This is a genomic window from Virgibacillus oceani (assembly GCF_041521345.1).
GTDB classification, from domain to species: domain Bacteria; phylum Bacillota; class Bacilli; order Bacillales; family Amphibacillaceae; genus Virgibacillus_N; species Virgibacillus_N oceani_A.
In genome coordinates, this window is record NZ_JBGOHB010000006.1 from 1 (window position 1) to 57671 (window position 57671).

The window sequence follows — 57671 nt, forward strand, 5'->3', positions numbered from 1 at the left end:
ATGAATACTTCTATTTCGTTTAGAAATTCATTTTCATGGTAGTTGGTGGCGATGCGTAGCATAGCCATGGTTGTTTCAGTGGGGGATGAAAAGAAAACCCCCACTGAATGAAGTTTCACTTTATAATTTTCCGATTTCAAAATACTGTGCTGACGCTTTAAAAGTAGTTTCATAGGAAAAGAGGTGTTTTAATTGAAAGAGTGGGTGACTGATCAGGAGAAAAAGGAATTGGTGGAGGAGGAGCTGGATAAGCTAAAAAAAGGGAACTATATTTCATATGAGACTTATAATAAAGTGCTCCATGGTTATCATCGTTATTATGAAGATTCCCATCCCTCTGAGGAAGAGCCACCGCAGGAAAAACAGTATAATGGCAAACCGGAAGATGATTCACTATCTGCTTTTCAAACACAACATGTTGATGGCATAGTTCATGAAAAAGAGAATCAACCTGATAAAAAGGCTGCCCCTCCAGTAAAACAGCCCAAGAGACTCTCAGCCCAAGAAATCCGCGAACGGAATATTACTTGGTCTTTAGCGATTGGGGTTATATTACTTTTAATAGGCGGAACCGTGCTGGCCACAAGTACTTGGGATGTGTTGTCACACTGGATGAAAACTGGAATGATTGCTCTTGTTGCCGTTTTGTTTTTTGGGCTGGCCGTATTTACGGATCGCATGCTGAATATCACCAAAACAGCATTTGCTTTTCATGTGCTGGGAAGTTTGTTTTTGCCTATTGTATACATATCTATCGGATTTTATGAACATTTAAGGCCTTACTTATCCATTTCCGGAGAAGGGCGCTTTCTATACGGTGCCTTAGGAAGTCTGTTTCTTTTTCCTGTTTATTTATTTTTGGCTGCCAAACTAAAGACAAGACTGTTTGTATGGTTTTCTAATATCACGCTAACCTTGTTTGCTGGTTTTTTAATCGCGTGGTTTCACTTGCCGGTAGACGGTTTTTACTTAGGGATTATGCTGTTTAATAGTTTGCTTATTGTTGGTAATTATTTTCTCCGTAATAAGAATAAATGGAAATTGTTTACTAATGAATTTGTAGTTTACATGCAGGGAAATCTGATTTTTTCTACCATGCTAATGCTTGTTTTTTACAGCAGTGAAGTATTTCATGGATTGAATTTGATCCTGACTGCCGCTATTTATTTTGCGATGATTTATGCAACAAACCGCAGGGAATACAACTTTGTTTTCACTGCCATGCTGGTTTATGGTGCTTTTCAGGTTATTGAATTTTCGGCACTGCATAGTATTGGCCCTGTAGCGTACGCTTTGCTTGGTTTTTTCTTTGTGGCACTGCCGAAGCTAATTGAGGATAAGCATGGTTTGGCAAGGGTATTTCGGTATACAAGTGCTGTGATATCCGGACTGGCATTTATTTATATTACTGTACAGGGGATGGTCGTTCGAATGGAGGATCCGTCCGTCATCCTGGTTATCGCTTACATGCTGATCGCAGGTAATTTTGTTTATTTATCCAATCTGTCTAAAGAGAAACGGATGTTCTTTTCTTATTTGAGTTCTGTCTTTTTAATGACCGCTTTATTTGAGGCGGTGAGGATAGGGGGGGCTTTTATACCATATGAATCTTTAATTCTCCCTATGTTTTTTGCCGGTTTTGCTTTTTATATCGTATTTGGAAGTATCACCACTATCTCTTTCTTAAGGGGAATAAAAACGAGTGCACGGGATATTGCCGTGGTTGTGATGGTGCTTTGCCTGTTTCTGCGTCTGGCAGCTATTGATTATGGGCAGGCGGGAGTCATGTTTGTCATCGTCAGCATCTTTGCTCTTGTTATGGAACGATTTGAGTCGAGAAACTTTGTGAAAAAGACTGATTTTACTACTTGGCTGCAGCCTCTTTCACTTGGAATTGCCATTATCTTTTTATATGCAGCCAGTCAAAATGTAACACTGGGAGAATTTGGCCCTTTTCAACCGTTGGCACTTGTATTGGCGAGTATCATTCTTCTAATCCTGACAATGATCTGGCATTATGTAAAAAGGGAAAAATACAAAAATCATACTTTTTACGTGTCACAGGGATTTTATTTTACAGGTATGCTGTTAACGATGCATTTCGCTTATTTTGATTTTGATCCGACTTTGCGTGCAGTTATCGTATTTGGCGGAATAGTCATGGCTTGTCTTTTGTACAGGAAAATTAAATCTGCGGCACTACCTTATGTCATTAGCAGTTTATCTTTGATGTTTTATCTTACAGCCTTGTATGCCCTTCACATGGAAGAGTTGATGATCAGTTCACAATTAGTAGATTCACTTCAGTTTCCATTTGGGGCTTTTCTGTTATTTGCTGCGGGGCTGGTATTAAGGAAATATGATCTAAAATTAACAAATGCTTTCTGTTGGATAGGGCATGTTTATTATCCATTTGCCTTTTTAATTTCTTTATTATTTGACGAAATAGCTGTTTGGTCAGCAGCATTGGCAATCATCGTTTATGGCTTAAGTGTTCTCTATGCAAAGAAAGAATGGAAAATGAAAGTATTCCTATATGCAGGATTTACTTCATTGTGGATTCTAATCATCTACGTGATGATGAATTTGAATTTGGATGGACATTTGAAATACGCTTTGCTGATTACAAGCATTATCTTAACAGCAGGGTGGTATATAGGGGATCAGGTTTGGAAAAATAGAATGATATTTTATATACTTCCATTTTCTTTTATCGGGGCATACATCTTTACTTTTTCGCAGCCATTTGATTTGATAATATTTATTGTCAGTCTTTTATACTTAGGGTTGATCCTTGCGCTGCTGCATGTGAAGAAGTGGGATATTTTAAATGTCCTGCCAATCATACTGGTATTTACAGCGTTTATGAAAATCGCTGATTATTTTCCGGGGACAGCGTACTTGTTATTTACTTTTCTTGCTGTATTTTTCATTAGTGCCGGCAAACTGGTGTATGCTCAGGTGTATAAAGAGAATAAGAATAGTCTTCCTCAGCTTGACTGGTATACGATTGCAGGGTTTGTTGCGATTGGGTTGATGTATATTCACGCTGACTGGGTGTTTTGGGAAAAAATGCTTCCGGGAATTCTCACAGCGCTGGCATTATATTTACAGAAGAATCGTCTCTCTTTAATAGAAGGAAAATGGGTTGCAGTAATTGCGATTGGGTATTTACTCGAGCCGTATTATGCCATGCTCCGTTTTATTGAACTGCCTGATTTGCTGGAGCGCGAATTTCAAGTACTGCCGTGGATCGCAATGACAATCTTTATAAAAAGAGTAGCAGGGGAAGAACAACGGAAAAATATGAATTATATGCAGTGGGCAGTACTGGTAATTGTGGCACTGCTTCTCGTACAGGATGGTTTGGCAAGCAACACGGTGTATGATGCTATCATTGTAGGAACACTGTCGCTTGCATCCATGATCGGCGGTATGTACGCAAGACAAAAATCATTCTTTTTTGTCGGCGTTGGAGTGTTACTATTGAATCTCTTCCTGCAGACAAGACCATTCTGGGGTGCCATGCCATGGTGGGCTTACCTGCTCATTGCCGGTTCCATTTTAATTGCAGTCGCCAGTTATAATGAATGGCATAAACAGAAAACAACGAAAGGAAAAGAGACACTCATCACTAAATTTAACAAAAAAATAGTGCGAAAAATAAAGAAATGGGACTGAGGGCAGTTCACCCTTAGTCCTATCAGTAACGAATACTACCTATAGGAATCATGACTTGGGTGGAACAAGTCTTCCTCTGCATTTCTTACAATGGAAAAGTGTTCCACATTGTAATGACCATGAAGCGTTTCATTATGATGCTTAATGATTTGTTCTGTACTTAAAGCACCGCTGTCCGTTGTTGAATGCCCATCACTTGCTAATGTGACATCAAAACCACTGATAGTAGCGGTTCTGACTGCACTGTCAATACAATGCTGGGTTTCACACCCCATGATAACAACATGCTCAATCCGTTGAGATTTTAAATGGTTTAGTAGTCCTGTTCCATGAAAAGAATTTGTTGCAGTTTTATCAAAAATCACGGCACCCGCAGGCACATTAATTTCTTCATGAATCTGAAATCCTTTACCTTTCCCTTTAGCAACATCCAAATCCCTTATAAAGACAATTGGAACACTGGATTTACCCGCTTTTTCAATCACTAAATTGATATTCCGAATAAGCTGATCTTTATTAAAAACAGCACTTTCTTCCTGATTCCCTTCTATTAACTCTTGCTGAGCATCAATAATTAACAATGTTTGGTTCAAATGATTTTCCCCTTTCAAATGTGGGGAAACGCTATATTTAGTTATTTAGACGTATTCCCCTTAGTGCTTATTACGCCAATACTTATATTGTTAGTCATAATATCTACCTCCGAAATAAAATATTACCTGCAAAATTGAAAGTTATGAGGCAATTAAATTTTAGCACAATTTGCATGAGAATGGTACTTTAATTTAGGGATTTGCGTTCAGTAGCTAATGGGATAGAGGGGAAAGGTTCCTTGTCCTAATGGTAAGGGACAAAGGAAGACAGGTTCCTCGTCCCAGTCATCCTGGGACAATTCGCCTGTCCCCTTGTCAATCCGAGCACTTGTATGATAACAGGACGTGATTCGTGTGCGATTGGATATGAGTCAACTCATGAATGAATTTATACCTATTTTGATGAAAATGAATGTAAGCTTCTTCCAATATCCATGGGATCTTTTTGTTTCATATAGGCTCTATTTGCTGAAGAAGGTCATTACTGCCAATAGAAATTGTGATGAAACTGGCGGCTGCAATATCATGTCTGACGAGAGGGTTGGAGAGTAACTGTAAGAAATTACTTGTTGTAATTTTCGTCCGTGAATGGATATGAAGCTGTATCGGAGTGTGATAAAGGTGTTCGAGAATTTGTGCATATCCACTGCTGAAAGCGGAGCCCGCCCCAGCTGATAATGAATCCCCAAGTGGGGTGTAAGTTAACGGCATAAAATGCATTCCGTTTATAAATAGTCTTATAGTATATGAAAAGATCTTGGGTAGAGTGCTATAGAAATACACTATGGGTGTGATATAAGAAAGGATCGGACGGGCATCCAGAATGAAAACTAAAAACAAGAGTGAACTTACCCTAACGCGTTCCGCTACCTATCGCTTCAATCATCACTCTCCTCCTTTTACTCTACAATCTGGTACGAATGTTTAAGGCAATTCATCACACACTCCACATTTATTTTGCCGTAAATATCGGAATAAACTGTAAAGTCAAGTAAACAAATAATCTTTTGACGATTTCTTCTATCAAAAATGAACAACAAATTAATACTAATTTGTAAATGGAAATACGAGGTAACAACAGCTATTGTACCCCTGCAATTGGGGTTACATTTTGCCATACAGATTTACTTCGATTTTCACATAAAATCCCTTTATGAAAAATGACTATCAAATTAACCTTCTTTTGATAGTCATTTTTGCTTACATTTTTAATGTTTGCGATTGGTAACGGAATCGGTTAAGCTTACCCACTCCTTTTAGAATTCTTCATAAACAGCTGGATCTTGATCATTGATTCTTCCATCTTCACGCGAAAGACTGTTCAGAGATTTCATATCGTCCTCCGGTAAAGAAAAATCAAATATAGATATATTCTCCGACTGACGAACAGGGGAAGCTGATTTAGGAATTGCCACATTTCCGAGTTGATAATGCCAGCGTAAAATAACCTGTGAAGCGGTTTTATTGTGCTTCTCTGCGATGTTTTTGATCGTTTCATTTTGGAAAACTTCATTTGCGCGGAATAATGGAGTCCACGCTTCGGTTACAACACCATGTTCTTTATGCCATTTCCGCTGCTCTTCCTGGTTGAAAAATGGATGCAGTTCAACCTGATTAATGACCGGCATTACACCAGTTTCCCTTTCCAGACGCTCGAGATGTTCGGGCAGAAAATTACATACTCCAATGGAGTGGATGAGCCCCCACTTTCTGGCATCAATCAATGCCTGCCATGCTTCCACGTATTGATCTTGATTCGGGTTCGGCCAATGAATCAAGTAAAGGTCATAATAATCAAGGTTGGCACGATAAAGTGATTCCTGAATTGTGGTAACAGCATCATCATATGCCTGATACCGGCCAGGAAGCTTGGAGGTAATTTGTAAATCTTCTCTTCGAACTGCAGATCTTCTGACTCCTTCGCCGACTGTTCCTTCGTTTTCATAGTTGAATGCAGAGTCAATTAATCGGTATCCATTATTGATGGCATTCGCGATAGCTGCAGAACCGGCATTTCCTTTAAGCTTATAGGTTCCGATTCCAATGGATGGAATTCGATTTCCGTCGTGCAGCATGATTTCAGGGATTTGCTGTGTCAATGGTATCATTCCTTTTGTAATTTGATATAGATATACTATAACAAAATAATATATTTTAGGCTTATTTATAGCTTGCACCAGAACTATAACTGTAAAATAAAAATTAACAAAAAAATAAGGGGGTGTTCCCTTGAAAAGCGATAAAATGAGAATTTATTTCGATCAGCTAAAGATCCAGCGGGAGTCATTTTATAATAAAACGTATCTGAATTTTGACGAAGGTTGGATCAGACCATTACCTGACAAATGGTCGATCGGTGAAACGCTGTATCATCTGGTGTTAATGACCAAGTTTTTTAGGAGATTATCGAACTTTTACATTCCGATTATGCTGCCCGTGGCATATGCAAGAAAAAAAAAGCCATACGCAACAGAAACTTATAATATTTACGCAGAATATCATCAGAAGAAAAGAAGAGCAATGAAGGCACCGTCAGTAATCAATCCGCCTGCCGGATTAGAAAGAAAATGGAACATAACTGAAGTACAATGGTTTCTGGAGTATGAGACGCAAAAACTCTATTCATTGTTAAAATTTATAGACGAGGATGTGGCAGGAAATATCAACTATCCGGATCCCATTGCACACAATCCTAATCTGATACAAAGCATACATCTGCTCGCCATACATGAGCATCATCATTTTGATTTGACAAGGAAATATTATTTGGAAAAGAAGGAAGTTAATTAACTCCATCGAAATAACAGGTTATGAAAGCTATGAAAGCTGTGGCTCTAATTTTGGAATCACGTTTTTTTGCCGGAAATATCGACAAAATCCGGGGAGTGACAAATGCTTTTCGGTGGGGCGAGCATACAGCGCAGTCCTAGGCACCATATTGACAATTTCTTCAAAATGAAATAAATAGTTAACTAGGTAACTACATTTGGGAGGGGATTTTTTGCTACATTTTTTTTTAACAAAATCAGCAGTTTACAAGGTCTTTTACGAAGCGGTTAAATGAACGTTTAGCCGCGGTTGACTTATATCATTCTCAATGGCTCATTATTTACTATTTAACTCAATTCAAAACTTCTACGCTGGTGGAAATCAGTAATTATTTAGATGTGGAAAAACCGACGATAACTCGTACCGTAAATCGCCTGAAAGAGAGAAAACTGATTGAAAATTTTCCTAGCAAGGACAAGCAGGAGCGACGAATAGATCTCACTCCAAAGGGTGTGGAAGTAAGTGAGCAAGCATTAAGTATAGTAGACAACTTTGAAAATAAGCTCTTGGAAGGAATTCCGGAAGCTGACCTGGAGACAGCAATTCAGACTATCCAGTGCTTCAAGAGCAAATTAAAATAAGGAGGAAAATGGTTGGGGCGAAAAACTGTATCATGGACCAAGGATTTTATCTTGGTTTCTGTATCAAACTTTTTATTATTTATATCATTTTACATGTTAATGGTGGTTATGGCTGTATACTCGGTTGAAAACTTTCATGCTTCTGAAAGTGAAGCGGGGTTTGCTGCAAGTATATTTGTGCTTGGGGCAGTGCTGGTAAGGCCGATTGCGGGAAAAATCATCAACGCAGTAGGCAAGAAAAAACTATTGGTGATGGGTCTGCTGACATAAACATTTCTCTTAATTAAAAATGACGTCAACTAGCATTAAAAATTTGACATCGTTTTGATGTACTCCAAACCGTTGTACCTGCAGGCTGCCTGCTTCTGATATGATTAAAAATACTAGAAGAAAGCAATTAGAAAAACAACTTGATAGTTTAACAGATAATGACTTTATTATCATGGAAAGTGTTGTTGATGGGATCATCAAATCTAAGATAGTGGAGGAATAGTCATCCTACGTATTTCTTTAGCTTAAACACGGCTATTACAAAGGATAAGGAATTTAAAATCCCCAACATAATTAAAACAGATAATGCATTAAGCCATTCATATTTTCTTGAATTACAATATTTGTAGAGCGGATAACCAATAATATAAAAGAAAAATGTTACATAATATATGCAATTTTCACTTATTATGAAAGAATACCCTGTAATTCAGAAAAACGAAGCATGCTCAATGTAAAGGAAACGACCAAAAACATAAAGGCTGATGCTGATTCTCTAAACGGATCCTTTACTCTAATATGAGCGAGCATCGCAACCAGCATGGTAACGGCAAACCATAATCCTGCTATAACAACAACCCACGGTAACCAAAAGCCAATGATCAATCCCACGACACCAACTAACTGTACCCAGCCTGTTACGACCCGAAACCACTGGGGAAGCCTAAGATTCTTAAACATGTCAACCTGCCGCCGATCACCCATTATTTTCTGTATGCCGGCAACTGAAAATGATACACTGAGAATACCTTGCAGCATAAATGAGATAATCAAATCAATCCCTCCATTCCCTTACAATTTTTAAAATATCAAATGAAGCTCAGCAGATTATATCTCCCCAATACTCTCCGCTTTACTAATAGATAGAAAGATACTGAGACTCGCCATCAGGCACATCACCACTAGAACCAGATTAAAATTAAGGTTCACCATTGGTGAGAGCCATGATGATTGCATGGCAACCATCGCACAAATGACAGTTGGGACTGTTGCTCTTTTCCAAATCCCTAAATAAAAAAGCGGGATAAAACTAATCACGGTAATAATCAATGAACGAAAAATCATCTGACTAAAAAAAGTGATGATATCTGAACGCGTCGGATCACCATTAATGATTGGTTGTACTTGATCAAAGACATACGTGACAATACCCGTTAACAAATAAGAAGCCATCGTCAGTAGAAACACAAACGTCGCAATAAATAGTATTTTCGCCGTAAACAGCTTTTGTTTGCTGAACGGATACCTAAAGGATAGAGAGATTGTTTTGTTTTTATATTCATCAATAAAAACCTGATTGATCAATGATGCTCCAAATAAAATAAACCCCATTTGAATGTATAAGTTCAGCTCAATAACTGCAGCATAGCTCTGGCCAAATTCAGGACTAACAGCTTCTATAAAAAATACGGGCATAAACATTAAAATGAGTGGATAGATGATCACTTCACCTATAACTTGTTTTTGTTTTAGCTTTTTCCATTCTAATTGCATTAATTTAATCATCCAGATCACCTCCATTGATTTGTTGATAAAAATAGTCTTCCAGTGAGTTGGAGTGCTTCCGTATCTCTTCAATATCAATATCATGAAGAATAAGCGTTTTGGAAATGGCACTTTGGGTATGCGACATATCATAAATGCGAATTTTATGATCTTGAATGATTTTCATATTTGAGATGTGGAGGTCTTTTTCAAGTAAATACACGGCTTGCTTCACGTCTGTTACCACAAGTTCAATATAATCGGAACGCTCTTTCCGAATGTCTTCAAGTGTTATCTCGTTTAACAATTTTCCATCGTGAATCACACCGACTCTATCAACGATTTGCTCTAATTCTCCTAATATGTGACTTGATAGAATAAAGGTTATTTCATATTCCTTATTCAGCATCCGAATTAATTGCCGGATATCTTTAATCCCCATTGGGTCTAAACCATTTGTCGGCTCATCTAAAATAATCAGTTCCGGCTTAGTTATAATCGCCCTTGCAATCCCCAGCCGCTGTTTCATCCCCAATGAAAATTCTTTTACAATTTTGCCTTCAGTTTCTTCTAATTTTACCAATTGTAACGCTTGTTTCATTTCACGTTCATCATAAGTTCCCAAATACTCACCATGAAGTTTTAAGTTATCAAACGCAGTTAAATGCTCAAAAAATTCAGGGTACTCAATAATGCTCCCGACTCGGGCAAGTGCTGATTTAGTTTTTTCCGTAAGCTTCTCGTTAAATAACAACATTTCACCTTTTGATGGCATTGTCATCCCCGTTAACATTTTTAATATTGTTGTTTTACCTGCTCCGTTTTGTCCTAAAAAGCCATAAATTTCACCCTTTTTAATATGAATATTGATATCAGAAACAAGTTCCTTCCCTTTGACCTTTTTTGTCATGCTATTGGTTTGAATGATGTATTCCATGATTTAAAAACCCCTTTTGTATTGACTGTATTTATTCTAATAGTTAAAATTATCTTTTTCCTTTCTCATTCCTTACAAAATTCTTAAGTTTATCGCATACAAAAAAAGAGGCTGTTCCTAATAATGAACACCTCATCTGAAAATCTAATACGTCATTCGCTTAAAAACACACGTAAATACTGTTTTTTCATACGGCTTGCTGCTTAGTCGAATCTCACCTTTCATTGCTTCAGTTAAACGCTTAGTGATGCTTAAACCAAGACCACTTCCTTGAAAATCAGGATTTCTTGCATCATCCAGCGTGTACAACCTTTCAAACACGCGATCCAGATGGAATTCTGCAATCCCTTTACCTTGATCCCAAATATCTATGGCGATATTTTCGCCTTCTTCTCGGATGGTTAACCCGAATATGCCACCATCATTTCCATAGCGAACTGCGTTTGAAATTAAATTGTTCAAGATTCGATTTAACGCCTCCTCATTACCGAGAATGAAATAGTTCTGTTCCGGAATATCTACTTCGATTTGCAGACCTTTTGATTGGAATAAATGATAAAACTCTAAAACATTCTTACGACATATTTCGTTAATTGGTAATCGAGTGACCGGAAAATCAATATCACCAGACTCCAGTTTGACAAGATCAAAAAACTGCTTCACTAAACTGATCACACTGGATGTTTTTTCATGAAGGCGGTCTACGATCTCGCTCTGCTCTTCTTCTGACATTTTGTTATTCTGTTTTAACTTCTCGACGTATCCCAGAATAACCGTTAGGGGCGTTTTCAAATCGTGTGACATATTGGAAAGCATTTTTTTTAAACTTTCTTTTTTTCTGACATTATCGGCAACTACCTTTTGGTTATAGCTTAAAAGACGATTCACTTGAATAAGCATCTGCTGAACAGGCTGCTGACTTGTTTGGATAAACACTTTTTCGGCCGTTTTCTGTTCAATGATACGAGCTAAATGATCACTTAATTGATGTAGTTCACGCTTAATTATTCGTTTCGATAGATATTGCCACCCTATGATAGACAGCAAAACGATAATCACTGCAATTAGTAAAAAACTCATATGTTACTCTCCTAATTTATAACCAATTCCCCAGACCGTTCGTATATATTGTGGATTTGACGGATCTTTTTCAATCTTTTCACGCAGTCTTCGGATATGGACATTGATGGCATTCTCATTACCAAAGTAATCATCTTCCCAGATCAATTGGTATATTTGTTCTTTTGTAAAAACTCTGCTTTGATTTGTCATAAAAAGTTTTAATATATGAAATTCCTTCGATGTAAGCTGTATATTTTCTCCATTTACTTGTGCTGAAAAAGTATCTGGTTCCAGTGTAAGTGCTTTAAATTGAATCATGTCTGAAGAGGGGTTACCGGCTGCAGGCAGATACTGCGTTGCTCTTCGAATAGCAGCATGAACCCTCGCTGTTAATTCAATAACGGAAAATGGCTTACTTATATAATCATCTGCACCAAAACCGAGACCTAACGTTTTATCAACGTCACTCTCTTTTGCAGAAATAATAAGTACCGGAACAAAACTTGTCTCTCTGATTCTCTTCAAGAACTCCATGCCATTAATCTTGGGGAGCATTAAATCAAGCAAGACCAAATCAATTTGTTTATTTTCAAAAATCCGAAGTGCTTCTTCACCGTCAAAAGCAGTAAACACTATGAAGTTTTCCTGTTCTAAATGGCTTGTAACAAGATTATTTATTTCTTTGTCATCTTCCACTACCAATATCTTTTTTTGCATAATCAAGCGTCCATTCTTTTGGATTATATTCTTCCTGAAGTATTCATAGTTTCTCATCAAATCTCTTATTCACCAGTTGTAACAGCACTTTTGAGGCTTCAAGATAATCATCCAACAAGTGAAAGGAAAAACATGAAAAGAAAGCCCGTATTTGGTGATGTAATAAGTAACCAAACCAAAACATTTCAAGGGGACTGATTCTATGGCAAGTGTAAACGAAAAAAACATGAACTTCAACAGAGGAATAGTTATATTACAAAGAAGTATGGGAAAAGATCATATACTTTTATTGATATCAAGACCACTAAGAATGTCTTCTAATAAAATAGTACAGCACGAATAAGCTAAGAAGAATTTCCAATTCTAAAAAAGAGATATTGGGGACAACATTTATGAGCAAGAGGATATTTTTGTGCAACAGTTAGAACAGTAACAGCGGAAAGCATACGGAATGATATAGCAAACCAATTTACGAAAGAAAAGGACGAAATATTCAGGATAGAGGATGGAGTTTAGTCGAAATTAATTGTGTTTCAGCATAAGGACTTTAGTCGCTGGTATTTATATCTAAACCCACCTACTTTAGCAGGTGGGCATTTAAGATATCGTGTAATAACCTTATTTTACAGGATGTCATGATTTTAGCTATAATTCAAATATTGATAAAAAATAGAATATAGGTGCTGTGAGTTTCTAACATTGAACACATAAACTTACAACAAACATATTAGTCACTTTCATAAATCGAAATGCTACATATCTTACTCTACAATCATCCAGGTAGAATCTTTTTCTAATATGCATCTTGAGCCGTACTGTCTATACAGACATTGGTGTAGGCTCCCGTAATGACAATATGTTCAATTCCATTTCTCCGCAGAATCAATTCCAAGTCAGTGTGTAAAAAGCACTTTAACGATTTTTAACAACGATCTTTTCATTGGACTTGGGAGTGAAAGCATGATAAATCGCACCCCAACTCCCTGGTTCACAATAGGAAAGCTGACTCCCCTGATCCCTCCGGCCAACTCTTTCTTTCCCGGATGGTGATTCGGTCCAGTCACTATGCCTGGATATAGCATGAACAACCGGGATGTTATTTTGACGGGCAGCTTCCAGCAATTGCTTCATGTTTGCCAATTTATCCTGAAAAGCATGTACATTTTTTTCGCGTTTGCTTGCTGTACCAGCTGGATGACAAAAATCATTTTGCAAGATTGTAATCATTGATGAACTCCTTGAAAAATATTGTAGCGAAAAAGTAAACGGCACGCTATAACTCTTCAACACGTTTATGCGCATCCACTTTCTTTTGGTCCAGGAAATAGAGCTGATTAAGCAGTGCCGGAATAAATGAGCCGGGACCTCTCGCTGTTTCCATTGCCAATTCTGCAGTTATGCCATAAGCAGCAGTTACTCCTATGCAAGCCTCATACGGATCCTTTCCAACACTGACATAGGGACCAACAAGAGAAGTGAGCAGGCATCCGCTGGCAGTAATATTTTTCAGCATGGCATGCCCGTTGCTGCAAAGGGAAGTACGACTGCCATCTGTGATGACATCAGTTTTCCCTGTTGCAATCACGACTGTTTCATATTTTCTTGCTACAGCTTTTGCAATTTCTGGATCAATTTCTTCGATTGTGGAATCTGGACTTTTCATTTCCTCCAAGGCGTCTCCCAGTACAGCAATTTCGCCTGCGTTGGCACGGATTGCTGTGAATTTAACTTTTTCCAGTAATTCGTAAATAACCTCGGTACGAAATTCCGTACCACCAACTGCGATCGGATCGAGAATGACTGGTACATTTTTTTCATTAGCTGCTTTTCCGGCGATTAGCATCGCTTCCGCACGGTCTTCAGTTAATGTGCCAAGGTTCAATACTACCGCAGCAGCATTGTGTGCATTTTCCACCGCTTCTTTTGGTGTATTTGAATTAGCCGGTGATGCACCTATCGCGATCAGACCATTGGCGACAAAGTTCGTTGCCACTTCATTTGTGATGTTGTAGATGAGCGGGTTTTTCTCTCTGATTTCTGCAATATAGTCCATGGTTAAATTCTCCTTTTCTATTGATAATAGTTGAGTGAAACTAGTGAGCTCCGGGATGGAATTTATGAGATAAACGAAAAACCACCCCGAAAATGGAGTGGTTGTAATAGACAAATTTCGTATACATGCCATCTCCACTTTCCTACGCCAGCTTTAACTGGATCAGGTTCGAAGGGATTAAGATTGGGATCTTATCTCAGCCGTGTGGCACCCCTAGTGGATTTTGCTTATTCTATGATTGTAACTTGTATCTTAGTATTAAATTTTAATAAAGTAAAGTACTTTGGTTTTTAGATTTTCGAAAAAGGTGATAGTGAGTATGTTTCTCTTGAAAATATTCAATGTTTTTACAAAATTATGTGTATGTAAAGACAGTTCGTATGTAAATTTGGTACAATATAGAGAAAGAACATATAGATATAGTTATAATTTAAAATATATTAAATGGGGGAATGAGAAATGTACTTACAAGATATTTTGCCAAAGATGTCTAAGCTTTACCTGGGAAGAATAGTTGATAGTTTCCTTAAAGATGTGCACATGGACTCCGAAGAAGAAATGAGGGAGGTTATATTAAAAAATATTGATGAATTTCAAAACAGAGAACGTGTAAAGCGTTATTTAGATTTTAGAAATGAATCACGTGATGTGACACTGCTTAATGAAATGATACTGATGGCGTTGATGGAGAAGGGAGGGTATCTTTTAAGTGAATCTGAACTTTATAAAGAAGTGGAAGATATGGAAAGAGAAATATTGGAACAAGGTTCGGACGATAACTATATTAACCGGTTCATAGAAAAAGATGCAAAAAGAATCTACAGTTCGGTATTGGAAGAAGCATGGAAAAAAGATGAATCCCTTAATGCTCATGAGATTAATATTTTGACCGTTTTGCGAAATGAATTAGACCTTACCAAGAGAGAGCATTATCTACTGGAAAGCCGCATAGGAAGATTTCCGCAAAAGGGTAATAAACTGCATACTCACCATCAGATTGGGCGCTCGTTGATCAACCTGCAAATACGAGGTCTTATCCTTCGTTTTAGAGAAGACACATCATATTATATTATACCAACAGATATTGCCCGGGTTTTACGTTATGAAATGGGCGGAGAACTCAGAAATGAAGTTTATGCAACTTTATTAACGGACCTAAATGTTACTCAACTAAGAGAGATTTTAAATCATTTGGACTTTAATGTCAGTGGCGTAAAAGAAGTATTAGTGAATCGTATTATAGAATTCAATATTTTACCTTCAACAGCGTTAAAAGTATTTGGGTCGAAAGATTTATCGGATATTCTAAGAAATCTTGAAGGTACAAAAATAAGCGGCACCAAAAAAGAGAAAATCCAAAATATCATTGATTATTACGAAACGCTCTCAACTCTTATGTCCTCTGACCCCGCTGATGACAGAGCAAGATTATATGATTTTTACGAGTCTTTAGCTGCAAGAGACTACAAATCCCTTCGAATTAATAAAATTATTGATAAAGATGTCCAGGTAGATAATTATTTTGAAGATGCCACCCGATATTTATTTGAATTAAAATTAGGTGTAAATTTAATAGAAATGGAAGGTACAAGACATGCTGACGGGAAAGTTCAGTTTAGTTTATCAGAAGTAATGTTATGGGATAACAAGAGTACAGAGGCACCTTATACTTTTCCTGAAAAAGATTTTAAACAATTTTTAAGGTATATTCGATCAGATAAAATGAGAGTTACACTATTCTTAGTTGTAGTACATGATTATACAAAGGAGGCAATATCTCAAGCCCATAAATTGAAAGCCTTTTCAGAAGAGGATACAGATGTGGCATTGGTTAAGGCAGCCGATTTAGCATATGTAGCAGAAGAATGGAAAAAATTCTCTGACCAGAAAGAACCACAATTTAATCTACAGGTTTTTAATATGACTGGAGAGCTAACCAGGAATATGCTATTGAGTAGAATGGAATGGGCACTTAAGGGGAATTAGATGGTGTGTGATATGGAGAAACTTCGAAGGTGTACATATAACTGTTGTACACCTTTTTACACAACTTTCAATTTCTCATACCACTCTTCTCTTTAGACCAGGCCTAGACATCAATATCATCATTTGCAAATGGACTATAAAAATGTTCAATGAGCCTCAATAATGTAAACAACGCTTATATAATAACTACAGAACATACGAAATAGGTATGTTTTTTCGTTGTGAATTTGCTATATTCTCTTGTCCCTTATAAAATCAAGAAGTACGATACAAGGCAAAGGGGTATCCGGTTATGAACAGGAATTTTCCTTATCAGCGTAATTCCAAACGTTTTTTTAATTTAAATATAAAAATGATCATGCTTATTAGTGTGCTTATTATTGGTATTCTGCTTATCCTCGGATTGTTTTTAAACCATTTTATAACCAAAACAATTGAAGACCAGATTGGGAATAGAGCACTGAGTGTTGCAACATCTGTCGCAAGTATGGAAGATATTATTCATCATGTGGAACTGGATGATCCGACCGGGGGGATTCAGGAAATAGTGGATCCGATTAGAAATACAATAGATGCGGAATATATTGTAGTCGGAAACAAGAACAGTATACGTTATTCTCATCCCGTTGAAGAACGCATTGGGGAGGAAATGGTTGGGGAAGATAACGAACGGGCATTACAACAAGGAGCGTCCTATGTGTCCAAACAGACGGGTTCACTCGGACCGGCTATTCGGGGAAAAGTTCCCATCAGAGACCAGGATGATGAAATAATTGGCGTTGTTTCTGTTGGATTTTTAACCGAGGACGTACAGGAGATAATTAGCGATGAGCAGTTTTCTATCTGGCTGGTGATAGCTTCTGTATTTTTACTCGGTATTATCGGTGCGGTCAGTATTTCCACCTATATAAAACGGTTGCTTTTTTCTATGGAGCCGGAAGAGATATCTGAGGTATTACTGCAAAGAGAAGCCATTCTGCAATCAACGAAAGAAGGAATTGTCGCCATCAACCAAAACGGGGAAACGACAATGATCAATGAATCAGCGCGGGAAATTTTCGCCAATGGCAAAGAAGGGGATGAGGCTGGCCCTAAAAAACTGTTTGCTGACATGCATGACAAAATAGAATCGGATGTCGAAATGGTTATTGGAGACGATGTAGTCCTGGTAAACCGCACACCTATTAAAGAAAAGGGGGAACCTGCCGGCGCGGTTGCAACTTTTAGGAAAAAAACCGAGCTGGAACATATAACGCAGGAACTAAATCAAGTAAAGCAATATGCCAATGCATTGCGTTCGCAATCCCATGAGTTTTCCAATAAACTTTATACAATTTTAGGCTTGTTGCAGCTGAATAACATCGATCAAGCTGAAGCTTACATCAAACAGGAGAGTAATATTCAGGATCATTGGCTGACGTTTTTAACGAATCATGTAGCAGATCCAATGGTACATGGACTCTTGCAGGGAAAATATAACCAGGCAAATGAATTAGGTATAGCTTTTCATATTCATGAGGACAGTGAGTTGAAAAGTCCCTTGATAGAAGAAAAACAGGAGGCTTTATTAACGAGTTTAGGTAACGTCATTGAAAATGCGATTGAATCCATTAAATCAAGTCGACCTTCGGATAAGCGAATATCCATTTATTTTTCTGATGCAGGAAATGATATTGTTTTTGAAATTGAGGATTCTGGACAAGGCATTTCGGAAAAACCTGCAGAAAGCATATTTGAACAGGGATTTTCGACAAAAGGTATAACAGGAAGAGGGACTGGCCTGGCACTAACGAAAAAAATGCTAAATGATGTTGGCGGTGAAATTATGTTTGAAGAAAGCGATCTTGGCGGTACATTGTTTGTAATAGTTATTCCTAAGGGTGAGGTGTAAGCATGGAAGCGGAAATAAACGTATTAATCATTGAAGATGATTTTAGGATTGCGGGTATTCATCAGGAAATCACAGAAAATATTACGGGTTTTATAGTAGACAAGTCGGTGAAATCAAGTGAAGAGGCACTGAAATTTTTAAAGGAATGTGAACGTCTGCCTCAGGTCATATTGCTGGATATTTTTATTCCCGATACAGAAGGTCTATCGCTCTTTCATTCCTTGCGCCAATCGTATCCGACAGTGGATATTATTATCATTTCAGCAGCGAATGACGACAACACTATTTTAGAAACGAAGCGATTTGGTGCTTTTGATTATATAATTAAGCCGGTTGATCATACTCGATTAAAGGAAGCATTGTACCGTTATCAGGATTATGTAAAACTTATTCAGTATAAAAGGAGTTTTACCCAAAAGGATGTCGATGAAATATTCGGCTCATCTTCCGTGGACGGGGGTAAGGAAGCGTCTCCCGCCCAGCGCCTTCCTAAAGGTGTCGACCCGCTAACTCTCCAGGAAATCATTAATTTTCTGGAAGATGATGCGTACGAACCGATGACTTCTACGAAAATAAGTAAATCACTTGGAATGAGCCGTTCCACCGTTAGACGTTATATGGAATACTTAGTAACGATCAATAAAGTCGATGCAGCTTTGAACTACGGTAATGTAGGCCGGCCGCTAAGACAATATATTTATCGTAAACAAAATGAACAAAATGATTCTAAAAAGCAATAAAAAACTATTGAAGCAAATATATATATCCATTTCATTTTATGATAACTTATAAAAATAGTTGTTACGCTATGAAAACGTTATCTTTATGCTATAGATGTAATGGAGGTTTAATTTATGTTAAGTTTAATCGGATTTGCTACGATAATAACCATTGTTGTTTTGCTCATACGCGGTAAAATGACGCCGATTATCCCCTTGGTAGTTGTTCCTATTATCGGGGCGCTGGTAGCGGGCTTTCAAATAACGGAGCTCGGTGATTTTTTCAGTGACGGAATTGCTTCTGTCATACAAGTAGTCATTATGTTTATATTTGCTATTTTATTTTTTGGTATTATGCAGGATGCCGGTCTATTTGATCCGATCATAGATAAAATGATAAAGATGACACACGGAAATGTAGTTACAATTGCAGTGGGAACGATATTTATAGCTGCAATATCTCAGCTGGACGGTTCTGGAGCATCTACTTTTCTGATAACTATTCCAGCACTATTGCCTATTTATCGGCAAATGAAAATGAGTCCTTATTTGCTTTTATTATTAACTGCTGGAAGTGCAAGTATCATGAATATGATTCCCTGGGCAGGCCCGCTTGGACGCGCGGCTTCTGTATTGGGAATGGATCCGACTGACTTGTGGCGTCCGATGATCCCTGTTCAGATCATTGGTATGGTTTTAATGATTGGCTTAGCAGTGTTTGTGGGGATGCGGGAGAAGAAAAAAATTATTTCTCACTATGGAAGTATTGAAAATGCAATTGCAGCAACAGAAGGTAATGGCACCGTTTTTGACAGGAAAAAGAATGGAAAAGAAAACATAACAAAAACGAAAAAGTATTGGTTGAATGTAGCGTTAACCGTAGCCGTGATCAGTGTGTTAATAGCAGGGATTATTCCGGCTGGCTTGGCGTTTATGATTGGTGTATGTCTTGCGCTGCCGCTTAACTTTAGAAAAGCAGAGGATCAAAACGGGGCACTTCGTAAACATGCACCAAATGCATTAACCATGGCAACGATTATATTAGCTGCAGGTTCCTTTTTAGGAATTTTAGGCGGCACGGGAATGCTTGATTCCATCGCTGAAGATACGGTAACTGTAATGCCTGAATTTATTGCTCCATACATTCATATCATTATCGGTATGTTGGGGGTACCGTTTGATCTATTATTAAGTACAGATGCCTATTACTTTGCCTTACTGCCTGTCGTAGAGCAGATAGGTGCAACTTTTGGAATTGCATCTATTTCAACGGCATATGCAATGATTATCGGTAATATTGTCGGGACATTTGTAAGTCCCTTTTCACCTGCATTATGGCTTGCACTCGGTCTTGCAGGACTGGAAATGGGAAAACATATACGCTATTCCTTCTTTTGGTTGTGGGGGCTAAGTATTGTTTTAATTTTTATTGCAATTCTATTAGGTGTTATTTCGTTGTAATAGGGTGGGTAAAAAGACAGGTGAATTGTCTGGTTGTACTTGCTATTTTCACTTAATCCGCCTATACTCGTATTGAAAGCAAAATATAAAATTAATTCTGCTGGGGGAGCATGTAAATGCTGAGAGAGATGATCGACCCTTTGAACCTGATCCAGGTAAAGCTGGCGTAGGGAAGTGGAACTAGCAATTTTTATGATTATCAAAAAATATTGCTGAACCCATCCCTGTTGCCGGTGATGGGTTTTTAGTGCTTGCTCCTTTTGGGTTAAAGAGGTGAGATAATTCTGCAATCAACTAATAACGAAAAAAATCTATTAAATGAAAAGGGGAAGAGAAAATGAGCAAATTATTTACGGATCGATTGTGGGACAAGGTAGAACCAATTTGGAACTCATACTTAGCGCATCCTTTTGTTAAAGGGCTTGGGGAAGGCTGGCTGGAAAGGGAAAAATTTAAGCATTGGATGAAGCAGGACTATGTGTATTTAATAGAGTATTCCAGGCTTTTTGCCTTGGGAAGTGCGAAAGCAGAGGATTTAAGAACGATGGCAACTTTTGCGAAGCTGCTGCATGGCACGCTGGATATGGAAATGGATCTGCACCGGCAGTATGCTGCTCAATTCGGCATTTCTCGTGAGGAGCTGGAGGAAACGGGTGCTGCCGCAACGACGACGGCTTATACAAGCTACATGCTGAATGTATCACAGCGCGGAGGAGTGGAAAATGTGGTGGCGTCTGTGCTTGCATGTGCATGGAGCTATAATTTTATTGGCAAAAAACTTGAAAAATGGCCGGGTGCATTGGAACATGAATTTTATGGTCACTGGGTAAAAATGTATTCCTCTGAAGAATTTACTGAGCTGGCTGAAGATTGTAAGAGCCTGATGAATGAAATAGCGGAAGGAAAGCCGGAGAGAGAATTAGCATTCTTGGAAGAGATCGTAGTAAAAACTAGCTTGTTTGAGTATATGTTTTGGGATATGGCCGAGAACAAAGAGGATTGGCCTGTTAGGGTGTAGGCAGAAAAAACAGTTGAAGTGGAGCACTGGATGGCTATCCCCTTTGATCCAAACAGTGCTCCCCAAAAATTTTGGAAGTATATTTTTACTCGTAACAGTAGAATCTTCGCCCGATGGATTATTATAGTACGGAAAGTGGACTGGTGATCTGTCACTTTGTCTTTTCATGAGTTATAATAGAGGTACAGTTTATGGTACGGTTAGTAGAAAAAATGACTCGCGATTATTTAGAAGATATTTTAGTTCGGTTAGCACATCATTCAAGCGCTAGCGAAGGAAAACAATATCACTGCCGGAAACAGCATCGATTATACTTAATGATACGCTGCCGAATAACGCAAACATTTCGAGAAGCGAATTTTATGAAGTTGATAATCATTAACAGGCATTCGAATATGTTATTAGCGCAATAGAAAATAATGAAAACTGACTATGCCGAAGGTAAGAGACATACATGAAAAATTAACGGATTGTTTACAACATGGTAAGGGGCTATGTGAACTACTCGCCACTTAGCTACGCTTGAAGAGGGAGCTTCTCACTTCCACAACGAAAGCAACCTTTCGTCTCCATGAGCGTTACTTCGGGAAGTTCCTTCCCTAGATGTTCGACGATTCGGAGTTTCTTTTGTTACCTTGGATATTTTACGCACGGAAGGATAGCTTGGTTTTCGCATTTAGTTTCTCCATACAACCACATATATCCAGTTATAAAAGAACACTTCATATTATCATAGAAACATATGTTCGATCAATTAGCACGTCTAAAGACGTACTTGACCGAAAGCTAATTCATCGCCACCTTACCGTTGGGCTATCGTCTTTCACACGGTTGAAGATGGAGACTTCTTGACTAAAAACGTTAAAAAAAGTGAAAATATCATAAAAGGGACAGGGTTTTCTACCACCGCACCGGAACAAGTACCACAAATAATGGATCAATTAATGGATCGCCTTCCCAATGACTTTAAATCTGATTTACGTAATTTTCCATAAAAATACCTCCAAGCATATGCCTGGAAGTACTGTATGCTGCGTTTATATATGTGTGCCCAGGGAGAAGGGAGAACGGTCTCACGCATAGCGCGACATTTCACCTGGGACTGCGCTGAATGCTCGTCCCATCGTAAATATTTGTCCCTATGTCCCGCCTTTTACGAATCGCCATAAACCATCAAATACTTTAGCATCATATAAAGATATGAGAAGTACCAATGTAATCGGTCCTATCACAAGTCCAATTAATCCGAACAGCTGTAAACCGGCGAACATGGATACGAGAATAGCGAGCGGGTTTAACTTCATGCTTGTTGATAATACTTTTGGTTCCGCTATTTGTCGGACAGTGACCGTGGAAGCATAAAGTATGAGCAGCCCGACTCCCAGGAAAATATCGCCTGTGAAAAAGCTGTAAATACTCCAGGGGATTAAAATAAGCCCTGGGCCAAAGTATGGTATTAAATCGATAATCCCAAGAATAACCGCAATGGTAAGCGCCTGATCCACCCGCAGTATAAATAATCCAATCAAACTGACAATGGCGGTAAGGATCATCAGGATAAGTTGCGATCTGAGGAATCCAAAGATCTTTACTTTCAAATCAAGAAGCACACGCTTGGTCTTTTTCCTGAAAACCAATGGGAGTTTATTTTTATAAATTGCTGCATATCTTTTTGAATCTTTGCTAATGAAATAAATGGCCAAAATCGAAAATATAATAACTGTAAATGTAATAGGGAGCGCACCGATAAAAGTGGTAATACCGTTGGCGATTCCTTGCCCAAGATTCCCAAGCAAAGATGCTATATTGTTTCCAACAATGAGAATGCCTTCCTGCATTGCTTGCTGCTGGGATGGCTCTAAATTGTCGAGTAAACCAATACCCTGGTCCCATAGCGGGAATATGTATTCGTTAAAATAATTTTGTATATTATTGGATATCTGTTCAATTTGTGAAGGTATGTAATCCGATAAATAAAGAATTCCATCAAGAATCACTTTAACCAGGATGGTCACCAACCCGCCAACTACCCCAAAGAGGAGTAGAATGCTTGTCAACACAGCAATCGGTCGCGGAAAGCGTACATATTTTTCCAGTAAGCGGATAATAGGATTGATAAGAAACGCAAACATGGCCGCTATCAGAAAAGGATAAGTTAGTCTCAAGAAATGGAAAAGCAGAAACAGTCCAATGACAGTGAGCAATAGTATAAGTAATATTCGGAAGATCATTTGGACGATTGGATGGTTCATGTACAATTGCTCCTCTCATAAGATTGTTTTAAAGACAAGTAGTATGTGCAGCCTGGAACTTTTGCTCAAAATGGAAACAGGCAAACTCGTTTGGACATTTAGTATAATCTTGGTAAAAGTATAAGTTCGCTCAATAATCTATGGTTTCGCTAGGCATACGCTTGGAATCGCTCGGAATACCGAAAAAGTCGCTCGTGCCAGGGGTGAAATCACTCAACTCAAGTATCAGTTCTCTCTAAACTTAGTAAAGTTGCACGACCCAAGTAAAAAGTTCACCCTAAAAGTAAAGTCACTCTCTCCACATTACAAGTATTACAAAATTATGCTAGAGGATGGAGGCAATAACTAACATATTAACAATCAATCTGTTCCTTATCCTTCTAACTCCATTTTAGCATGTGAAGGTGTAAACATTCACTTAGATTGTTTCTTATTTACAAAATATTAATTTAGATTTTACCAAAGACTCCATGGATATTCATTCGGTGGACCGGATTCAGAACTAATCTCTTCCTTTTTTGTTGGATGTTCTAACGACAAAGTGTGAGACCACAAGGCAATTTGCTGTCCGGGTTTATTTACTTTGCTACCATACTTTTGATCCCCATAAAGCGGAAAACCTCGTGACGAGAGCTGAACGCGTATTTGATGAGGTCTTCCGGTATGGAGGTTAATGGACAGAAGGCTTAGACCATTTTTTTCTCCAATAACTTCATAATCCAACACTGCTTTTTTTGCATTATTGGAATTAGGTTTCGTTACATACACTTGATTATTCCGGTGATCTTTTACTAAATAATCTTCCAAGGTTGCCTTGCTTTTTTCAGGTCGCCCGCGTACTACAGCTAAATACTTTTTATCCATGGTGTTTTTTCTTATTGTATCGGATAGGCGGGAAGCGGCTTTAGATGTTTTTGCAAAAACCATTACACCACCTACAGGTCGGTCCAGGCGGTGAACAAGTCCGAGATAAGCATTTCCAGGCTTATTATGACGGATTTTTATATCCTCTTTTAAATAGGAAAGCAAATCCTGATCTTTTGAGTTATCTTCTTGCACTGGCATATTGACAGGCTTTTCAACGAATAGTAAATGATTATCTTCATAAAGTATGGTCACTTTCATTGCAAATTAAACTCCTTTGATATGTACTACACATCATATTAACAGAATTGCATGCAAAAAGGGAACGGTTGTTATAATACCACCGTTCCCTACATTTTATCTGAATAAATCCAGAAATCGTTCCCACATGCCTTTTTCCGCTTCAACCGGCTCCTCTACTTCCTCTTCTTCTTCCATTGTAATACTTTCTGTTCTCAGTACAAATTGCACCGAGTTCACATCTTCGTTTTCTTCTGACGCAAACGACACAGGGTCAAAGTCGGAATGATCAAATTCTGAAATCATCTCATCAATTTCTTCTTGCATCTGATCAGGTAAATCGTTTGTAGATTCATATAGTTCCTCTGTACCGTCATGAAGCTCCCCTGTACCTTCTTCTAGCTCGTTTGTTCCTTCTCCTAGTTCAACAATCCCGCCGTGCAAATCACGATAGGAATTCGATAATTCGCTTACTCCTTCTGTGTAGCTTACTAGGCCGGAGTGGAATTCATTATAGCTGGAAGAAATCTCTGTTAATCCCTCGGTCAACTGCGTGATTGGGTCCATGACATCCATATTATCGATAGCAGTTGAAATTTCATCTGAGGTTGTGTTTAAAGCAGTTTCAAGTTCCCTGATAGTTTCGATGATTTCGTTCAACACTGGATTTACTGCCTGGAATGCTTCTTTTACAGCATCATAGGTGCCTTTGGCTGTAAGTGCTGCTTCATAAGCATCAAGTAATTGATCAAGGGCCTCAGATTCTCCTCCTACACCCATATAAAGCTCAATAATTTCCTCTTCATCAAAATCATATTCCGGAATCCCTTCCATTGCCTCATTCAATGCATTATAAGCATCCTGATGGCCCGCTTTCAACGCTTCCAAACCATCTGCTATTTCTTCCATTGCACCAGCCATTTTGTTAAGCTCATCCGGTAACATGGTCAACTCACCCAAGTCAAAATCAACATCCTCTGTTGAAAGCGAATTGCTCACCATTTCTAATGCCTGATTAATTTCCGCAGAGCCGTCCACCAATTCGGTGGAGGATTGATCAAGTTCCTCCATCCCGTCCCGGTATTGTGCAGATCCATCCTGCAAATCCGTCCCCCCGGCGTTTAATTCGGAAACGCCGTCTCTTAACGTTCCAACCCCATTATTGATTTCTGCGATGGCATCTGTCAGAGAGTCCATTTCTTCCGTCATTTCACCCGTCTCCGGTTCATCAATTGACATGGAATTAGGAACAGCATTAATATCAATCGCATCCAGCTCTAAATCTGCCACATCAGCTGAAAATCGGATGGTTTCTTCTTCTCCCGGCATCACTGTAAAAGTGAATTGCTTGTCTGTACCGGCACTGGCCTCCGTTGCTTCTTCCGCTTCTATGTTACTGTAGCGTTCCGGATCCACGGTGAGTGAAATCTGCATTAAATAGTTTTCGAAAAATAATGCTTCACCCTCTTCATTTTGAGAGGTGGAGATTTCTATTTCAAGGTGTCCCTCTTCACCAAGAAGGGCTTCAGGTTCCATTTCTTCTCCGTCAAGATAATAGGAAATAGTAAAATCCCATGGCAGTTCTGCATTATTCATATTCCCCTGATAATAAAAATTAGCTTCATTTGCTGTGAAATGAATTTCGTTCTCATCCTGTTCAATTACACTCAGATCGGTCAGGTTCTTGACACTGTCGTAGTTTCCATAATCGGTTAAATCACCGTATTTACTCACATTAAAATGATTAACGACGTAGATTTCTTCATGTGATCCATTTGGATGAAGGGTCCCATAGATCACCTCATCCTTAAAAGAATAATTTCCATCTCCTTGCGATTGTCTTTCTTTTTCCTCTTCGGAATTAGCAGTGGCGAAAAGGGAAGGGAACACCAGCAAGCCGACCAGAAATATTAGAAACGTTTTTTTAAATCTCATGATAAAAATTCTCCTTTTTGCAACAAAGGGACGGTTCTACTGTTGCGTGAAGCTCACCAGTCAAATAATGAAACAAATCTTTCCGGTGGGACGAGCATTTAGCGCAGTCCCAAAAGAACCGTCCCGGTGTTTACACATTTTTCATTGTGGTTTTATTAATCACTTTGTCAAATATAATGAGGATCGCAGGGAGAAAGCATATGACTAAAATGTATGCGAGCAATGCTCCTCTTCCCAGCAGCAAGCCGATTGATCCTACAATCGGGTTCGTTGATGTCAGCCACAAGATGAACCCAACGCTTGATAATATTGAAGCGGATACGGTGATCGAGAATATTTTCTCGTTCAACGTTTTCTTTGCTGCCACAAAGGCTGACATTTCCTTCCGATTTTGTCTGTATTCCTCTGTATAAAGAATGGCATAATCCACGGTTGCTGCAAGTTGAACCGTACTGATAATCAAATAGCCAATAAAGACTAAAGAAGATCCGGTAAAATAAGGTACAGATAAATTGAACCATACAGAAGACTGAATCGTTAATAATAACACGACAGGTAACGAAATGGATCTGAAAGCGAACATAATAACAACCGCTATCGTGATGACTGTGAGCAGATTGACTACCGTATTATCTCGTTCGACTGTATTTTTCATATCATATAATGTCGCGCTTTCCCCGAGCACATATGCCCCATCACCGTAATAATCCTGAGAGACATCCTTCACTGTTTCAACAAGTTCAAATGCTGCATCCCCCTCATCACCTGTATTTGTATTAAGGATAATTCTGCTGAAATTTTCCGAGAAGAATTGCTCTGTTACTTCTTCTTCCAGATATTCCGGCGGGATTCCAGTACTGACTGCGTCAACATAGGAAACGCTGCTAGTTATAGGATCAAGACTTCTTAAATCTTGAATTAATTGTTCCTCTTTGGCAATGTCTCCCTCCGGCACAAGTAAAATCAGTTGCGTAAACGCTCCAAATGTCTCTTCAATTTGAATAGCGTCACTGCCTGCTCTTGTATTATCCGGATGCTCTCCCATACCAAAAATAAAATTGGTCTGGCTTTGTGCCAAAAATGCTGGAACGATGAAAAGCAGTACGATAATTAACATGGGTATTCTGATTTTGACTAAAAACTTTCCTACATTCCACGTAGTCGGTATCAGTGTCTTATGCTGTGTTTTATCAATCCATTTATAAAGTAAAACCGTCAATGCTGGCAGAAACACCATTACACTGATAAAGCTAAGCGCTATCCCCTTCACCAGGTTTAAACCTAAATCCGCACCGATTTCAAAATTCATGAATGTTAATGCGATAAACCCGAAAAAAGTAGTTGCTGCACTGGTTGAAATAGCGGGAAAGGATCGCTTCATTGCTAATTTCATTGCCTCTTGCGGATCTTCCGTTTTTTTTCGGTAATCCGAAAAACTGTGAAGCAGGAAAATCGCATAATCAAGGGAAACTGCGAGCTGCAGGATTGGCGCAACAGATTGCGTGATAAAGGAAATTTCCCCGATGAAAATATTTGTTCCTAAATTGATCAAAACAGAAATTCCAATTGCTGTCAGGAAAAACACCGGTTCCATCCATGATGAAGTGGATAAAACCAATATAATGATAATGATTGGTATCAGTATAGCTGCGGCGGTCATCGTTTCTGAACCAGTCATTTTTTGTGAGACGGCGGTGTCAACAGCCTCGCCATCCATCGCATTTTCCTCACCAATAAGCGCGTAGACCTCATCGGTGATTCTTACTTCTTCCTCTTCCTCAATCGCGAAGGTGAATAATGCTGCATTGTCTTTATAATAAGATTCGACGGTATCTTCCTCTGCCATTTCGATTGGCATTTTTACGTCAATCGCATCATCTAGCCAGTTAACATCTGTGACTCCTTGAATGTTGCTCAGTTCATCTTTAAACACAAGGGCTTCCTGGATGGATACATCCTGAATCATTACCCTTGCATTTTGCATATTGCCGTCAAATTCATCTTCCATCACTTCCATTGAAATGGTAGAAGGGGACTCCTCCGGCAGATAATCTGTCATATTGTAGTTAACAGACACTGTAAATTGGACAACTGCACTGATGATGGCAAGAAGAACGAACGTGATAACTATAGATTTTTTATACTTCAATATTCGTGATGCCATGACTTTAAAATTCCATCCTCTCTTGCCTAACTTCTCTTTCCATTATATCATTATATAAAACACGGTGTTGTTTATTCAACAGACAGTTTTGTGGATTTCGTTCAATGCCCAACATATTGAATAGATGTGTTGAATTACGCTGGGAAAAGGTGATTTTTTTATGACAGAAGCTAAATTGGACAGAAGAAAAAAATATACTCGTATGGTTCTGAAAGACAGTATGATCAAATTACTAAAGGAAAAGCAGATTTCCGAGATAACTGTGAAGGAAATCTGTGAACTGGCAGACGTGAACCGGTCTACATTTTACGCGCATTATTTGGATTTGTACGACTTGCTAAATAAAATGGAAGAAGAAGTCCTTGATGATATGAAAACGTACCTATATCAGTATAATTTTCAAAAAGATGAAGAATCTATTCAGATGACTGAAAGAATATTGGAGTATATTGTGGCAAATAAAGAAATAGCTCAAATCCTGCTTCATGAAAATGCAGATCCGAACTTTCAAAAGCGAGTGATGAAAATCGCGCAAAAATATTTGATGGACAGCTGGGGCCTGGCAAAGATGCTTGATGAAGATTTTACTCATTATTTATCCATATTTACTATAGGTGGCTGTCTTCAAATGATAAGAGAGTGGTTGGAAGGAAACTTGGATCAGTCACCAAAAGAGATGGCGATTCTTATTAATAACTTTGCAAATAATGGTTTGTCGGTGGTGAAGTAAAAATTTTCACGGTGAACAGATTAATGCTAATTGAATGGTATGGCAAAAGAAATAAAAGGTTGGAAGCCGGGGGATAGTGAACGTTTAAAGAGCGAACTAGATTGCGAAGTGATTATAAAAAGGGAGGGGATCATTTGGCACCTAAAATTCAGGTTAGTTCGATTGATTCATATATTGATGAGGAGGTAACCATTAAAGTAATTGGTTGTTTAAAGCATACAGAGGTGATCATACATGCAACAACGTTTGATGAAGAACAAAAGAAATTTTGTTCCTATGCTGCATTTATCGCAGATCATGAGGGAATGTTAATGTATCTTCGGAAAAACCAATTGAGGGTACTTATGATCAGGCAGATGGTTCTGGTTTGTTCTGGTCTATGGAGCATGCTAATTCAAGGTTGGATGATTACTATGAGAAGAACAGTGCAGATAAAATCTCTATAAATCTAGTTCTGAAAGTGGATGGGAAAACGTGCGATACCGTGACAATTCATCGATATTTTTATATGGATGGCGTGAAAAAGGAATGTGTTAAGCATGCCCAAATAAGAGGGGTGTTATTTCATCCAGAGCGGCGTGGCCGTTATCCTGCGATTATCATACTTAGTGGATCTGATGGTGGAAAACAAGAGCATGCAGCGGCTTTATTAGCTTCTAAAGGGTATTCAGCATTTGCACTTTCTTATTTTGGTGTAGAAGGAGTACCAAAAGATCTTGAGAATATCTCATTAGAATACTTTCAAGAAGCAACGATGTGGTTAAAAGATCACCCATATGTGAATGGAGATGTGAATTTAATTGGCTATTCGAGAGGGGCAGAACTTGCCCTCCTTTTAGGGGCAACGTTTGATGACTATAAATCCATAATAGCGGGAGCCCCGAGTGCCTATATAACACCAGGCATGAAAAATGGAATTTTGCTAATGTGTCGTCGTGGATGTTCAATCAGAAAGCATTGCCTAATGTTAAGTTTAAATATCGCCCCTTAACCATGTTTTCTATTTTAAAGAACTGGATATTAAGAAAATCGATCTCTTATTTATCAATTTGGGATAAAACGCTAAAAGGTCAGAAAGGGATTACAGAAGCAAGCATTCCTGTTGAAAATATTAATGTTCCTATTATGTTGATAACTGGAAAAGATGATCAATTATGGCCTTCAGACCAATTTGTCAAAATGATGGAGATCAAGTTAAAGGATGCAAAGGGCTCAGATTATAATCGCTATTTATATTATGAAAATGCAGGTCATTTTTTATCTTTTCCCTATAGTTTTGTTAACCTTCCTGCGAATATTCACATGAATACCGGGGGAGGAATGACAGTGACATTTGGTGGATCAAAACGAGCAAATGCAAAGGCAGCAAAAGATTCTTGGAGTCAAATACTAGAATTTCTTTATGAAAATATGGGGCATTCTACCATTGTTCGAAATAAATGAGTACAGTCTGCAATGGAGGCTGAAGCAAACCATTAGATTAATGGCAAGAAGGTTGATTCATTGACGGATCAACCTTCTATTTGGGGAAAATGGAAAAACTTCTTAATTCCCTTGCAACTTTTGAGACAGGTAGTCCGACTACATTATAGTAATCACCAATTATTTTCTTAGCAAACATGGCACCCATACTCTGAATTCCGTAAGAACCAGCTTTATCATAAGGTTCTTCTGTAGATACATACCATTCTATTTCCGTTTTGGATAAAGGCCAAAATGCTACTTCCGTTTTCTCAACGAGCGTAATTTCATTTTTGACTGAACGAATCGTTACGCCTGTATAAACCTCATGTATTGATCCGCTTAGCATGGAAATCATTCGAAAAGCATCTTCTTTATCTATTGGTTTTTCAAATATATTATTTTTATATGAAACGACGGTGTCCGCTGAAAGGATGACTTCATTGTTATCCGCCAGTAGTGTATGTTCACTTTTTAGTTTTGCTAATTTCTGTACTTTTTCTTTTGGATCATTAATCTGAATTTGTGATTCATCGATGTCCGGCTTTCGAACAGAAAAAGGGAGGCTTATTTGCTTTAAAATATCCTGCCTTCTAGGTGATCCGGACGCTAAAATGAGTTTCTTTGTCATTTTTCTCCTCCTCTGTGGCGTTTTATTTAGTTTAGCAGAATAGCAGGTGGAAAGGAATTTACAGATAGGTTGAAAATCGCTCTGTTTATTTGTTCATTTATTCAATCTTTTCAGTTTTTTTAAGCGTATGTAATTATCTTCTCCATACATAATTTCCTTTTATTTTCTTTATTTTACATGTTAGATACTCCTATTAGAATTGATATAAAAAGAAGAATAAATCAGCTGAATAAATTGGTTTGCTTCATTATTTTCCTGAAACATATTATGATAGTAGTTATATAGAAAGAAGGGACATAATGATGCTTGGAATACGTTGGGGCTTTTTTCTCGTGGGAGTCCTTATTTTTAGTTATGGAATTAGTATCGCAATTAAGGTGCAGCATGTGGGTATTCACCCGTGGGATGTGCTGAACGTTGCCTTGTTTGAAAAAGTTGGTCTATCGATTGGGTCGTGGGCCATTATTATTTCCGTATTGCTGATTGTCGTTTCCTGGGTATTGGATAAAAGCTATATAAAACTAGGAACATTTTTAAATGCGGTGCTTGTTGGTGCTTGCGTTGACTTTTATTTATGGCTTGATATACTCCCCCCAGCAACACACGGTTGGCAGGATTATTTAACGATCTTTCTCGGTATTATCGTTATGGGATTTGGCGGCGGACTCTATAATGCAGCAGGAGTTGGGTCGGGACCGCGGGACGGATTCATGCTTTCCATCTCCGATAAGCTCGGGGCCCCCATTGGAAAAATTCGAGTTATTGTAGAAACGCTCGTCCTTGGAATTGGCTGGATTTTGGGCGGGCCGGTATTTATTGTTACATTTCTGTTTACCTTTATTCAAAGTCCGATTTTCCAATACACATTCCATACTTTCAGGAAATTAATATTCAAGATGGATTTGCGTCTAGGAAAAAAACATACGGAACACACAGCTTAAGGCAGGAGAATTCCTGTCTTTTTTTATATCCAGTAAAAAATTCATTTAAAAAAGCTAATTTTAAAAATTACAGGCTGACGCTATGGCAAATTTTGAATTTTACAGGGAGAGAAATCGAATTTCTTTTATTACTTCGGTACTTATGTTGGAATTTCAGCTTGTTGAGCTTTTCTGGCAGCGTGATAAAATGAGGAAAAATAAACAATGGAGGGATCATAATGGCACAAAGCAATATTATTTATTTTCCAGATAAAGTGCAGGAGGAATTAATTAATGTGCTGGATAAGCTGGTGGATTATGCTGTCCAGCAATATCAGAAGGAAATTGTTGAAATAACGGAACATTATTTGAAAAGGATGAATATCTCCGAGAAAACCGAAAACCGTGTATTTACCCAAATGTTTTGGTGGACCATATTTTGTTATCGCATGAAGCTAACCAGAATAACTGTCTTTCAGGAATTCTTGAAAGTAAATAAAGAAGAATGGGAAAGGAAAAGCATGACGGTTCAACAGGTGCTTGCAAGCTGGCTGAATTTAAGCCCGGGTTTTTACTATGTGGAGAATGATCGATCTGGTAAGTTTTTTATTTTCCGGGATATATTTGAAGGGGACAGGAAAATTGTTGGTGTCCATAGCAAGGGAAGTCGTAGGCCAGTACAGGGGGAATTCGTTTCCGTTATGCTGCTTCCATTGGAAGATGGCAGTTTTCTATCACAAGGCAGAATTATTTATATCTCTGAAACTAAATCAACAACAATTGTCGATAAAATTTCCAGCTATTATGAAAAACATGCGATATCACCCAGTTACTTACTTAACCCGCAGCTTTATCCCGAACTTCTGCGTATTGCATTGGAAGCAGATGGATGAAGAAGTCAAATACAAATTCAGCAGATATTCTGGAAAGAAAAAAAGCAGAACAGATTATCCAAAAATTAGCTGCCGGCAAAATTCGTATTGTTTATTTGAAGACTTTTCTCCGCAAGTGAACTTCCATGTTCCATCTTTTGGTCGACGATATTTTCCATCATAGCCCGATCTACATCGTAATCCTCAATGACATGCTCAAGCCAAAACCAGGCAATAACTAATACAAGAACCGTAAAAAGTAACACAATGAAAATAGTAAGTTTTTCCTTCACGCCTAATTTCCTCCCCATTAATACCTATTATAAGATTATCAAAACGATCAGAATATGTAAATATAATGTGAATCAAATACGTTCTTTACTTTTCTAGTAAAAACAGCAGCAAAAACAGATGTCATACAGACAAGAGATAAATTCTAGTTGGAAAAAAACGTAATGATAAGTTGAAGGTAATTAGAGGTCTCTTGGAAAAGTCATCCGTAGAATATGAAACACATTTTTTACACGGTAAAGCAGGTCCGACCATAGTAAATTATGCAAATGATTATGTATTTGACTGCGTTGTGTTTGGTAGCCGCGTATTAAATGACTTGCAAACATTTCTGCTTGGAATCGTCAGCCATAAAGTAGCAAAACGAGTGGATTGTCCTGTGTTGATTGTTAAATAATAGAAAACTGGGGCAGGTTAGCTGTCCCAGTTGTGTGGACAAGTTACCAAGCCCCGTTTTCCATTATAACGCTTTAGATACATCGTAATAATTCAAATCAATATCCATTTTTTCACCACGGGCAAGCTTGGCTACTTGTGATCCAATATATGGTGCCATCGTTAATCCTGATGCACCGAGTCCATTAATGAGAATTAGTCCGTCCCATCCGGGCAGCTCTCCCATGATCGGCAGGAACCCAGGTGCGACAGGTCTGAAGCCGACTCGGGTTTCCAGCACTGTGGCCGGCGCTATCCCCGGTGCGATGTCCATTGCTTTTGTTAATATTTCATGCATTCCGCCCGCGGTTACTCGGCGGTCAAATCCCACCTCATCTTCATGGGTGGATCCGATAATAATCCTGCCTTCATCAAATCCAAGCATGTACTGATTATTTGGCGGCATGACAAGGGGCCATTCATCTGTCAAGGTATCCGGCATACGCACATGCATGATTTGTGCCCGTTGGGGTTGAACATGAAAATCCACACCCAATGGTTTGAACAGTTCACCCATCCATGCGCCGGTGGCAGCAATCACTTTTACTGCGGTTATTTCCTTGCCATCCACATTCACCCCATAAATGGAATTCCCTTTAAATAATAAGCGAGCATTACCTTCCACCAAAGAAGCACCAAGTTTTTTTGCACCTTTGATCAGAGATTCACGAAGTTTTCTTCCGTCCACCCTGGCAGCACCACTCACGTGAACCGAGCCAAATCCGTCGGCCACCAATGGGAACAATTCCTTCGTCTTGCTTTCATCAAGTAGTGTTACTTCACCAATTTCCGGGGCCTTTTCACGCCGCTTGATGGCACGCTCCTTCATCGCCTGAAGTTTTCCCTTGTCCTTATGAAGACTAATTGCGCCAACCTTAGCGTACCCGGTATCTGTCAGCCCTTCCGCAGCTAAATCATCCATCAGCCAAGGATAAAACTTCACCCCTTCTTTTGCTAAATGGTACCATGCTTTATTTCTGCGTTGAGATAGCCAGGGACATAAAATCCCTGCTGCTGCATCTGTTGCCTGTCCTTTTTCTAGCCTGTCTACAATCACCACATCGCAGCCGCTTTTGGCAAGATAGTAGGCAGTTGCGGCACCAGCAATACCGGCGCCAATTATTATATATGGGTCTGGATTATCTATTGACAAGCATGTTCAACACCTTCATTTGACCAATATGTTCTGCTTCATGCTGGGTGATCATTAAAAATATATCCCCGTACGTTTTAAAATTTCCGAACGGTAATTCAAAAGGAAGGTCCTGATCAAAGAAGTCGGCGTTTAAATCATTAATCCGCTTCTGCTGTTCTTTTAAATGACTGATGATTTCAGAAAGCGATGGTACTTTTTCCGGCCAGTCAGCGGGTTTGGTGCCTGTGGAGAATAGATCCTTGTATTCTTCTGGAATATTCTTGGAGTGATTCGGGAAACCAAGTAATAAAGCTTCTGCTGTAACAAGGATATGGCCGACATGCCAGCGGAGTGTGTTATTAATTTTTTCCGGCTGACTATCTACTTTACTTTCATCAAGTCCCTTAACCACTCCCAATGTTGCCTCACGTGTGTAATTGAAATGATTAAACATGTAAAATTCCTCCTCAAAAAACTAATGTGTGTGCTCATCTCAATCATAGAAATATTTCGTGGAAAAGTAAAATAAAAAAGGAATTTTTCCGTCAATAAAGAATTACTATATAGGAGGGAGGACATAATGAAGGTAAATATTATTGGTATTATTTTATTTGTTACTGGAATTACCGTTATAATTATTGGTGTATATAGTGCCTATCAGAATGCGAATTATGATAATCCAGTCGCAGGTGATGCATACTCAACAACTATGGATTGGCACATGTTTTTTATGATGTTACCCAGTTACGTTGCAAATGGAGCAATGTTGATAGGACTGTCAGAAGTAATTCGGCTATTACATAAGAAGCATTATCACACATCAAAAAATCCTGAAGGAAAAGTCTCGGCAAACTTAGCATCAGCTACGGAAAAAGAGAACCTTTCTGAATCATGGACAATCAGTGAAGCAGATGAGCAAAAAATGTATGAATTATACTCCGATCAAGCTATTTTAGAAATCATACCTTCACAAAAAGAAGCGTATTGTATAGTAAAATTGCAGGAGAAAGATGGCCCTTTAAACCCATACATAAAAATTGTAGATGTATCGGGTTTTGGTGCCAGGGAAGTTCATGATGAGGCAATCAGACAGGAAATCATGAATTGGTATAAAAATGAAGATTATCAAAAATAGGTGAATAAAAAGGTGTTAAGGCAAAGCAGTATTGGGGAAAATGAAATAGCAGCGTAAAGAGGTATGAAGCGCCAATCGATGGAGGTGCTTATTTTGGCCAGAAAAAGAAAGCTAGGCTGGTTTGTGTGGACGTTAATTATCGTTCTAACTGTCACGGTAATTGGATCTGCAGCCATATTTTTTAACCTATTCAATCTTGATATTAACGACATATTAAATAGGCAGGCTTCCACAGTAAATGAAGAAATAACAGAAGAAACGCAGCAAGAAATTGAAGAGATTCAGGAAACAGTTGGACAGGAGCATAGTGAAATAGGAGAATTCATTACAAATCAGCATGAATTTTACAATGAAACAACCGGTTATGGCGGCATTAATAATTTGGATTGGGTAGAGCAAACAGAAATTGCACGGGAAATTATGGATTATATTAATGAACAAAATGATGCTATAGTAAATGAGGCGCTGCGGCATGATTTAAATATTATCCATAATTTAGCCTCGGATGTAGTGGAGAAAGAGGATCAGGAGCTGGTCCGTGATCTGCACCGATATTTCCATGACCTGGATATTGCATTAAACGGCTATACTGAATATGACAGGATTTGGAATGTAACTGAGACGCTGGGCAGCAGTAATTAGAAGAAGAAATAGCCTCTGTCATGACATGCTGATTGTATTTATGATAATCTATTAGTTGGAAAGTTGACTCTGAAGAGGTGAAGAATAATGGAAAAGACATTAATTTTCGGGCATAAGAACCCGGACACAGATACGATTTGCTCGGCAATCGCTTATGCTGATCTGAAAACAAAAATCGGAGAGAATGTGGAGCCGGTTCGGCTAGGTGAAGTCAGCAAGGAAACGAATTTTGCATTGGAATACTTCGGGTTTGAAGCACCACGCTTCATTGAAAAAGTGGACCCAGATGTGAAAGATGTTATTTTAGTGGATCATAATGAATTCCAGCAAAGTGTGGAGAATATTAAAGATGTACGGATCACGGAAGTCATTGATCATCACCGCATTTCCAATTTCGAAACAAAAGAACCGCTTTATTACCGCGCTGAACCAGTTGGATGCACGGCAACCATTTTAAATAAAATGTACAAGGAAAAAAATATTCCTATTGTCAAAGAGATTGCAGGACTGTTGCTTTCTGCGATTATTTCGGATTCCCTACTGCTGAAATCGCCAACCTGCACACAGGAAGATGTCGATGCAGCCAATGAACTCGCTGAAATTGCCGGCGTTAATCTGGAAACATACGGATTGGATATGCTGAAGACAGGTGCTGATTTGAGCGACCATACTGTGACAGAATTATTGACGATGGATGCGAAGGAATTTTCCATGGGAGATGCTAAAGTGGAGATCGGCCAGGTAAACACGGTTGATACTAGCTCCGTATACGAGTTCCAGGCAGATATTGATACAGAGATGGAGCAAATCATTAAGGATAAAGACCTCGACCTTTTCCTGTTCGTCGTAACCGATATTTTAAATAACGATTCCGAAGTACTTGCACGCGGGGACGGGACAGATAAAGTGGAGCAGGGCTTTGGTGTGACACTGGATGAAAATAACCGTGCCCTCCTTAAAGGCGTTGTTTCACGCAAAAAACAGATTGTCACTGTGCTGACAGATGAATTTACAAAATAGTTGATGGGAGCTATTCTGGGATGATTTTCCGGGATAGCTTTTTTATGTAGCTTTTGACAGGGGACCTCTATGGGACAAAACCGTGAATTTTTGGTAGTATTCAGTTTAATAGGAGGCCTCTATGCGACATAATTATGGCTTTTTGTTAGTGTTCCGTTCAATAGCAGACCTCTATGTGACAAAAATTATGTATTTTTCTTAGTATTCCGGTCAATAGCAGACCACTATGAGACATAGCCATGTATTTTCTGGTTGATTCGAGGGTTTAGAAACATCTTAATCCATGGGATGAGCTGGTTAAATCGTTTTTTTGCACTCATTCATCATATTTTACTAATTATTTTTCCCAACCTAATCAACTTTCCTGCTTTCTAGCCTTCACAAAAGAATAAACCCGTCCCCTTTTTCAAAAACTAACCCATAAAAGGAAAGGAGGGGACAATGATGGGAAGCCGTCCAAAAGGACCAAAGCAAAAGAAAAATCCGGATCTGCCGCAAAGTCCGCAACAACCATATGGTGAGCCATTGCGGGGATCCAAAAAGGTAAAGAATAAAAATCATTCCAGACAAAATCATAATCCGCACCATGGTTTATAATAAAATATATTTCGATTTATTTTTCTACCTTCAATTGTTCCCGTATCACGGTGATAAGTGATGCGGGATTAAGTTGTTATTTTTCTCTTTAATGCATTAAAAATCATACAAATAAATTTGGTCTTCTGCTATGATTTACGATATACATTAAGAAAAGGAGAGTATCTTATGTGGAAAGATTTTAAAGAGTTTGCATTTCAGGGAAATGTGATGGATTTAGCAGTTGCGGTAGTAATTGGAGCCGCATTCGGAGCAATTGTTAATTCATTTGTGGAAAATATAATAACACCGACTGTGGGGATTTTGCTGAATGGTGTAGATTTTACGAGCTTATCTTACACTGTCGGAAATTCCGAAATTACATATGGCGTATTTCTCCAGTCTATATTTGATTTTCTTATTATATCATTTTCAATTTTCTTGTTTATTCGGATATTAATGAAGTTTAAGCGTGAAAAAGAGGCGGAGAGAGAAGCAGAAGAGGAAACCGATGCTCGAGAAGAGCTGCTTGTAGAAATCAGGGATTTACTGAAGGAGCAGAACAGGAGATAAATTTTCTGCAGCAACATATGACATTTCAGGGGAGGAAAGTTCTACATGCAAATCAGAAGATATCATGCCGATGATGAAAAAGACTGGGTGCGTTGCAGAATGCTCTCGTTTCTGGACACACCGCTTATTATGATAATGTACTGCGAGAGAAAGAAAACTACAACAATCGAGCAATCGAGTTAGTCGCCGAAATAAATAATCAGATTGTCGGTCTGATTGATGTGGAATGTGAACAAAAACCAAAAACTGTCTGTACAGGAAATAATGGATTGGGAGGGATGATCTGGCATATAGCTGTTCACCCTGATTTTCAGCGGATGGGAATCGGGGAAAAACTGCTGCATGAAGCGGAAAGCAAGGCAAAAGAAAAAGGAATCAGCTACCTGGAAGCATGGACAAGGGATGATAAGTGGGTTATTGATTGGTATGAGAAAAATGGATTCATGGAGGGATATTCCTATTTGCACGTATTTATTGATAATCTGAGACAATTAAAGACCATCAATGCTGACTTACAGTTTGTTCAGGCTTGGGCACATTATAGCGGTGAGGATAAGGAAAAAATAAAAGCTTATTACAATCGTACACATGATTGCTCCTGTTTTACGAAAAAAATATGGGGGGATTAATTTGTCTTACATAACAGATCCATGGTTCACGGTGGAAAAAATAGATGGAGCAACCTTTGCTATTAGTGAATACGGACATTGGGAAAAGGTACATTCCTTTTTATTGCTTGGAGATGAAAAAGCAGCCTTAATTGATACTGGTCTTGGAATTGATAATATCAAAAGAGTTACCGATCAACTAACAGATTTGCCAATTATTGTGATCACCACACATGTTCATGCCGATCATATTGGAAGTCATGGTGAATTTGATGAGATTTACGTTCATGAGCTGGAAGCGGATTGGCTTATTAGCGGGATTAAAGGATTGCCAATGGAACAACTTCGTAAAGATATCGGACGGGATATAACCCTGCCCACACCAGCATCATTTGATCCTGCTTCATATGTTCCTTTTCAGGGAAATCCGACTGGCATGATGAAGGATGCGGACACCATAGTTATTGGGCAACGGAGGCTGAAAATTCTCCATACTCCTGGCCATTCCCCGGGACATGTATGTATTTTTGATAAGAATTATGGTTATCTTTTCACTGGTGATTTGTTATACACCGGAACGCCGGTGTATGCATTTTACCCGACTACAGACCCAGCAGATTTAGTGAATTCGCTTGAAAGGATAGCAAATTTAAAAGGGGTGACCATGATTTTTGGCTCACATAATCAGCTTGGCATCGACACTGGTATTTTTGAAGATGTGAAAAATGCAGTGATGGAACTTCGGGAAAAAGATGCGATCAGGCATGGAACAGGAATTCATACAGTTGGGCGATTTTCTGTTCAATTTTAATCGCGGTTGAAATGAGAGGTGAATCGAGTGCATCACCCCATAAACTATTTTAAAACGGAAAATGAAAAACAAAAAAGAGCATACAAAGTTATACAATCACTTCATCTTATGAATGACCTAAAGGAATTTACGCCAATCCTTTGTGGAACGATTCCACTTGGGATTGATGTGGATAGTTCAGATCTTGATATCATCATGGAAGTGAATGATTTTCCCAGGTTCGAGCAGAAAATCAGGAAACTACACAGTAAACACGATAATTTTAAAATTAAACATACTAACATCAGAGGGCAAAAAGTGATAAAAGCCAACTTTTTCGATCGGGGTTTTGAGTTTGAGCTATTTGGCCAGTCTCAGCCTGTATTTGAACAACACGCATATCTACATATGATAATTGAACAGTCACTTTTGGAAAAAATCCCATACTTAAAAGAAAAAGTGATTAAACTGAAAAAACGAGGATATAAAACTGAGCCGGCCTTCTGTGAAGTGTTGGGAATCTCGGGAGATCCTTACGACAATCTTATTATTTATGGCAAAAACAATGGTATGATAAAATAATTTTCACCTGCGAGGGAACTTTTCCTTCGTTTTTTCGTATATTTAATTGTCAAAAAATTTATTGAGGGAATGATTATTTTGCCAAAAATATTAATTCATGTGGAAGGTTTAATTGTTTTGCTGCTAAGTATTTATGTTTATTCACTTACCGATTTTGGCTGGCTGCTATTTATTCTGCTGTTGCTCGTTCCGGACATTTCCATGCTTGGATACCTTAGTAACAACCGCGTAGGGGCTATTATTTACAATATTTTCCATACATACACTACACCGGTACTAATTATTACAATCAGTTTATTCTTTTCCATGCAGATTCTTTTGGCAATCGGTTTAATCTGGACTGCACACATCGGCATGGATCGTGCGGCAGGATTTGGACTTAAATATCAAACAGGTTTCAAGGATAATCATTTGCAGCAAATATAATCTCCATCTGGAGGCGGAGAAATTTTCGTGCTTCGGGTTGTAGTGAAATCGGATGTAACGACGTAAAATGAACCTTGAAATGAAGTAAAGAAGGGATGGGGCACATGGAAAATATCATTGAAGTAAAGAATTTGAAAAAATCTTATAAGAAAAGGAGAACGAAGGAATACATACATGCAATAAGTGATGTATCGTTTCATGTTAAGCAGGGAGAGATATTGGGCCTGCTAGGTCCAAATGGCGCCGGAAAAACAACGACGATCAAAATGCTCTGTGGTCTATTGATTCCTGATTCAGGGTTCATTCAGGTGAATGGGGTAAATATGAGGAAAAAAAGACTGCATGGACTGCGTCATATCAGCGCTGTACTGGAAGGCAACCGAAATTTATATTGGCGTTTAACGGTACGGGAAAATCTTGAGTATTTTGCAGGGAACCGGGGTTTTTCCAGAAAAGATGTTGCAGATAGAATCGATGAACTACTGGAGCAATTTCATTTAAAAGAAAAGGAAAATGAACTGGTTAACCGGCTTTCCCGCGGGATGCAGCAGAAGCTGGCGATTGCGGTTGCCATGCTTGCAGAAAGTGAAGTGATTCTGTTGGATGAGCCGACACTTGGTTTGGATGTGGAAACGGGCTATGAGGTCAGGGAGATTTTGAAAAATATTGTCCGTGATTATAATCGGACGATCATTATCAGTTCCCATGATATGGATGTTGTGCAGGATTTGTGTCAGCGGACCGTTATTATTGATGAAGGAAAAATTATTACGGATGATAAAGTCGAGAACCTATTGAAGTTATTTGAAGTGCGTTCCTATACAATTACACTTGGCGGGCTATTGACGAACGAGCAGCAGGAGCTATTGCATCAGAAATTTCCTCACGTTGTGTATACACCGGACACAGTTCAGTCCACACTGGAAATTGATCTTGCTAGAAGAGAAGATATCTATGATTTATTTGATGTGCTGAAACTGAATCACATTCAAGTTGAATCCTTTGACAGAAGTACTGTTAATTTTGAGCAAATATTCATGAAAATCGTAAAGGGGGAAGAGAGACATGGCTCGCTGGCTCAATCTTCTTAAAGCAAATACGAGAAAGGAATATATTGAATTAAAACGTTATCTTCCGAATACCCTGGCAATGCTGTTTACTTTTTATTTCATTTTCCTTGGAATGTTCCTCGGAATTCAGGTTGTCGGGGACCCAGGTTCCCAGGATGTTAACACACAATACGTGATCGTAAATTATATTTTCTGGTTCCTGGCATTTATGATTATTAACAGCATCGGCTGGGAAGTCATTAATGAAGCGATGCGCGGGACATTGGAGCAGCTGAACATGTCACCGATGGGGATATGGCGTATTATGACCTCCCGGTTAATTGCAACAACCTTGCTTTATTCCATCATGATTGTCTTATTGCTTTATTTATCCATGTTCACGACAGGACAATGGTTAAATCTTGATATTGTTTCCATTCTTCCTGTATTAATACTTACATTAATCAGCATGTTTGGGATGGGCTTCATCATTGCCGGGATCTCAATTGTATTAAAACAGGTGCAGGCGTTTCTGCAGATATTGCAATTTATTTTGGCCGCTCTGACATTTGTACCGCTGAGCCTATCTCCTTTACTGGCCTATCTGCCATTTGTAAAAGGAGTTGACTTGGTTCGGGAAATTATGATTCATGGGGTGACTTTAAGTCAAATACCTGCAGGGGATTTTTTGATTTTAGGATTTAATGCCGTATTCTATTTGCTGCTTGGACTTGGCATTTTCTTTTATTGTGAGCGGGTGGCGATGAATAAAGGGTTGATGGCGCATTACTGATTATTGGCATATGGAGTTATAAAGGCACATTAGGCTTAAGCTTGTCACATGCTGAATTTTATAGCCTTTATAAACTGTTCCATTAGTAATTTTTCGTAAAATAGGTAATTGTCTTATACGAATGCTGGCCTTTTACCATAGGTTATAAGTGTAATCAAATATGGAAAGGGGATTATCAATGGGACATTTTCATAAAGGTTGTGGATGCCCTAAACAAGTAGTTCATCCAACAAAGCATCATTGTGTCCAGCACTGCACGCAAAGTGAAGTTGAGCATATTCATCCCTCTCACACAACTGTCATGAACCATCATACGCAAGTAAATAAACATGTATTTCCGCACTCTACATCTGTTCAAAATACGGCGGGCAGTGTAGATGTATATGGAGGTACCTTCCAGACACCACCTCGGCCAGGTATGGGACCAGGCGGTCAAGTGGCAGGCGCAATGACGCCAGGCTATGGAGCAGGATATGGAGCTGGTGGAGGTCAGGTAGCAGGAGCGATGACACCGGGATACGGAGCAGGTATGGGTAATGGCGGCCAAGTAGCAGGAGCAACAGCACCAGGTCATGGACATGGTCATGGTCACCACCATCATCATGGAGCGAAACACTGGAATAAAAAAGATAAATGGTGTTAACTTATAGAGGGAGCTGACATAGAGGATGTCAGCTCTTTGTTCTTTGATTTTAGGAACGGAAAGGTGCCGCTTACATATGAAAATATTAACAGTGACAGGGTACAAACCAATGGAGTTAAACATATTTAAAGAGGACGACCCACGCATTACTTTTATCAAGGGGGCTTTGGAGAAGCAGCTGATTAATTTCGCAGAAGAAGGTTTGGAATGGGTGCTGATCTCCGGGCAGATGGGTGTGGAATTATGGACCGCGGAAGTTGTGTTGGAAATGAAGGAGACCTATCCGGTAAACCTTGGCATTTTTCCTCCATTTGAAAATCAGGCAAGCCGCTGGCCAGAAGCATTACAGAAAAAATATGAAATGTTAATCTCCAACTGTGATTTTTACAAGCCGATTTATCAGGGAGATTATAGAGGAGCGTTTCAATTTAAGGCAAAAAATATGTGGCTGGCAGATAAAAGTGATGGATGTCTTTTGTTGGTGGATGAAGAATACCCTGGGAGTAACCACTATTTTTACGAGGCTGCGAAGGGAGCAGGCGGGGATTATCCTATTTATACTATTACACCTGCAGACTTGGATGATGTCGTGGAAGAAATTCGGATGAGCGATCCGGATTATTGGGATTGATGTTGGGAGTGGCATGTCGTGCTTCGGTGAGGCAGTGTTTGATGGTAAAACGGGAAAATGCCAAAGTTCACAAAGTTTTCCTCGAAGTTCACAATTACAGACATGAAAAATGCTTACTTCTCTGCACACATACACTAGATTAAATTAAACTCGCTAGCGGTAAAGGAGCGTGTGATAAAAATGAAAATGTATATATTGAATAGCATTCAACAACTGCCAATCTCCAAAGAAGAAGCATGGACATTTTTTTCTGATCCAAGTCAGCTGGAAAACATAACGCCTGATGATATGTCTATGAAACTAATACATGAACTTCCAGATTGTATGTATGAAGGCATGATCATTCGCCATCAGATTGAACCCTTTCCTTTATTTCATATGAAATGGGTGACTGAAGTTACACATATTCAAGAAGGAGAATATTTCATTGATGAACAGCGTTTCGGGCCATTTCGGTTTTGGCATCATCAGCATCGCTTGATCGAAAATAAAGATGGAGTGGAGCTGCGAGATACTGTTCATTATGTGATGCCTTTCTCAATTCTTGGCCGATTCGTTCATCGATTTTTTATCCGAAAGCGTATTGAAAACATTTTTTCATATCGGAAAGCACAGTTGGAGGGGTATTTTGAAAAGATCGAAATGTAAACAGGGGGATGTATATTTCTTTTAATACTCCTTCAGTTGTCTGATGATTACAGACAACTGAAGGAGTATTAAATTTCAGCAAATAGGGTCAAGCCCATTAGCCCTAGTTCACTTCCTATTTTCCAAAGAAAGTCAAGTATTTCCTCTGTAAACAGGTTGGTAATACCCCCCCTCTGTAGCAGAGTATTAATTTCTACAGCGAGGAAAGCGATAGTAAAGGCTCGGTTGTATTTGATCCATAAAATATATACTTATTTTTGACTTAAAAATGGGCAGGAGGAGTTTGTTGCCCCTTCCTGCCCGGTTTACCCTATTTCAGCTGGAATGTTGCTTCCTGACCTTTTGAAATATCTTCAGCCTCCATATCACGCAATGGTCCGATTTCGATTTCAAATGATTTATCCTGCCAAATCAAATCATATTGCTCTTTATCAAGGGGGTACACTTGTAACAATTCCCCTTCTTCACCAGATTCAATGGCACTATTATAATCATAGTTTAATAGCATACCTTCATTCAATGTCCATTGCTGTCCATCATTTAAGTCTAATCTTGATGTCATGGAAGTTTTGCTTATATCAGCGCCTTCTCCATTATCAATCAAAAATTTCACTGTAAGGAGTACTATTCCCTCCGTAAAGTTTTCGAAACGCGGGGCTTCGTCAGCATTTGGCTCAAACGCTGTGAACTGATAACCTTCTAGCGTAATTGTTGAATTACTTAACTCTTCAGTATCGCCAATACCTTCTTCGCTTTCGATCATGGTTTTATCTCCCATGTTATCCGCTGTTACTTTATCTTCATAAAATCCTTCATTGGCTGTTTCTTCTTGTTCGGCAGTCCCTTCTTCATCAAGAGAAATGGTAAATCGCCCCTCTGAACCAATGGTGCTGGAAAAATCTTCCGGGTCTGTTTGTGGCGTCGGAACTTGCACATCTACACTTCCAACATCCAAAACGTCTGCAAATCGGGTTTCCCCAAATGGATAAGTATAATAACCTGTTACTTCTTCTCCTGCGTTCACAGTATAATCGTTATCAGGAGAAAGGATGACCGGCAATTGCTGTTCTTCCGGCAAAATATTTCTGTGGTTTCCTATATTTTTTTCGGCACCCACATAAGTCACATCTAAATGAGGCATATAATGCAGATCATCATCTGTGTCATTTTTAACTGTATATTGAGCTATAATTAATGCGCCGTCATTTTCTTCGTCAAATGGAATATTAAAGTTTGTATGGAAATCATTTAATTCAACTAATGTATAACTATCCAAAGTAACTGTAAGACCATCCATTTCATGGGATTGGGCATCATCATTTTCATATAGAACATTTGCTGTTCCTTCTGTTGTTTCTTCCATATAGGAAATTAGTTCGCTGAACCCACCTTCAAATTCCTCGCTTGATTCTATTTCTTCCTCATCTGCTTCCACAACCTCTTCATCGTCATTTACTTCCTCTTCTGTATCTTCTTCCTCAGTTGCATCAACCGTGGCTTCTTCCTCTTCATCTGAGCCACAGCCAGTAATCAACAATACTGATAGGATTAAAGATACAAATAAAACAAACCCTCTTTTTTGCATGTAACACCCTCCAATTTTAAATATCAAAATACTATTTTATTACAAATCTTTAAAATTGCAATGCAATAATAACATTCCCAGCATATTGGATTCGGGTAATAACAGCATGCAATTTTATGCACCAAAGGCACAAGATTATTCGCCAGATCAAATCAGGATATGATTTATCGCACAATACCGATATGGTCGATATTTATTTAAACAACAATCTCTAACATTAATTAAAGCTTATACAGAACAAAGTTGTGACAAATGAGGGGGGAAAGTGCAACAGGAATAACTTTACATTAATAGTAACGAAACATCAACAGATTTCAAAAAATGATTATAATATAAATCTTATTACTATCTTAATACCGAATACCGAATACCAAACGTATAGCAAGTTATGCTATTTCGCACCTTTTTGTTCATTAAAACGAACGACGATGAATGCCATTTATGCTTATTTCCGATCAAATCGTAATAGAAAGCAAACAATATTTACAAAAATAGTGGATAATCCAGGGTATTAATCTACATTTAGTAACTTTTTGTAACTAAATAGGCAATTAGGCTCATAGATATTGCAGGCATATTTCACTATTAATATAATGAAAAGTACTACTGCCATTTATATCTATTAGGACTATATGATCAATTTTAACAAAACTTTATATAGTTCGTTGACAGGATAATCCTGAGAAGTCTAACCTAATTTAAGAAGCAGATAATATTACAAAGTTGACAAAGAGATGTCAAATATATTTGACATCAGTTCTAAAACCTAATTTTTGTAAAATACGTTTGCGTGCAGCTAGGACTTAAAAATCAGAAAAGCGTTTTGGGGATGTTCAACGAAGGTTGAGGGAGGTTGTAAGAAATGAGTAAAGTAAAAATTGTCCTATTTACACTGGATACCGCTTATGCTGAATACTTTTCAAATTTTATGAGAAACCCGGAGAATAGTATGAAATTCTCAACGAAAATATTTACCAATGTAGATGCTTTCAAAAATAATATAAGAAATCAAAAACAGCACATATTATTAACCGACTATCATCTTGAAGCGGAAGAAACAAGTAATTTTGATGAAGTAATCAAACTTTCAGAAGATAAATCAAGTGAGTCCGAAAAGGGTATCATTGTGTTTAAGTATCAGCCGCTTAACGAATTATTATCCCAAGTATTGTCCATACATTATGAACATAACGGGAAAATGGATAAATCCTTGTATGGAGATAATAAGGATATTGTGATCAGTTTCTACAGCGGGGGTGCCGGTACCGGTAAAACTACCCTTTCTTTATGTCTTGCTAAGCACCTGGCAATGCAGAATAAGCGTGTTTTTTATCTGAGTTTGGAACAATTACATACAACATATTTATTTTTCAAGGAACCTAAAACATCTTCAGCAGAAGTATTTTATTACTTAAAAAACAATACCGATAGATTGATGTCTAAAATTGAATCTTTGAAATCACATGATGCTTTAACAAACATGGATTATTTCACTTTCCCGGTTCTTCCGGAAGAAATGGAAATGCTGGAAGACGAGGATGTGAAAATGCTGGTGCATTCCTTAAAGGAAACAGAAGAATATGATTATATAATTATAGATTTAGACGCTTCTATACACGAACGCAATAATACGGCAATGGAAATTAGTGACGAGGTTTTCTGGATTCTAAGTTCAAACGAAACAAGTATGGAAAGATCGAAGTATATGCTGGATAACGACTTGCTTGGTGTGAAAATGGATAAGTCAAAAATGCATTATATTCTTAATAAAGTAGGTTCGAATTTATTTAAAGGATATAACAGCTATAATTTTAGCATCGAGACGAAAATTCCTTTTAACCCATACTGGCTTGAAACAGACGAACAAGAAAAAGTGCTGGAAGATACCGTTGTAGGGGAAAAGCTTGCAAAATTAATTGAAAAGAACCCTGATTTACATAGGCAGGTGGGTTTAGTTGAAAACTGAGAATAAAAAGAACGAGCATGAAATGATAGAAAATGGCCAGGAATCCCAAGTGAAAAGCGAAGATGAAATTACGAAAGCCTTGATTGAGGAGCTAAGAGAAACACTTGATTTCATGCACTCTGTCACAAATAAAGAATTATTGGAGCACGTTGAGGAAACAGTTATTGATTATGCAAGAGAACATAAAATTAATTCATCGATGATCAAGCAAATCGTAGACCGCATGTATAATGCCTTTCGGGGTCTGGGTGCACTGCAGCCGCTGCTTGATGATCCAACCATTACGGAGATCATGGTCAATAACCACGAAGAAATATTTATTGAGCGGGACGGTCAGGTGTCGAAAACCGACGTAGCGTTTGAAAATAGACAAAAGCTTGAAGATACAATACAGACCATTGTGTCAAAAGTAAATCGTGTTGTAAACGAGTCAAGTCCCATAGCGGATGCCAGACTTGAAGATGGATCGCGAGTAAATGTTGTTCTGCCGCCAATTGCTTTAAAAGGACCCGCCATGACTATCCGAAAATTTCCGGAAAATCCTTTAACGATAGAAGACTTGATCAAGGTGGGAGCATTAGATAATGAAGTCGCATATTTCCTGCAGCAGCTGGTTGAAGCAAAGTACAATATATTTATCGGAGGGGGAACTGGTTCAGGGAAAACGACATTTTTAAATGTTTTATCAAACTTTATACCAGAGGAAGAACGGCTTATCTCCATTGAAGACTCTGCAGAACTTCAAATACAAAAAATACCTAACCTTATCAGTCTTGAAACGAGAAACCCTAATACAGAAGGTAAGGGTGAGGTTACCATAAAAGATTTAATAAAAACATCCTTGCGTATGAGACCCAACCGCATTATAGTTGGAGAGGTTCGCGGAGAGGAAGCATTGGATATGCTGCAAGCGATGAATACAGGGCATGACGGTTCCCTTTCCACAGGGCACGCCAACTCCATTAACGATATGCTGAGCAGGTTGGAAACAATGGTATTAGGTGCTGCTGAATTACCTATTGAAGCTATACGGAAACAAATCAGTTCTGCTATAGATATTATGGTTCATTTGTCAAGGTTTCGCGATCACTCCAGGAAAGTTGTTGAAATATCAGAGTTAAGAGGTATGGAAAACGGGGAAATTGTGATGGTTCCCTTGTATCAATTTGAAGAGGAAGGCGAAGATTTCAAAGGGAAAATAATCGGTAAGTTAAAGCAGACGGAACACAGACTACAATTAACAAACAAGTTAAAAATAGCCGGTAAATTTGATGTTGCAGAGAAGTTTTCTGATTAATACACTGGGGATTGATTAAAATGGATATGGAACAAATTATTGGGACAATTATTATTGTTATTTTGCTGGGAACTATTGTTTTTCGGCGCGTGTTTCAATCCCGAAACAGAAAAAAGGAAAAAAAAGAGCAGGAAAAAATAGAATCCCAAAAAAGAGAAAAAAGTATTCAAGCTATTCGAAAAAGGACAATCGGCGGGGAAGCATTAATTGACTATGCTACGTATGATTTAACCTTTAGTGAAAAGGTAAAATACAGCCTGATTGCCGGGATCGTGCTGTTTGGGATTGCATTTTTATTTTATGATAGCTTCATCGTGTCCATCATTGCAGCATGTTTCGGTCTAATATACCCGAAAATAAAAAAGAAGGATCTGAAGGAAAAGCGTAAAGATCATTTATCATTGCAATTTAAAGAAGCTATTTCCGCTTTATCATCATCACTTGCTGCCGGACAATCGATAGAAAATGCATTTCGGGAAGCTTTAAAAGACTTGAAATTACTCTATCCGGATGACGGGACACATATTATTAAAGAATTCAACTTGATTAATAGAAGAATAGAAAATGGGGAAACCGTTGAAAGGGCAATAGATGACTTTGCGAAACGTTCAGATGTTGAAGATATCAAGAACTTTTCCAATGTATTTATTACATGTAAACGTACCGGCGGGGATTTAGTGAATGTCATTAAACAGACGTCAGATATTATTACGGATAAAATTGAAATACAGCAGGATATTAAAGTTCTGGTATCCCAAAAAAAATTCGAATCAAAAATTATGGCTGTGGCACCCATTGGGATTATCCTGTTCCTAAGAACGTCATCACCTGATTTTGTAGAGCCGTTGTTTGAATTTGGAACTGCTGGCCCGGTCATTATGACTGTTGCACTGAGTTTTATTGTCTTAAGTTTATTCATCAGTCAAAAGCTCATGGACATAAGCGTTTAATATTAAAATGGAGGGGGAGGAGGCAATATGGTATTAAGAATGGTTATAGCTGTTACCCTGATTGTTGTACTATTAGTGACCTTAAAACAAAAGAAAATCTATGAACAATTCATTTCTACATATCAGGAAGATATTACATTGCCTGCCATTGCACCGTTTGCCTTTACAGTTATAGATAAATTGAATTTGTACAAACGTCTCCCTAAACTCGTTAATTTTATTCATCAGAAAATGATTACATTAAGGGGAAGTAAACTTTCCGGAGACCATACAAGGATCTATTTAGCCAAGATGATCACTGTGTTAACAGTGCTGGTACTATTATCATTAGTTGCGGTTGAAGCCAGTGGTGAAGGATATGAAAGTTTAGTGTATGGATTAATACTAACAGTTATTTTTATCGTTTTTCTTGTGAAGGATTTGGATAAAAAAGTGAAGCAAAGAAAGGACTCTATATTAATTGAACTCCCTGAATTTGTGAATAAAATCATTCTCCTGGTAAATGCAGGAGATACAGTACAGGGAGCTTTTGAGAAATGTGTAAACCAGAATAAGCATAGAATATTTGAATCACCATTGTATTTTGAGTTAAATGAAGCTGTGAATAAGATGTCAGCAAACACTTCTTTTCAGGATGCATTGAAAGACCTGAGTTACCGGAGTGGTATCCAAGAAGTATCTGTATTCACGACAACTGTCATGATGAATTACCGGAAAGGTGGAGCGCAGCTAACGGATTCTCTTAAGGAACTATCCGTATCTTTATGGGAAAAACGAAAAACCATCACACGCATTAAAGGGGAAGAGGCATCATCCAAACTTGTATTTCCAATCATTTTTATATTCGGGGCAGTGCTTCTAATCGTAATATACCCCGCATTAACCGTGTTCTAAATTATAAAAGGAGAGGATTATAATGAATCAATTATCAACATTTTTTAAAAACTTTTGGGATGACGAAGAAGGCATTGAAACGATAGAAATCCTGCTTATATTATCAGTGCTTATTGTCATTGCCTTAATGTTTAGAGATAGGATTATGGATTGGATTGATAGCTTATTTGATACTATTGAAGATGAATTGCCTGGAGATTAAATTACTAAACTAATGATGAATTTTGGGGTGACAAAAATGAAACCCTTCTTAAAAGAGGAACGGGGGAGTTTTACGTTTGAAGCAACCCTTGTGTTCCCCGGTTTTCTGTTATTCGTACTTGCAGGAGTGTTCTTTTGTATTGTTGTATTCCAGATGGGAACTGCACATTATGTGGCGCAAAACGCAGCGTCCCATGTTGCTTATTCCTGGAATAACTCGAATAAAGACTTGGAGACTGGTGAATTTGATAATCAGTCATATACGGGGCTGGAAGGTGGAGATGGGCTGTACTGGCGTATTTTTGATAATAATATATTGGGAATGTTTGGACTGGAAGGTGTTTTTGCACCTGAGGAGGGAGGAGGGTTAGTTACTGAAAAAAAGATGCTAGCCCAAAATAAATTCAGTAATCCAATTGATGTGACTGTTGAATACTCTAATTACATTATTTACGGCGAGGTAGAAGTCACAGCAGAATCAGAGTTATATATGCCTACTTTTTTGAAAAATATGTTAGACAGCAGTAATAACTCATTGGCTGCTACATCAAATCGGGTAGTCACAGAGACCCCTGAATTAATACGCACTTTTAATTTTGCAAATTATTTATGGAAAGCCGTCGGTTTACAGGACGCAACGGAGAATATTCTTAACTCGGTCAGAGAATTTTTTGGTTAAAACGAAGGTGGAGGGAAGCAACATGAAACTGTATATCAAATTATCTTTATTACTTATCCTGACTATAACCCTAGTAGTAGGATGCTCTAATAATGAAGAAGATGAGAATCAAACAGATGAAGAGGAAAACAGTCAAGAAGCGAATGAAACAGAGGGAGAAGATATTGAAGAAGATAATGATGTTTCAGAAGATATTAGTGATGAGGCAGAGGATAACGGTGATAACTCAGAAAATACCAGTGAAAACAATGATATGCATGTAGAACATCAGGAAGGACTTACAATGGGTGATACTGGAACTGTAGTAGACAGTCAAAATAGTTATGAGGTGACTTTAAACTCAATCATTTACGATGACAGTATTGATAATATATCAGGTATAGAAACATATGCGGTTGTAGATATTACCGTTGAAAATATCGGCGATGAAAACTTTAATGCTATGGATATTTATAAGCCTGGATTCGGTCCAGATGGTGGATTTGAAGCATCTCTGAACGAAGTATTAATGGAGATCGATACTACAGATCTGGATTTACTGGAAGGAGAAATCGCACCTGGAGAATCAGTGTCGGGTGTTCATGTATTTGGTGTTGCAGAAAAGACGGATAAATATTTATTTATAATTGGAGGAAGTGGTGCTCAAATCATCACCTATGCCCAATGGGAAGTTTCTGATAGTGAAATTGAGGGATGATTAGTTACTACTATTAGAGCTGAAGTTTCGGCAGGAGGAATGGAAAGTGTATGTAGAACAAGATTTATTAGGGGGAGAAATAGCTCCAGGTGAATCCGTTACAGGCGACCATGTGTTTGAAATAGCTGAAATCCATGATGAATATCTTTTCATCATAGGAGGACGAGGCGAACAAATAATAACATACGCTAATTGGGATGTATTGGAAAGTGAAGTATATTAATTAATATCATCCATTAATTAATAAACTGTTATATTTTTGCTTTCTACGACTAGGGAAATTGATAATCCAATAAAGTAACTAATTAGTTGACATCAACTGTCAGCTTACTAAACATCTTCTTTCAGGAGGTGAAATATGAAAAGTTTTTTTAAACGTCTTTTGCACAGGGAAAAGGGTGCAGTTTCGGTATTTGCCGTTCTGATTATCCTGCCAATTTTTCTGCTTAATGCTTTATTTATTGATACCATTCGCATTATTACAGCGGAGCGGCAAATTGACAATGCTATTGATACCGCTCTTCGTTCAACAATGGCAGAGTTCGATGAAAAGCTGGCTGCTGTTGGGTTGTTCGGTTACAGTGGGAGTCAGGCAGAGGCAGAATCAGATTTTCAGCATTATTTGCAAGAGCAGATGTACGATTCGGGGGAGCTTAGCGGCGCATTTTCGCTCGTACAACCGGATATACATAGTGGTTCAGCAACAGCCACATTTGATACAGACCGTAACCTGGTAGATCTGGATGTGTTCGAACATCAAATTTTGGAAAGTATGAAATACCAGGCACCGGCTCAAATTGGTCAGGAAATATTTAGTTTTGTTAGAAACTCAGGAATAGATAACATTTCTCAAGACGATGCCAATAATATTGAAGATCTAGCTGAATCCTATGAAGAATTATTTGAGTTGGCAAAGCAGCGGAATGAGAAGATTGATGAGGCTCGGAGTGATATTGAAAAGTATATTAATATGCTTAGTGAAGATGGTGATTTTTCAAACATACTTGGTCCGTCTAACCCGAGTTTGCCTGAACAGATACCAGAAGATATCCGAAATATGGAAGAGTTGATCTATTATAACGAACGTTATCACCAGTTAAAAGAAGAAGCTGAAGAAGCTGAAGAAGCTGAAGAAGCTGAAGAAGATGGTGATGAAGAAGATGAAGAAAGCGAAGAAGAAAGACAGCAAGAGATTGAGAACTATGAAAATGCACTTGATGAATCAAAAGATTACCATTTGTCCCTGTTTCTTCAATTCCGTTCGATTAAGTCAGATATAAATAGATTGCTATTTGGTACGGGGCCCGCTGCAGGTTCACCGGACAATTATGGACCAAACTCAGCTATGGACTACAATGATCGGATGGCGGACATCATGGGAGATCTCAACTTTGATGGTATTGACATCGATGATGAATCCCGTAGTGAAATTGAAAAGCTGGAGAACATGATATTGGATGATGAGTTCTTTAACGAAATTTATAACCATATTGAAACACTTGATGAACAATTCTCACCAAATCAATCCATGAGTACAGAAGATGCACTTTCTGGTGAATATGGGTCAAGAACAGTCGTTGAACTTGTGGATGGTTTCCATAAAATCATTGAGGATCATGTAAATCCTGCCACTAATATTAAGGATACATTAAGGCAAAGATACAATGACTATCGGAATAATGACGCTGAAGTACTGCAAAACCATTTAGGTGATTATGAAGATTCCAAGGAATTGCTGGAGCAGGAAGATGGTTTGGAGGAATTGGAAGAAGAAGCAGATGCATCATTTTCCGATTTGTGGGATATTATAGGAGGCCTTGAAAACTTAGCAGATGATCAAGCTACTTATGATCAATTAGAGAGTATTATCTCACAATACGATGCAGTAAATGGTGACATTGATAATGAAGATCCGGGAAGACTGCAATTTGTAAAAGATGCATTTGACCGTTTCGGCCAGTTCATAGAATTCGCAAACGGGTTTCCAGAGTCATTCCGAAACCAGCTTTATATCAATGAATATGTTATGGCAAATTATGGTACAGATACATCGTATAATCTAGCGGAGCCAGATGCTTTTCTATATAAAAATAAGCAGGCCCAATTTATTACTTATGGTTATACCACAGCCGGAGCCAATTACGTTGCATTTATCAGGGATATAGCGATGGTGTTTTTTGTTGTTGCTTTAATTGATGCAGTATTATTTAAGGGAGGTTTTGCTGGTCCGTTGGGAATTTTAAGAGCTGTAGCTGATGCTTTTCGAGTGACAGTAACAGGGGTTATGCAACTGACCACGGGTAATAACCAATATTCGTGGAGGCCATTGCAAATATCACCACCACTTAATATGTCAATGCCTTTATTTATGCGCATTTTTATGATTGTGAGATCTACTGGAGGAGAGGATTATAATAACGATAAAATGCGACGACTGCAAGCAGCTATCACATTGGATACAGATGTTCAACTGGATGACAATCCGTCATATATAAGGGGAACGGTAAGAGGCGATGTGGATTTATTGTTTATTCCAGGGTTAACAAATCTTCTACCGAATGGAAGTGGAAGTTTATCCGGAAATACTTATACAATTGAGAAGACCAAAGTTTATTCTTATTAGGGGGAATAAAAAAGTGAGAAAGTTATTTATTATTTTACTTGCAGGTATATTCATTGCAGGCTGCAATGGAAATGACGAAGAAGAAAATAGTAATGGGGAAATGAACGGGAACGATCAGGCTGAAGAAAATAATGGTGATGACGATGGTGAGAACAATGAAGACAATGGAGATGAACAGACAAATATTTATCAAATTGGTGAAACTGCAGAAGGAACGAGCAGTTCCTATGGATTTCCTTATGAGGTAACAGTAAATGATTTTGAAGTAACTGGTGATGAAGTAGCAGGAAATACATTAGAAGATATATACGCCGAAGGTTTCGAGCCGAGTGAGGATGCAAGATTTGCTGTGGTCAATGTTACGTTAAACAATACAGGAGATGATTCATTTGTTCCGAATGATACAATGTCTCCAACATTAGATGGTGAATTCACAAGTGAATATCCAGATATGAGTTTAAGTCCTGAGCTTGACGCGGAACTTAATCCCGGAGAAGAAGTAACAGCTGATCTTGTTTTTATAATTGATACGCTTTTCCAGGAAGATGGAGTTGTAAATTTGGTGTATAACATTCATGATCCCAACCATGAATTTCATTTTGAACTGCCAATTCCTGAACAATAAAGGCAAACTTCTAAGGGCACTTGTTGCCCTTAAGAAGGAATACTAATAAGTAGTTAGTGTTTCTTCTTAAGCGCAGCACATTCTCTTCGCTTTAAATAAATGGAATATCATGTCTTAGAAAGAAGGTGGCTTGTATAAAGTTGAAGATTTTACGCAAAGAAGATGGAAGTATCACGGTGGAAGCATCATTACTCATCCCTATTCTATTAACTTTTTTACTGTTTTTAATGTCATTAGTTAAAATAGCCATTGCTGAAATGGCATTGCAGGAATCCGTAAATGAAACAGCACAAACAGTAGCCCATTATTCATTTCTCGCGCTTGTGATTGAGGGGGCAGTGATGGATGGTACTGAAGGGTTTATTGATGATTTAACAGACGATCAAAAGGATAGATTTGATAATAATATGATTGCGAATCATTTGCTGGACACATTAAGTGAGGAAGTTAAAAGTGAAATACCTTCAACTGGAGCACTGCTTAATGATCATGTGGCAGAAGCCACTTTTGAAGAAGCAGTCATGAATAAATACAAGGACAAAGTAGGGGGATCAGATTTCTTTAATGCAGATGGCATATCCATCGTTGATCACAATTTTCCTCAATCCCAAGATTCAGATGTCAGAATTGAAGTCGAAAATGAACTACGTTTTGTGTTGCCTTTTTATGAGAGGGATATAACCATCAGGAAAAAAACTGTCGAACGCGCTTGGGCTGGTAATTGACACTAAAATGGAAAGGAGAGAAAAATGGCTGGACACTTTATCATATTAATTATATTTTTAATCGTTGCTTCCTATTATGATATCAGGTATCAACGGCTGC

The 57671-nt window shown here is 38.3% G+C and carries 59 protein-coding genes, 4 pseudogenes and 2 riboswitches (1 of these 65 running past the window's edge); of the genes and pseudogenes, 45 read left to right on the forward strand and 18 right to left on the reverse strand.

The features are described 5' to 3' along the window. Positions 1 to 192: 192 nt before the first annotated feature. On the forward strand, positions 193 to 3681 hold the full coding sequence (locus ACDX78_RS06005; RefSeq protein WP_486026164.1) for a hypothetical protein: 3489 nt from the start codon (positions 193 to 195) through the stop codon (positions 3679 to 3681). Between the two features lie 35 nt (positions 3682 to 3716). Here the strand turns inward: ACDX78_RS06005 and ACDX78_RS06010 are convergent, their stop codons facing one another. Next, positions 3717 to 4274, reverse strand: a complete 558-nt coding sequence (locus tag ACDX78_RS06010; protein ID WP_486026166.1) for a cysteine hydrolase family protein — start codon at positions 4272 to 4274, stop codon at positions 3717 to 3719. Between the two features lie 354 nt (positions 4275 to 4628). Here ACDX78_RS06010 and ACDX78_RS06015 point away from each other — a divergent pair, with 354 nt between their 5' ends. Further along, positions 4629 to 4826, forward strand: a complete 198-nt coding sequence (locus ACDX78_RS06015; protein WP_486026167.1) for a hypothetical protein — start codon at positions 4629 to 4631, stop codon at positions 4824 to 4826. A 704-nt stretch (positions 4827 to 5530) separates the two neighbouring features. Here ACDX78_RS06015 and ACDX78_RS06020 read toward each other — a convergent pair. After that, complete coding sequence (locus ACDX78_RS06020; protein ID WP_486026169.1) at positions 5531 to 6373, reverse strand: aldo/keto reductase; 843 nt, start codon at positions 6371 to 6373, stop codon at positions 5531 to 5533. Positions 6374 to 6503: 130 nt separating this feature from the next. Here ACDX78_RS06020 and ACDX78_RS06025 point away from each other — a divergent pair, with 130 nt between their 5' ends. From ACDX78_RS06025 to ACDX78_RS06040, 4 genes and pseudogenes are all read left to right on the forward strand, one after another. Further along, complete coding sequence (locus tag ACDX78_RS06025; RefSeq protein WP_486026171.1) at positions 6504 to 7064, forward strand: DinB family protein; 561 nt, start codon at positions 6504 to 6506, stop codon at positions 7062 to 7064. A gap of 305 nt (positions 7065 to 7369) precedes the next feature. After that, a pseudogene (locus ACDX78_RS06030) lies at positions 7370 to 7684 on the forward strand (MarR family winged helix-turn-helix transcriptional regulator); the annotation flags it as partial. Positions 7685 to 7696: 12 nt separating this feature from the next. Next, positions 7697 to 7954 carry an MFS transporter gene (locus ACDX78_RS06035; RefSeq protein WP_486026172.1) on the forward strand — a complete coding sequence of 86 codons (258 nt, stop codon included), beginning with the start codon at positions 7697 to 7699 and terminating at the stop codon, positions 7952 to 7954. Positions 7955 to 8054: 100 nt separating this feature from the next. After that, positions 8055 to 8177 carry a hypothetical protein gene (locus tag ACDX78_RS06040; RefSeq protein WP_486026174.1) on the forward strand — a complete coding sequence of 41 codons (123 nt, stop codon included), beginning with the start codon at positions 8055 to 8057 and terminating at the stop codon, positions 8175 to 8177. Positions 8178 to 8362: 185 nt separating this feature from the next. Here the strand turns inward: ACDX78_RS06040 and ACDX78_RS06045 are convergent, their stop codons facing one another. The 7 genes and pseudogenes from ACDX78_RS06045 to thiM all read right to left on the reverse strand — a co-directional run bounded on the left by ACDX78_RS06045 (position 8363) and on the right by thiM (position 14208). Continuing rightward, the gene (locus tag ACDX78_RS06045) at positions 8363 to 8728 is read right to left on the reverse strand and encodes a DoxX family protein (RefSeq protein ID WP_486026175.1); all 366 of its coding nucleotides are present in this window, start codon (positions 8726 to 8728) and stop codon (positions 8363 to 8365) included. Positions 8729 to 8782: 54 nt separating this feature from the next. Then, a complete protein-coding gene (locus tag ACDX78_RS06050; RefSeq protein WP_486026177.1) occupies positions 8783 to 9460 on the reverse strand; it encodes an ABC transporter permease in 678 nt (225 codons plus the stop codon). Beyond that, entirely contained in the window at positions 9453 to 10376 is a 924-nt protein-coding gene (locus ACDX78_RS06055) for an ATP-binding cassette domain-containing protein (RefSeq protein WP_486026178.1), read from the reverse strand. Before ACDX78_RS06055 ends, ACDX78_RS06050 begins: the two co-directional genes overlap by 8 nt. 144 nt (positions 10377 to 10520) lie before the next feature. Beyond that, complete coding sequence (locus tag ACDX78_RS06060; protein ID WP_486026180.1) at positions 10521 to 11456, reverse strand: sensor histidine kinase; 936 nt, start codon at positions 11454 to 11456, stop codon at positions 10521 to 10523. Between the two features lie 3 nt (positions 11457 to 11459). After that, positions 11460 to 12155, reverse strand: coding sequence for a response regulator transcription factor (locus ACDX78_RS06065; RefSeq protein ID WP_486026181.1), 696 nt, complete (start codon positions 12153 to 12155; stop codon positions 11460 to 11462). Positions 12156 to 12948: 793 nt separating this feature from the next. Further along, a pseudogene (locus ACDX78_RS06070) lies at positions 12949 to 13457 on the reverse strand (cysteine hydrolase family protein). Further along, a complete protein-coding gene (gene thiM / locus ACDX78_RS06075) occupies positions 13429 to 14208 on the reverse strand; it encodes a hydroxyethylthiazole kinase (RefSeq protein WP_486026183.1) in 780 nt (259 codons plus the stop codon). The pseudogene ACDX78_RS06070 and the gene thiM overlap by 29 nt, the downstream one beginning before the upstream one ends. A 122-nt stretch (positions 14209 to 14330) precedes the next feature. Further along, positions 14331 to 14433: riboswitch (TPP riboswitch) on the reverse strand. 234 nt (positions 14434 to 14667) lie between these two features. Between thiM and ACDX78_RS06080 the strand changes: the two genes are divergently transcribed. The 6 genes from ACDX78_RS06080 to ACDX78_RS06105 all read left to right on the forward strand — a co-directional run bounded on the left by ACDX78_RS06080 (position 14668) and on the right by ACDX78_RS06105 (position 22278). Next, the gene (locus ACDX78_RS06080; RefSeq protein ID WP_486026185.1) at positions 14668 to 16194 is read left to right on the forward strand and encodes an SAP domain-containing protein; all 1527 of its coding nucleotides are present in this window, start codon (positions 14668 to 14670) and stop codon (positions 16192 to 16194) included. Between the two features lie 292 nt (positions 16195 to 16486). After that, positions 16487 to 18085 carry an ATP-binding protein gene (locus ACDX78_RS06085; RefSeq protein WP_486026187.1) on the forward strand — a complete coding sequence of 533 codons (1599 nt, stop codon included), beginning with the start codon at positions 16487 to 16489 and terminating at the stop codon, positions 18083 to 18085. Positions 18086 to 18087: 2 nt separating this feature from the next. After that, positions 18088 to 18825, forward strand: a complete 738-nt coding sequence (locus tag ACDX78_RS06090; protein WP_486026188.1) for a response regulator — start codon at positions 18088 to 18090, stop codon at positions 18823 to 18825. Positions 18826 to 18939: 114 nt separating this feature from the next. Next, positions 18940 to 20265, forward strand: a complete 1326-nt coding sequence (locus tag ACDX78_RS06095; protein ID WP_486026190.1) for a CitMHS family transporter — start codon at positions 18940 to 18942, stop codon at positions 20263 to 20265. A gap of 92 nt (positions 20266 to 20357) precedes the next feature. Continuing rightward, a riboswitch (TPP riboswitch) is annotated at positions 20358 to 20455 on the forward strand. 147 nt (positions 20456 to 20602) lie between these two features. Continuing rightward, positions 20603 to 21283 (forward strand): thiaminase II, encoded by a 681-nt coding sequence (gene tenA, locus ACDX78_RS06100; protein WP_486026192.1) that lies wholly within the window; start codon positions 20603 to 20605, stop codon positions 21281 to 21283. 848 nt (positions 21284 to 22131) lie between these two features. Beyond that, a complete protein-coding gene (locus ACDX78_RS06105; protein ID WP_486026194.1) occupies positions 22132 to 22278 on the forward strand; it encodes a hypothetical protein in 147 nt (48 codons plus the stop codon). Positions 22279 to 22422: 144 nt separating this feature from the next. Here ACDX78_RS06105 and ytvI read toward each other — a convergent pair whose 3' ends face one another. The 4 genes from ytvI to ACDX78_RS06125 form a co-directional block, all read right to left on the reverse strand. After that, positions 22423 to 23535 (reverse strand): sporulation integral membrane protein YtvI, encoded by a 1113-nt coding sequence (gene ytvI / locus ACDX78_RS06110; protein WP_486026195.1) that lies wholly within the window; start codon positions 23533 to 23535, stop codon positions 22423 to 22425. Positions 23536 to 23991: 456 nt separating this feature from the next. Continuing rightward, positions 23992 to 24660, reverse strand: a complete 669-nt coding sequence (locus ACDX78_RS06115) for an RluA family pseudouridine synthase (protein ID WP_486026197.1) — start codon at positions 24658 to 24660, stop codon at positions 23992 to 23994. A gap of 96 nt (positions 24661 to 24756) precedes the next feature. After that, complete coding sequence (locus ACDX78_RS06120; protein WP_486026199.1) at positions 24757 to 26574, reverse strand: YhgE/Pip domain-containing protein; 1818 nt, start codon at positions 26572 to 26574, stop codon at positions 24757 to 24759. A 130-nt stretch (positions 26575 to 26704) separates the two neighbouring features. Continuing rightward, positions 26705 to 28738, reverse strand: coding sequence for an efflux RND transporter permease subunit (locus ACDX78_RS06125; protein WP_486026201.1), 2034 nt, complete (start codon positions 28736 to 28738; stop codon positions 26705 to 26707). Between the two features lie 160 nt (positions 28739 to 28898). Between ACDX78_RS06125 and ACDX78_RS06130 the strand changes: the two genes are divergently transcribed. The 4 genes and pseudogenes from ACDX78_RS06130 (at position 28899) to ACDX78_RS06145 (ending at position 30911) form a co-directional block, all read left to right on the forward strand. Next, positions 28899 to 29468 (forward strand): TetR/AcrR family transcriptional regulator, encoded by a 570-nt coding sequence (locus ACDX78_RS06130; protein WP_486026203.1) that lies wholly within the window; start codon positions 28899 to 28901, stop codon positions 29466 to 29468. 224 nt (positions 29469 to 29692) lie between these two features. Then, positions 29693 to 29946 (forward strand): annotated as a pseudogene (locus tag ACDX78_RS06135) (acyl-CoA thioesterase/BAAT N-terminal domain-containing protein); the annotation flags it as partial. Between the two features lie 30 nt (positions 29947 to 29976). Then, complete coding sequence (locus ACDX78_RS06140; RefSeq protein ID WP_486026435.1) at positions 29977 to 30459, forward strand: dienelactone hydrolase family protein; 483 nt, start codon at positions 29977 to 29979, stop codon at positions 30457 to 30459. After that, positions 30408 to 30911 carry an acyl-CoA thioester hydrolase/BAAT C-terminal domain-containing protein gene (locus ACDX78_RS06145; RefSeq protein WP_486026205.1) on the forward strand — a complete coding sequence of 168 codons (504 nt, stop codon included), beginning with the start codon at positions 30408 to 30410 and terminating at the stop codon, positions 30909 to 30911. Before ACDX78_RS06140 ends, ACDX78_RS06145 begins: the two co-directional genes overlap by 52 nt. 76 nt (positions 30912 to 30987) lie before the next feature. Here ACDX78_RS06145 and ACDX78_RS06150 read toward each other — a convergent pair whose 3' ends face one another. Continuing rightward, entirely contained in the window at positions 30988 to 31560 is a 573-nt protein-coding gene (locus ACDX78_RS06150; protein WP_486026206.1) for a Maf family protein, read from the reverse strand. Positions 31561 to 31859: 299 nt separating this feature from the next. On the opposite strand from ACDX78_RS06150, the gene ACDX78_RS06155 reads away from it, so the two are divergent. Both ACDX78_RS06155 and ACDX78_RS06160 read left to right on the forward strand, forming a co-directional pair. Further along, on the forward strand, positions 31860 to 32501 hold the full coding sequence (locus tag ACDX78_RS06155; protein ID WP_486026208.1) for a YczE/YyaS/YitT family protein: 642 nt from the start codon (positions 31860 to 31862) through the stop codon (positions 32499 to 32501). Between the two features lie 218 nt (positions 32502 to 32719). Then, the gene (locus ACDX78_RS06160; RefSeq protein ID WP_486026209.1) at positions 32720 to 33373 is read left to right on the forward strand and encodes a hypothetical protein; all 654 of its coding nucleotides are present in this window, start codon (positions 32720 to 32722) and stop codon (positions 33371 to 33373) included. A gap of 65 nt (positions 33374 to 33438) precedes the next feature. On the opposite strand, the gene ACDX78_RS06165 is transcribed toward ACDX78_RS06160, so the two are convergent. Beyond that, positions 33439 to 33645: a hypothetical protein gene (locus tag ACDX78_RS06165; protein ID WP_486026211.1), complete on the reverse strand. Its 207-nt coding sequence runs from the start codon at positions 33643 to 33645 to the stop codon at positions 33439 to 33441. A 191-nt stretch (positions 33646 to 33836) separates the two neighbouring features. On the opposite strand from ACDX78_RS06165, the gene ACDX78_RS06170 reads away from it, so the two are divergent. Further along, positions 33837 to 34040 carry a universal stress protein gene (locus ACDX78_RS06170; protein WP_486026213.1) on the forward strand — a complete coding sequence of 68 codons (204 nt, stop codon included), beginning with the start codon at positions 33837 to 33839 and terminating at the stop codon, positions 34038 to 34040. Between the two features lie 63 nt (positions 34041 to 34103). Here ACDX78_RS06170 and ACDX78_RS06175 read toward each other — a convergent pair whose 3' ends face one another. Continuing rightward, complete coding sequence (locus ACDX78_RS06175; protein WP_486026215.1) at positions 34104 to 35231, reverse strand: NAD(P)/FAD-dependent oxidoreductase; 1128 nt, start codon at positions 35229 to 35231, stop codon at positions 34104 to 34106. Beyond that, positions 35218 to 35667 carry a DinB family protein gene (locus tag ACDX78_RS06180; RefSeq protein ID WP_486026217.1) on the reverse strand — a complete coding sequence of 150 codons (450 nt, stop codon included), beginning with the start codon at positions 35665 to 35667 and terminating at the stop codon, positions 35218 to 35220. Before ACDX78_RS06180 ends, ACDX78_RS06175 begins: the two co-directional genes overlap by 14 nt. Positions 35668 to 35793: 126 nt before the next feature. Between ACDX78_RS06180 and ACDX78_RS06185 the strand changes: the two genes are divergently transcribed. The 14 genes and pseudogenes from ACDX78_RS06185 (at position 35794) to ACDX78_RS06250 (ending at position 45329) form a co-directional block, all read left to right on the forward strand. Continuing rightward, entirely contained in the window at positions 35794 to 36348 is a 555-nt protein-coding gene (locus ACDX78_RS06185) for a hypothetical protein (protein ID WP_486026218.1), read from the forward strand. A gap of 84 nt (positions 36349 to 36432) precedes the next feature. Then, on the forward strand, positions 36433 to 36990 hold the full coding sequence (locus tag ACDX78_RS06190) for a hypothetical protein (protein WP_486026437.1): 558 nt from the start codon (positions 36433 to 36435) through the stop codon (positions 36988 to 36990). An 87-nt stretch (positions 36991 to 37077) separates the two neighbouring features. Next, entirely contained in the window at positions 37078 to 38010 is a 933-nt protein-coding gene (locus ACDX78_RS06195; protein WP_486026220.1) for a manganese-dependent inorganic pyrophosphatase, read from the forward strand. A 444-nt stretch (positions 38011 to 38454) separates the two neighbouring features. Beyond that, complete coding sequence (locus ACDX78_RS06200; protein WP_486026222.1) at positions 38455 to 38607, forward strand: small acid-soluble spore protein P; 153 nt, start codon at positions 38455 to 38457, stop codon at positions 38605 to 38607. Positions 38608 to 38775: 168 nt separating this feature from the next. Next, a complete protein-coding gene (gene mscL / locus ACDX78_RS06205; protein WP_486026223.1) occupies positions 38776 to 39159 on the forward strand; it encodes a large conductance mechanosensitive channel protein MscL in 384 nt (127 codons plus the stop codon). 45 nt (positions 39160 to 39204) lie between these two features. Next, positions 39205 to 39788, forward strand: a pseudogene (locus tag ACDX78_RS06210) (GNAT family N-acetyltransferase). Next, positions 39748 to 40578: an MBL fold metallo-hydrolase gene (locus tag ACDX78_RS06215; protein WP_486026225.1), complete on the forward strand. Its 831-nt coding sequence runs from the start codon at positions 39748 to 39750 to the stop codon at positions 40576 to 40578. The pseudogene ACDX78_RS06210 and the gene ACDX78_RS06215 overlap by 41 nt, the downstream one beginning before the upstream one ends. A 27-nt stretch (positions 40579 to 40605) precedes the next feature. Then, positions 40606 to 41139 carry a DUF4269 domain-containing protein gene (locus tag ACDX78_RS06220; protein WP_486026227.1) on the forward strand — a complete coding sequence of 178 codons (534 nt, stop codon included), beginning with the start codon at positions 40606 to 40608 and terminating at the stop codon, positions 41137 to 41139. A 78-nt stretch (positions 41140 to 41217) separates the two neighbouring features. Next, positions 41218 to 41565 (forward strand): DUF4260 domain-containing protein, encoded by a 348-nt coding sequence (locus ACDX78_RS06225; RefSeq protein ID WP_486026229.1) that lies wholly within the window; start codon positions 41218 to 41220, stop codon positions 41563 to 41565. Positions 41566 to 41669: 104 nt separating this feature from the next. Beyond that, a complete protein-coding gene (locus ACDX78_RS06230) occupies positions 41670 to 42656 on the forward strand; it encodes an ABC transporter ATP-binding protein (RefSeq protein ID WP_486026231.1) in 987 nt (328 codons plus the stop codon). Further along, positions 42631 to 43407, forward strand: coding sequence for an ABC transporter permease (locus ACDX78_RS06235; protein WP_486026232.1), 777 nt, complete (start codon positions 42631 to 42633; stop codon positions 43405 to 43407). Before ACDX78_RS06230 ends, ACDX78_RS06235 begins: the two co-directional genes overlap by 26 nt. A 178-nt stretch (positions 43408 to 43585) precedes the next feature. Then, entirely contained in the window at positions 43586 to 44050 is a 465-nt protein-coding gene (locus ACDX78_RS06240) for a CotD family spore coat protein (RefSeq protein ID WP_486026233.1), read from the forward strand. A 76-nt stretch (positions 44051 to 44126) separates the two neighbouring features. After that, positions 44127 to 44681 (forward strand): SLOG family protein, encoded by a 555-nt coding sequence (locus tag ACDX78_RS06245; RefSeq protein ID WP_486026234.1) that lies wholly within the window; start codon positions 44127 to 44129, stop codon positions 44679 to 44681. A 180-nt stretch (positions 44682 to 44861) separates the two neighbouring features. Beyond that, complete coding sequence (locus ACDX78_RS06250) at positions 44862 to 45329, forward strand: SRPBCC family protein (RefSeq protein WP_486026236.1); 468 nt, start codon at positions 44862 to 44864, stop codon at positions 45327 to 45329. A gap of 310 nt (positions 45330 to 45639) precedes the next feature. On the opposite strand, the gene ACDX78_RS06255 is transcribed toward ACDX78_RS06250, so the two are convergent. Next, complete coding sequence (locus tag ACDX78_RS06255; protein WP_486026238.1) at positions 45640 to 46914, reverse strand: DUF5068 domain-containing protein; 1275 nt, start codon at positions 46912 to 46914, stop codon at positions 45640 to 45642. An 862-nt stretch (positions 46915 to 47776) separates the two neighbouring features. Here ACDX78_RS06255 and ACDX78_RS06260 point away from each other — a divergent pair. From ACDX78_RS06260 to ACDX78_RS06315, 12 genes are all read left to right on the forward strand, one after another. Then, on the forward strand, positions 47777 to 48880 hold the full coding sequence (locus ACDX78_RS06260; RefSeq protein ID WP_486026239.1) for an AAA family ATPase: 1104 nt from the start codon (positions 47777 to 47779) through the stop codon (positions 48878 to 48880). Positions 48881 to 48902: 22 nt separating this feature from the next. Further along, complete coding sequence (locus ACDX78_RS06265) at positions 48903 to 50177, forward strand: TadA family conjugal transfer-associated ATPase (protein ID WP_486026439.1); 1275 nt, start codon at positions 48903 to 48905, stop codon at positions 50175 to 50177. A 20-nt stretch (positions 50178 to 50197) separates the two neighbouring features. After that, positions 50198 to 51127 (forward strand): type II secretion system F family protein, encoded by a 930-nt coding sequence (locus ACDX78_RS06270; protein WP_486026241.1) that lies wholly within the window; start codon positions 50198 to 50200, stop codon positions 51125 to 51127. 27 nt (positions 51128 to 51154) lie between these two features. After that, the gene (locus ACDX78_RS06275) at positions 51155 to 52021 is read left to right on the forward strand and encodes a type II secretion system F family protein (RefSeq protein ID WP_486026243.1); all 867 of its coding nucleotides are present in this window, start codon (positions 51155 to 51157) and stop codon (positions 52019 to 52021) included. Between the two features lie 22 nt (positions 52022 to 52043). Then, complete coding sequence (locus ACDX78_RS06280) at positions 52044 to 52223, forward strand: Flp1 family type IVb pilin (RefSeq protein WP_486026244.1); 180 nt, start codon at positions 52044 to 52046, stop codon at positions 52221 to 52223. A 36-nt stretch (positions 52224 to 52259) separates the two neighbouring features. Then, the gene (locus ACDX78_RS06285; protein WP_486026246.1) at positions 52260 to 52901 is read left to right on the forward strand and encodes a TadE/TadG family type IV pilus assembly protein; all 642 of its coding nucleotides are present in this window, start codon (positions 52260 to 52262) and stop codon (positions 52899 to 52901) included. A 22-nt stretch (positions 52902 to 52923) separates the two neighbouring features. Continuing rightward, positions 52924 to 53598: a DUF4352 domain-containing protein gene (locus ACDX78_RS06290; RefSeq protein ID WP_486026248.1), complete on the forward strand. Its 675-nt coding sequence runs from the start codon at positions 52924 to 52926 to the stop codon at positions 53596 to 53598. A gap of 46 nt (positions 53599 to 53644) precedes the next feature. After that, positions 53645 to 53821, forward strand: coding sequence for a hypothetical protein (locus ACDX78_RS06295; RefSeq protein ID WP_486026249.1), 177 nt, complete (start codon positions 53645 to 53647; stop codon positions 53819 to 53821). A 135-nt stretch (positions 53822 to 53956) separates the two neighbouring features. Continuing rightward, positions 53957 to 56221 carry a Tad domain-containing protein gene (locus tag ACDX78_RS06300; RefSeq protein WP_486026250.1) on the forward strand — a complete coding sequence of 755 codons (2265 nt, stop codon included), beginning with the start codon at positions 53957 to 53959 and terminating at the stop codon, positions 56219 to 56221. Between the two features lie 13 nt (positions 56222 to 56234). Further along, the gene (locus ACDX78_RS06305) at positions 56235 to 56846 is read left to right on the forward strand and encodes a DUF4352 domain-containing protein (protein WP_486026251.1); all 612 of its coding nucleotides are present in this window, start codon (positions 56235 to 56237) and stop codon (positions 56844 to 56846) included. A 140-nt stretch (positions 56847 to 56986) separates the two neighbouring features. Next, the gene (locus ACDX78_RS06310) at positions 56987 to 57571 is read left to right on the forward strand and encodes a TadE/TadG family type IV pilus assembly protein (RefSeq protein ID WP_486026253.1); all 585 of its coding nucleotides are present in this window, start codon (positions 56987 to 56989) and stop codon (positions 57569 to 57571) included. Positions 57572 to 57595: 24 nt separating this feature from the next. Continuing rightward, positions 57596 to 57671, forward strand: partial view of an A24 family peptidase gene (locus ACDX78_RS06315; RefSeq protein ID WP_486026254.1) — the 5' end (the start) only. It continues 443 nt past the right edge of the window; 76 of the gene's 519 nt are visible here — the first part of the coding sequence; it begins with the start codon at positions 57596 to 57598; its stop codon lies off the right edge, out of view.

Coding starts and splice junctions, on each gene's coding strand:
- ACDX78_RS06040 (WP_486026174.1), top strand. CDS start 8,055: ATGATTAAAAATACTAGAAGAAAGCAATTAGAAAAACAACTTGATAGT.
- ACDX78_RS06050 (WP_486026177.1), bottom strand. CDS start 9,460: ATGATTAAATTAATGCAATTAGAATGGAAAAAGCTAAAACAAAAACAA.
- ACDX78_RS06055 (WP_486026178.1), bottom strand. CDS start 10,376: ATGGAATACATCATTCAAACCAATAGCATGACAAAAAAGGTCAAAGGG.
- ACDX78_RS06060 (WP_486026180.1), bottom strand. CDS start 11,456: ATGAGTTTTTTACTAATTGCAGTGATTATCGTTTTGCTGTCTATCATA.
- ACDX78_RS06065 (WP_486026181.1), bottom strand. CDS start 12,155: ATGCAAAAAAAGATATTGGTAGTGGAAGATGACAAAGAAATAAATAAT.
- thiM (WP_486026183.1), bottom strand. CDS start 14,208: ATGGACTATATTGCAGAAATCAGAGAGAAAAACCCGCTCATCTACAAC.
- ACDX78_RS06080 (WP_486026185.1), top strand. CDS start 14,668: ATGTACTTACAAGATATTTTGCCAAAGATGTCTAAGCTTTACCTGGGA.
- ACDX78_RS06085 (WP_486026187.1), top strand. CDS start 16,487: ATGAACAGGAATTTTCCTTATCAGCGTAATTCCAAACGTTTTTTTAAT.
- ACDX78_RS06090 (WP_486026188.1), top strand. CDS start 18,088: ATGGAAGCGGAAATAAACGTATTAATCATTGAAGATGATTTTAGGATT.
- ACDX78_RS06095 (WP_486026190.1), top strand. CDS start 18,940: ATGTTAAGTTTAATCGGATTTGCTACGATAATAACCATTGTTGTTTTG.
- tenA (WP_486026192.1), top strand. CDS start 20,603: ATGAGCAAATTATTTACGGATCGATTGTGGGACAAGGTAGAACCAATT.
- ytvI (WP_486026195.1), bottom strand. CDS start 23,535: ATGAACCATCCAATCGTCCAAATGATCTTCCGAATATTACTTATACTA.
- ACDX78_RS06115 (WP_486026197.1), bottom strand. CDS start 24,660: ATGAAAGTGACCATACTTTATGAAGATAATCATTTACTATTCGTTGAA.
- ACDX78_RS06120 (WP_486026199.1), bottom strand. CDS start 26,574: ATGAGATTTAAAAAAACGTTTCTAATATTTCTGGTCGGCTTGCTGGTG.
- ACDX78_RS06125 (WP_486026201.1), bottom strand. CDS start 28,738: ATGGCATCACGAATATTGAAGTATAAAAAATCTATAGTTATCACGTTC.
- ACDX78_RS06130 (WP_486026203.1), top strand. CDS start 28,899: ATGACAGAAGCTAAATTGGACAGAAGAAAAAAATATACTCGTATGGTT.
- ACDX78_RS06140 (WP_486026435.1), top strand. CDS start 29,977: ATGGATGGCGTGAAAAAGGAATGTGTTAAGCATGCCCAAATAAGAGGG.
- ACDX78_RS06145 (WP_486026205.1), top strand. CDS start 30,408: ATGTTCAATCAGAAAGCATTGCCTAATGTTAAGTTTAAATATCGCCCC.
- ACDX78_RS06150 (WP_486026206.1), bottom strand. CDS start 31,560: ATGACAAAGAAACTCATTTTAGCGTCCGGATCACCTAGAAGGCAGGAT.
- ACDX78_RS06155 (WP_486026208.1), top strand. CDS start 31,860: ATGATGCTTGGAATACGTTGGGGCTTTTTTCTCGTGGGAGTCCTTATT.
- ACDX78_RS06160 (WP_486026209.1), top strand. CDS start 32,720: ATGGCACAAAGCAATATTATTTATTTTCCAGATAAAGTGCAGGAGGAA.
- ACDX78_RS06180 (WP_486026217.1), bottom strand. CDS start 35,667: ATGTTTAATCATTTCAATTACACACGTGAGGCAACATTGGGAGTGGTT.
- ACDX78_RS06185 (WP_486026218.1), top strand. CDS start 35,794: ATGAAGGTAAATATTATTGGTATTATTTTATTTGTTACTGGAATTACC.
- ACDX78_RS06195 (WP_486026220.1), top strand. CDS start 37,078: ATGGAAAAGACATTAATTTTCGGGCATAAGAACCCGGACACAGATACG.
- ACDX78_RS06200 (WP_486026222.1), top strand. CDS start 38,455: ATGGGAAGCCGTCCAAAAGGACCAAAGCAAAAGAAAAATCCGGATCTG.
- mscL (WP_486026223.1), top strand. CDS start 38,776: ATGTGGAAAGATTTTAAAGAGTTTGCATTTCAGGGAAATGTGATGGAT.
- ACDX78_RS06215 (WP_486026225.1), top strand. CDS start 39,748: ATGATTGCTCCTGTTTTACGAAAAAAATATGGGGGGATTAATTTGTCT.
- ACDX78_RS06230 (WP_486026231.1), top strand. CDS start 41,670: ATGGAAAATATCATTGAAGTAAAGAATTTGAAAAAATCTTATAAGAAA.
- ACDX78_RS06235 (WP_486026232.1), top strand. CDS start 42,631: ATGGCTCGCTGGCTCAATCTTCTTAAAGCAAATACGAGAAAGGAATAT.
- ACDX78_RS06240 (WP_486026233.1), top strand. CDS start 43,586: ATGGGACATTTTCATAAAGGTTGTGGATGCCCTAAACAAGTAGTTCAT.
- ACDX78_RS06245 (WP_486026234.1), top strand. CDS start 44,127: ATGAAAATATTAACAGTGACAGGGTACAAACCAATGGAGTTAAACATA.
- ACDX78_RS06250 (WP_486026236.1), top strand. CDS start 44,862: ATGAAAATGTATATATTGAATAGCATTCAACAACTGCCAATCTCCAAA.
- ACDX78_RS06255 (WP_486026238.1), bottom strand. CDS start 46,914: ATGCAAAAAAGAGGGTTTGTTTTATTTGTATCTTTAATCCTATCAGTA.
- ACDX78_RS06260 (WP_486026239.1), top strand. CDS start 47,777: ATGAGTAAAGTAAAAATTGTCCTATTTACACTGGATACCGCTTATGCT.
- ACDX78_RS06265 (WP_486026439.1), top strand. CDS start 48,903: ATGATAGAAAATGGCCAGGAATCCCAAGTGAAAAGCGAAGATGAAATT.
- ACDX78_RS06270 (WP_486026241.1), top strand. CDS start 50,198: ATGGATATGGAACAAATTATTGGGACAATTATTATTGTTATTTTGCTG.
- ACDX78_RS06275 (WP_486026243.1), top strand. CDS start 51,155: ATGGTATTAAGAATGGTTATAGCTGTTACCCTGATTGTTGTACTATTA.
- ACDX78_RS06280 (WP_486026244.1), top strand. CDS start 52,044: ATGAATCAATTATCAACATTTTTTAAAAACTTTTGGGATGACGAAGAA.
- ACDX78_RS06285 (WP_486026246.1), top strand. CDS start 52,260: ATGAAACCCTTCTTAAAAGAGGAACGGGGGAGTTTTACGTTTGAAGCA.
- ACDX78_RS06290 (WP_486026248.1), top strand. CDS start 52,924: ATGAAACTGTATATCAAATTATCTTTATTACTTATCCTGACTATAACC.
- ACDX78_RS06300 (WP_486026250.1), top strand. CDS start 53,957: ATGAAAAGTTTTTTTAAACGTCTTTTGCACAGGGAAAAGGGTGCAGTT.